Genomic DNA, 57118 nt, shown 5'->3' on the forward strand with positions numbered 1-57118 from the left:
GTCGTCATCAGCCACACCGCCTGCGCCGCGCTCGTCGCGCGTCCGCGCAACAAGACCGACGAGGAGCTCAAAGCCGTGGCCGACAAGGGCGGCGTCGTCGGCATCTACCTGATGCCGTTCCTGCGCCTGGAAGGCCAGCCGATGGCGCAAGATCTGATCCGGCACATCGAGCACGCGGTGAAGGTATGCGGCGAGGACCACGTCGCGATCGGCACCGACGGCGTGCTGCCCGCGGTCGAAACGACGCCGGCATACCAGAAGATGTTCAAGGAGTTCGTCGCGCAGCGCATCGCGCGCGGCATCGCCGCGCCCGGCGAGAGCGTCGACGTCTACAACTTCGTGCCCGACCTCAATACGCCGGACCGGCTCGACACGCTGGCCGCGATGCTTTCCCAGCGCGGACATGCCGACGCGCGCATCGCGAAAATCGTCGGCGGCAATTTCGCGCGCGTGTTCGGCGAGGTGTGCGGATAAATCCACTCTCGTACAAACACGCAGAAGCCCAAAAACAAAAACCCCCGCGTGTCGCCACGCGGGGGTTTCGATCAAACCTTGCGGTTCGCTCGGGTCTTGCCGGCTATCAGGCGATCTGCACCTGGTCGGCCTGCATGCCCTTCTGGCCCTGGACGGCCACGAAGGTCACGCGCTGGCCTTCCTGCAGGGTGCGGAAGCCGGTGCCCTGGATCGCGCGGAAGTGCACGAACAGGTCCGGGCCGCTTTCCGGGGTGATGAAACCGAAACCCTTGGCGTCGTTGAACCACTTTACGGTGCCGGTCTGACGATTCGACATATCTAACTCCATGAAACAGATTGAAAAAATCACGACCACGGAACATCCGGGCCGAGACTGAGGTTGCAGGGAGCAAGCGGGCGAATCGATGAAGCGGATCGTCGGATCAACTGCACCAGGCCACGTTACCGTGACCCAAGCAAACACAGTGCGGCGAACGATACGCGTGTTTGTCGATCTTGCCAATAGGCAACCCTCAAAATTCGGGGTTAAGTGGTTCCAGCGCCCCTCAACGTTCGCCGCGCGCCCTCCACGACGTTCCCAAACCGCAACCGGGAACGGGTATGTTGTGCCCATCCTGCCGAACGGAGCCTGCCAAGATGCATACGGTACCGGTATGGACCGAAGACCGCCGCGAACTGTGGCGCCGCCTGTCCGAACACCCGATCGGCACCACCGGGTGCGATTTCGACTTCGCGGCGCGCCTGGCGCACGAGCACGGCTGGAGCGCCGACGTCGCCCGCGGGGCGATCGAGGAATATCGCCGCTTCTGCTTTCTCTCGATCGTCGCGGGACACGTCGTGACGCCGAGCGACGCCGTTGACGAAGTCTGGCATCTGCACCTCACCTACACGCGCGACTACTGGGAAACGTTCTGCCCGCACGTGCTCGGCGCGCCGCTGCACCACGAACCCACGCGCGGCGGACGCGACGAAAGCGCCAGGCACCGGCGGCAGTACGCGCAGACGCTCGCGGCGTATCAGGCCTGGTTCGGTGCGCCGCCCGAGAACTATTGGCCGCACGTCGCGCGCGCGTTCGGTGCCGGCAAGGCGTACCGGCGTGTCGACCTGAAAGCGGCGATCGTGCTGCCGCGCCCTCGCCTGCCGTCGCGCCGCGCCTGGGCGTTCGCCGCGGCCGGCGCCGCGCTGCTCGCGGTCGCGCCGCTGATCAAGGCGCAAAGCCTCGGGCCGCTCGACTGGAACGGGCCGTCGTTTCTCGGGTTCTACCTGCTGCTGCTCGTCGCCGGCGCCGTGCTCGCGATCGTGCTGCGCCGGCAGTTGCGCGACACCGGCGCGACGCACAACGCGGTCAATCTCGACCCGTGGCAGACGGCGTATCTCGCCGGCGGCGCGGCGCGCGCGGTCGACGCGAGCGTCGCCGAGCTCCTCGCGCGCAAGGTCGCGTACATGGACGTCGCGGACGACAAGTTCCACGTCGACAATCCGTCAGGCCTCGAACCGCCACTCGACATCGTCGCCCGCGAAGCGCGCAAACCCGTCGCGCTGAAACTGCTCGTCGTGAGGCTGCGCGCGGCGTTCGAACCGCTGCGCGCCAAGCTCGAACAGCGCGGCCTGGTACTGACCCGCGCGCAGGCGTGGCGCGTCGGCGCGCTGTCGGCGCTGCCGTTCGCGCTGACGGCGGCGCTCGGCATCGCCAAGATCATGATCGGCATCAGCCGCGACCGGCCGATCGCGTTTCTGGTGATCCTCGTGATCGTCACCGCCGTGATCGCCGTCGCGCTGTTCTTCAACCGGCCCGAACGCAGCGTCGCCGGCGACGCGGTACTCGCTTCGCTGCGCCAGCGCCACGCGCATGCCACGCGGGCACCGCGCGACAGCGACATCGGCCTTGCCGTCGCGCTCGCCGGCACCGCGGTGCTCAGCGGCACGGCGTTCGCGGCGTATCACGAAGTGCGCAACCCGCCGGGCAGCAGCGGCGACGGCGGAAGCGGCGGCAGCAGTTGCAGCAGCGGCGACGGCGGTGACGGCGGCGGGGGTGGCGGCTGCGGCGGTTGCGGGGGCGGCGGCGACTGAGCATGCGTGCGCCCGACGCGCGTCGGGCGTTTGCTCATCGACAGCGGCGAATCGGGGCTACGCGCTCAGGCGTTCGCGCTCGGCCAGATGCGCGTGCACGACGCGTACGTTGCGGCCGACTTCGGAGACCGCGCGCAACAACTCGTCGGTCGTGACGCCCCAGCGCGTCGCCCAGTAATTCACTTCCCACGTCGCGACGATATTGATCGTGTCGCAGATCCCGGCGGGGCCGGATTGGCTGGTCGTATTTCCGTACACGCTACACCTCGCTTCGATACGGCGGGATGGCGCCGCCGGGAGGCCCTGTGCGTCGAATTCTGCATGCGCCGCCGTGTGATTTCCGTTAAGCGCGAGAGGCCGTGCAACACCGCGTTCGCGGCGCGCGCAACCGGGCTCGGCGGCAGCCGGGAAATCGCAATACCAATGCACAATTACTTTTTTGCATCGCGCTCTTCCGGCAGCATCAGCACGCGCGCATCGAGCGGCTGCCAGCCGGCCGGCGGCGTGCGCGCGGCGCCGCGGCGATCGGCCTGGCGGCCGAACGCCTCCCATTCGCCGAACGCGATCGTGTCGTCGTACAGGCGCTCCGCATCGTTCGGCGCACCGAGCGCGCGCTCGCCGAGCCACACGTACTGCCGGCGCAGGTCGTAGGCCTCGGCGGCGAGCGGCGTGTTCGGATACAGACGCCGCACCATCGCGCTGCCGACCATCTTCGCGAGAATCGACGCGCGCGGTGCGCGCATCATGGTCTGCGCCAGCGTGCCGCACGCGTCGCGCAGGCCGGCGACCCGCGCGATCGCGGCGCCGTCCGGCCGGCACACGCGCACGACGTCGCCGTATACCGGCAACGGCGCGGCGTCGATCGCGCGCCGGCGCAGCGACGGCGCGACGTCGCGCTCTTCCACGAGCGCGCGCATCGGTTCGACGAGCGACGGCGGCGGTTCGGTCGCACGCGTCGCACCGCGCACGAGCGCGATGGACTCGCCGAGGTGGTCGTCGAACGCCGGCGCCTGCGCCGCGCGCCGCACGATCGCGGCGATGTCGTCGTCCGACGGCGCCGAGCCGCGCGGCGTGACGATCCAGTGCGCCCCGTTGTCCGGAAAGCGCTCGACGAGCCGTTCGCGGTATTCCGGGTGTTCGCACGGCAGCGGCTGCACATGGCACGCGAGCGCGGCGACGTACAACGCGTAGGCGTCGTCGCCGTACGAGGTATACAAAGCCGCCAGCGCAGATTCGTACACGTCGGATCCGTGTTCGCCGGCGCCGCGCGGCAGGCCGACGAGCGCCGCCGCGATCGTGCCGTCGCGCGTGCGCCCGGCAAACAGCCGCCTGACGGCACGTTCCCGATAGTCCGCGCCCATGCGGTCGACGATTTCGTCGAGCAGCGCGGTCACCGCCTCGGCCTTGCCGGCCTGCGCGAGCGCGACGCGAAACGCGGTCAACACTTCGCGCTGCGCGGCGGGATCGCCGGCGAGGTGCCGCTGCAGCCACGCCACCGCGTTGCCGGCGCTCGCCGCCTGCGCCGCGCGCGTGCCCTCGCCTTGCGGAAACGCGGCGGCCGTCAGGCCCGCCAGTTGCGCGGTGCGCGCCTGCTGCCTGGCCGCGTCCGCGCGCGCGGCTTCGGCGCGGCGCCACTGCGACGTCGTCGCGGCGAGGCCGGCGATCAGCATCGCGAACGCCAGCGCGACCGCGATCGCCGCCGCCGGGTGCTGCCGCACGCTGCGCCGCCAGCGCTCGTGCCATGCCGGCACGCGCACGCTCACCGCGTTGCCGTCGCGCCGGCGCGCGAGATCGGCGACGAGGTCGGCCGCGCTCGCGTAGCGCCGCGCCGGATCGGGCTCGAGGCAGCGGCGGCAGATCGCGTCGAGATCGGCGTCGGGCGCGTCGCCGCGCAACAGTTCGGCGAGCATCGCGCCGAGCGCGTAGACGTCGGTGCGGCGATCGAGCCGGCGCGCCGCGTCGTGCTGCTCCGGCGCCATGTACGCCGGCGTGCCCGACACGTCGCCGCCGTCGACGCCGCCGTCGGCGTCCATCGCGCGCGCGAGGCCGAAATCGGCGACGAGCGGCTCGCCGCGTTCGTCGAACAGCACGTTGCCGGGCTTGAGATCGAGGTGCAGCAGGCCCAGGCGATGCGCGTAGTCGACCGCCGAGCCGATCGTGACCATCAGCGCGATCGCCTCGTCGCGTTCGACGCGTCGCTCGTCGAGCCGCTGCGCAAGCGTCGCGCCGGCCAGCATCGGCATCGAAAAATAGTGCAACCCTTCAACGACATCGACCTCGTACACCGGCACGATGTTCGGATGGTTGAGCCGCGCGGCGGCGCGCGCTTCGGCGACGAACCGCGCGACCGCCGCGGCGTCGTTCGCGCCGCCGACGACGAACTTCAGCGCGACGTCGCGCGCGAGGCTCGCCTGGCGCGCGCGAAACACCACGCCCATGCCGCCGCGACCGAGGCGTTCGACGAGTTCGTAGTCGTCGAAGCGACGATCTTCGGGATCGTCGCTCGCGAGCGCCGCTTCGAGCTGCGCGGCGACGTCGTCGTGCGCGGCCACGCCGAGCTTGGCGGCGGCCGCCCAGTCGGTCATGCGTGCGCGCCGTCCGACGCCAGCGCGTCGCGCAGGGCCGCAAGGTCGGCGTCGGCCTGCGCGTCGTCGACGCACAGCTGCGTGAGGGCCGCGTGCACGGCCTTCTGGAAGCGCGCGCGCAGACGCTTCAACTGCACAGCGAGCGTGTTCGGCGCTATGCCGAGCCGCGCGGCGAGCGCTGCCAGTTCGCCGTGCGCGGGCGCTTCGGCGAGCCACGGCTCGAGCGCGGCGAACAGCTCGCCGCGGCCGTCGGCGTCGTACTCTGCGCCGAGCGTGCGCCACGCGCCGCGCGTCAGGCACAGCGCGAAGTCGAGATCGAACGCGCGTTCCGGCGTCGCGTCGCCGGCGGCGTCGAACGCGTCGGCGCCGCCTTGTTCGTAGCGTCGGTGCGCCGCGTCGCGCTGCTGCGCGGCGAACCGCGTCAACAGCGCGTACAGAAAGCGGCGGAATCCGCCGACGCCGGGATCGGCGCGCGACCACCAGCTTTCGCGAATCGAACGCAGCAGAAATTCCTGCGCGAGATCCTCGGCGTCGCGCGCGAGCGCGCCGCGCCGGAAGTACGCGACGATCGCCGGGCGATAGTCGCGCACGAGTTCGCCCCACGCCGCGCCGACGTCGCCGGCGGCGCGGTCGCTCGCGCGGATCAGGCTCCAGCGCGTGGTGGGAAAGGCCGGCATGCGCGGCAGTTTACGGCGACGGCGGCGCGGTGCGTTCCTCCGGCAGTTTCAGGAGATTCGGATCGCTCGGCGCCCACCCGGCCGGCGGCGTGCGCGAGCCGGTCTTGCGCTCGGCGGCGCGCTGCATCGCCTCCCACTCGCCGTGGCGCACGACGTCGTCCTGCAGCGCCTCGCGCTCGGCCGGCGACGCGTCGCGCAGCACCTCGCCCATCCAGGTGTAGTCGCGGCGCAGCGCCTGTGCGGCCGTGTCGTCCGGCGTGCCCGACGCGAGCCGCCGCACGATCGCGACGCCGACCATGCGCGCCAGGACCGCGCCGCCGCGATCGGCGACGAGATGCTTGCCGACCGCGAGACAGTCGCCTCGCAGCGCGGCGGCCGGCGCCTTGCACAGCGACACGACCGCGCCGAACGTCGGCAGCGGCACGGCGTCGATCGCCGCGCGGCGCTGTGCGCGCGCCGCGTCGTCGGCGGCCGGCAGCGCGTCGCGCACGATGCCGAACAACGCGCCGAGCCGCGAATCGGCATAGCGGGCGGAAGCCGCCGCGTGCAGCTGCGCCGCGTCGGGCGCGGCGCCGGCCGGCAACAGCAGATGGCCGATCGCCTCGTCGGGCGCGGCGCGCACGAGCGCGTCGTAGCGCGCGCGGTCGCACGCCGCGTCGCGCTGGCACGCCCACGCGAGCGCGAGCGCGGCGAGCGGATCGTTGCCGTAGCGCTGCGCCAGCCGCTCGCGCGCGGCGGCCGGCGGCGCGGCGCTCGCAAGACCCAGGAGCGTCGCGGCGATCAGGCTGTCGCGGTCGGTCTTGCCGGCGAGACGCGCGGTCTCGCGCTCGCGCCAGGCGGCGTCGGACAACGGCGCGGCACCGGCCGCGAACGCGGCGCCGAGCGCGAACACCGCGGTCCAGCGGACTTTCTTCGAAACGGTCATGCATGACTCCCCATCGGTTCGACGACCCGTCGCCGTCGTCTTGCCTATGCGGGCACCGCGCGAACGATGACACGCGCGGTTACGCATCCGACAGGCGCCGCGCGACGGCGCCGACGTCGCGCAGCGCCTTCTCGATCGCGGTGCTCCACGACAGCCCGCAGCCGACGCGCACGTGCCGCGCGTAGTCGCCGCGGTTCGAAAACAGGTGCCCCGGCAAGATGCCGACGCCCTTGGCGAGCGCCGCCTCGAACAGCGCCTGCCCGTCGATCGGCGGCGGCAGCTCGACCCACAGCGTCATGCCGCCGGCGGGCTCGCTCGCGCGCGTGCCTTCGGGCCAGTGGTCGAGCACGGCCTGCCGGTACGCCTGCGCGTTGCTCGCCAGCGCGCGCCGCAGGCGACGCAGGCCGCGTTCCAGATCGTGACGCGCGAAGAAATCGATCAGCGCGAGCTGCGGCAGCGTCGCGGTGGCGACGGTCGAGAAACTCTTGGTGCGCAGCAGCTCGGAACGGCGCCGGCCACCGAGCATCCAGCCCACGCGCAAACCCGGCGCGAGCATCTTCGAATACGAGCTGCAGGTGACGACGTGCTCGCCGTTGTCGTAGCGGCGCAGCGGCGACGGCCGCTCGCCCGAATACGCCAGTTCGCCGTAGAGATCGTCCTCGATGATGACCGTGCCGCGCGCCGCGCACGCCGCGACGATCGCGCGCTTGTCGTCTTCGTTCGTGACGCTGCCGAGCGGGTTGTTGAAATTGGGCACCAGCAGCGCCGCACGCACGGGATGGCGCTCGATCAGCTCGCGCAGCTGCGCCGCGTCGATGCCGCGGCCGGGCAGATTCGGCACTTCGAGCACGCGCAGGCCTTGCGCCGCGACCGCCTGCAGCAGTCCGTGGTACGTCGGCGTTTCGAGCACGACGACGTCGCCGGGCCGCGTGACCGTGCGCAGCGTCAGGCTGATCGCCTCGAGCGCACCGGCGGTGATCACGACTTCGTCGGGGTCGATCTCGACGCCGCATTGCGCGTAGCGCTGCGCGATGCGTTCGCGCAGCGCCGGCAGGCCCTGCGGCGACGTGTAGCTCAGCGCGGCGGCCGTGTCGCGCCGCATCGCGCGCGCGACCGACGCGGCGAGCGCGCCGGCCGGCAGCAGCGCGAGATCGGGCGTCGCCGCGTGCAGCGGCACGAGATCGCGCCGCGACTGCACGTCGAGCACGCCGAGCAGCGCCGGATTGCGCACCGGCATCGGCGCGCGCGACAGGTGCCGCGCGCGAGTTGCCGCCGGCACCGCCGCCGGCGCCGAGCGCACGTAGTAGCCCGATCGTTCGCGCGCTTCGACGAGCCCCTCGCGTTCGAGCTGCTGATACGCCTCGACCGCGGTCGCGAGGCTGATGCGCTGGTCGCGGCCGAGCCGGCGCAGCGACGGCAGACGTTCGCCGGCGCGCAGCACGCCGCGATGGATCTGGCGGCGCATGCGATCGGCGAGGCGTTCGTACAGCAGATCGCGGGTCATCGTGACTATCCGAATCTGTACCGGTCGAAATCGATACTAGCTGAATCTGTATCGGTCGGCTGCCGCGCCCTACCCTGAGCATCCCGTCAAGCCGCGTGCTCCGCCATGACCCTCGCAACGCCCGCCGAATCGCGCACCGCCCTGATCCAGCTCTTCGTCGCCGAACTCCTGATCGGTTCGGTCGGCGTCTTCGTGCACGAAAGCGGCCAGAATCCGATCACCGCCGTGCTGTTCCGCTGCGTGTTCGGCAGCTTGTTCCTGCTCGTCTGGGGCGGCGCGCGCGGACTGTTTCGCGGCCTCGCCGCCGAACGCGCGCTGATCCGCTCGGCGATCGTCAGCGGCGTGCTGCTGGTGCTCAACTGGGTCGCGCTGTTCGCCGGCATGGCGCGCTCGTCGATCGGCGTCGCGACGATGGTCTATCACTTCTTTCCGTTCGTCATACTGGGTCTCGCCGCGCTGTTCTACGGCGAACGCACGCGCGCGGCCGACATCGGCTGGACCGCCGTCGCGTTCGTCGGCGTGCTGTGTTCGGCCGATCCGTTGAAACTTCTGGCAAGCGCCGACGCCGGCTACCTCCTCGGCGTGGGCCTGACGTTCGTCGCGGCGGTGCTGTGCGGCGCGTCGCTGCTCTTGTCGCGGCGCATCAGCCGCGAGCGGCCGCTCGCGGTCGTCACGATCCAGTGCCTCGTCGGCGTCGTCATGCTCGCGCCGTTCGCCGACTATGCCGCCGTGTGGAAAACCGGTCCGCACTGGTTCTGGCTCGCCGGGCTCGGCCTGATCCACAGCGGCGTGTGCTACGTGCTGTTCTACTCGTCGTATCCGCGCCTGAAAGTGGGCACGATCGCGGTGCTCGCCTTCATCTATCCGGTGATCGCGCTCGCGCTCGACTACGCGCTGTACGGCCGCACGCTCGCGCCGGTGCAATGGGCCGGCGTGGCGCTGATCGTCGTCGGCACGCTCGGCGTGAACCTCAAGTGGCAGTGGCGGCGGCAGGTCGTCGCGCGGGTTTGAATACCGGAAGTCCGTCGACGCGGGCGGCAGGCGTCGCTACCGTGTCACACATCGCCATTACGGTTTTCGCCATGAAATCCCCGATGTCCGGCACCCGCGTGCAACGCGAATACCGCAACGACAAGGCGGTTTTCCTGTGGGGCTTCATGGCCGTGTGGCTCGCGATGCTCGTCGCGATGACTTACGTGGCCGTACGCGACGGGGGCATTCCGGGTTCGCGCTGGGGCGTGCCGGTGCTCGTGCTGTTCTGGCTCTTCGGCATCGGCGCGGCGCGCTGGGCGGCGACGTTTTCGCGCGTGCGGGTGACGCTCAGGGCCGACGGCGTGCTCGTGCGCGAACGCTTTCCGTTCCACGCGATCGAAAAACGCTACCGCTCGCGCGATCTCGCCGCGCCGCGCATCGACGAGAGCAAGGACGGCGACGGCGATCCTTACTTCAGCTGCGTGCTGGAACTGCCCGGCGGACGCCGCGTCGCCGTCGCCGAAAGCGGTCATCGGCCCGACGTGGAGGCGGCGCTCGACGCGTTGAAGGCGAGTCTGGCGAGCGTCAGGCGCGACTGACGCTATCGCTCGCCGACGTTCGACACCGCGTTGTAGATCACCGGCATTTTTCCCTGCCACGCGCGCCACGCGTCGCCGCCGGTCGCCAGCTCGGCCATGAAATGGGCGACGTTGATCCGGCTCGTCTTGCCGGGATCGAAGATCGCGCTTCGGATGGGCGAGGCATGCAACGCGTACTCGGTGACTTCGCCTTCGTCGATCAGCGAGTCCGGCCGCACCGCGCACCATTGGATCGCCGCGTCGTCCCGGCCGATCCGCGTACGCAGATAATCCGCCGCGTCCTCGTTGTCGGCGTGGGGCGGCAGCAGCCGGCGAAAAAGCCCGACGATGCATCGTTCGCCGAACGACACCGGCTCGTGCAGATCGCGGTTGCCGTTTCCGGCGGTGTTCATGAGCACGAACCTGACCGACTTTTCCGGCTTGCCGGCCTTGACGGCATCGCACAACCGGCGGACGGCGTCGGTCACCAACCGTCGCGGAGCCCCGAACATCCCCTTGAGGCTGAGCGTGTGCCCGAGGCACGAGGCCAGTGCGTCGCAGCCGTCGACATGCCCGGCCACCTGCGCGTCGCTCAGTTCGAGAATGCCGGCGCGAATCACCGACAGGTTTTCATGGTTCCCGACCGTCTCGATGAAACGGTCCGGCGAGCGAACCACTGCCCTTACGTTCTCGCCACGGTCGAGCAGCTGCTTCACGAGCAATCGACCGGTGGCGCCGCTGGCTCCAACCACAAGCGTCGTCATCTCGTTCCTTCGACCATGCGCGGGCGTTCCGTCACACGGTGCGCCGCTTGAGCACCGCGAACCAGAAGTGGCGAGCGTCGTCGATATGCCCCGCGCTGTCGAGACGCAGCGTCTTCTTCGTGACCGAGTCGAGCACGTTGGCGCCGACGACGTCGATCTCGCGAGCCCGTCTGGCAACGACGACGTCCGAGTGGCTCTCGTACGAACGCGTGCTGTCGAACAGCGCGGCGGCCCTGGGCGCGGTCATGTTCGTGCCGCGCGCACAGGCGACGATGTCGCCCACGTCCGGCTGGCCGCCGGCTTCGCCGAGCCGAAAGCCCCAGTAGGCCGCGCCGGCGTCGCCAGTCTTCCTCGCCTTCACGAAATGGCGGATGAACACCGAATGGCTTTGTGCAAAAGGAAACTCCGCGCGGCGAAAGCCGGCGCCCTGCATGATCGCCGACATGCCGACGGCCGACCAGAAATACCGGTCGTCCTGGATGTCGAGCAACGTCGGCGAACCGCCGCCGACCGAGCAATAGGCGTCGAGCACGTGCTGCGCAAAGGCTTCCTCGTCGTCGGTGTGGCCGATCGTCTTGCGATTTTCGGGTACGTGCCACGCGGAAGCGCCCCAGTGCGCCCATTCGCGGTTCGCCGATTCGACGATGGACTGAAGGGTGGCGGGCATGTCGTCCTCTCCCGGTTGGCGGTCTCGCACGGTTTCCTTTCCAGTGCGGCGAAGCCGGCGAATCTCGCATCGTCGATGCGTGCGCATCGAACGGCGGGCTCCGGTGCTAAGGTCGGCTTTCGGTAGACGAAATTCCCGCATGTCGCCCACACGACTCCCGCTTTCGCGATCGCAGATCCTCGACTTCCGGCGGCGCGTCGGTTCGCTTGACGAACGCCTGCCGGCCGGCGCGGCCTCGTTGCGCCGCGCCGCGTGGGCCGGCCTGCAGGATTCCATGCCGCGCGCCGCGCTGCTGTCGATGCACGCGCGCGTCGACGGCGTCGATCCAACGGCCTGGGAGCACGACTCCCTCGTGCAGCTGTGGGGGCCCCGGTTCCACAACTACGTCGTCGCCGCGAAAGACGTCGCCGTATTTTCGCTGGGACGCCTGCCCGACGACGCTCGCCGTCGCGCGCGGGCGCACGACCTCGCATCGCGACTGCACGCGCTGCTCGACGGCGGCGGCAGGCCGTTCGGCGAGGCGGGCCGCGCGTTGGGTGTCGTCCCCAACGGCCTGCGATACGCCGCCGCGACGGGAACGATCCTGATGCGCTGGGATGGCGCCAGACAACCGGTGATCCGGACCGTCACGGCGCCGGACGTCGATCCGGCAGACGCGCGCCTCGAACTCGCGCGGCGGTATCTCCATATCTTCGGCCCTGTCACCGCGGCGTCGTTCGCGGAATGGGCGGGCATCCACCCTGCCGAGGCGCGCGCGGCGTTCGCGATCCTCGCCGACGAACTCGTACCGGTGCTTGCGCCGATCGGCGACGCGGCGATTCTCGCGAGCGACGAGGCGGCTTTCCGGCTGCCGTCGTCGTCACCCGCGCCTGCCCGGCTGCTGCCGAGCGGCGACGCGTATTACCTGCTGTGGGGTCGCGACCGCGAGCTGCTCGTACCCGACTCAGGGCAGCGCAACGCATTGTGGACATCCCGCGTATGGCCCGGCGCACTGCTCGTGAACGGCGACATCGTCGGCACGTGGCGACGGACGGGGGCCGTCGTTACGGCGGAGCCCTGGCGTCGGTTGTCACCACCCGAACGCGAGGCCGTCGAGGCCGAAGCGCAAACCCTGCCGTTGCCGGATGCGGACGGCGCGATTGCCGTTCGCTGGCAACGAGGGGATGCGCGCGCCTGACGATACGTTTTCATGGCGCTCCCGGACGGGAGTCGGACCGGAAACGACAACGGCGACGGCACCGCCGTCGGATTCGCGCGCGAGCGCCGCGAGCGAACGTCACGACGCCTGGAACGGCAGCGGCTTGAGCGAAGCGGCCTTGAGATGGAACCAGCGCGGGCCTTCGGGCCATTTTTCGGGCGTGTCGAGGCGCCGGTCGGCCTGCTTGCCGATGATGAGATGGTGTGTCTGTCCGACGACGAACGCTTCGAGATCGCCGGCTTTTGCGCCGAACGTCGCTCTGGGCATCTCGATACAGGGAACGACGACATTGATCCGTTTTCCGTTCAACGCCGCAGGCCCTTCGACGACGAGATACGTCGCGGTCGTTCCGACGAGCATGACGCCGCAGCCGGCCTGCCCGGGCTCCACGGACACGAGCTTGGCGACGACGCGCCCTTCGTCGGACTGCCGCGCCACGGCGTCGGCATGGAAGACGGCAAGCGGCAGGAGCAGTGCGGCAAGTACGCGCATGTTCGACGGTCTCCTCGACAGGGGCGTCGGCACCGCCGATGCGGGCGCCGCCGGTGCCGAATCATAGTCCCGGCGACACCGGGCAACGACGACTTCGACGGCGTCGCGTCAGTCGCCGTTCGGTTTTGCCGCGAGAACGAATCGCCGCAACTGATGGGCCGCACCGAAGCACTCGGCATGGGCTTCCGGCAACACCTCGTCGGCTCGGGAACCGACGATGCCGGCGACGCGCTCGACCGTCGGGTCGAGTTCAAGGTGGTGCAGTGTCGGCAGGTCTGCGTAGCAAACGGGACAACCGCCGAACACCGACCGGACGACGGCCTGCTGCGATCGTGAGACGAATCGTCGATTGGTGCCCCGGGCCGGACTCGAACCGGCATGACGGTTGCCCGTCGACGGATTTTAAGTCCGTTGCGTCTACCGGTTTCGCCACCGGGGCAGAACGCGCGGCGATGTCGTGCGCGGCGGCGCGGCATCGTCGCGAAAGCATGCGGCAATCGTTGCGAAAGCGAAAGACGTCTCCGTCGCGCAAAAAAAAAGCCCCGGCCATGCCGGGGCTTTGGTGTAGCGTGGAGCGGGAAACGAGACTCGAACTCGCGACCCCGACCTTGGCAAGGTCGTGCTCTACCAACTGAGCTATTCCCGCACCGTGTTGCGATCTGCCGGAAGCGCAGCGCGTCGTCGTTGTTCGTACGACGCGCCGTCCGGGGGCGCGCATCATACACGAACGATCCGTGATGTCACTACCCCTGCGCGTGCAATCCGGCGTCGATCGTTCGTCGCCGCGCGACCGTGTCTTTGCTTCGACGACGGCTGTGTGCTCGGACCGGCACGTGCTCGGCTAGCATCGACAGCGCGCTGCGATCGTCTCGAACCGGAAGCCTTGCATGAATCGATGGATCAACAAGATCGCCGGACACGTCGGCGTTGCGCTGATGTTCGGCTGCGGCGTCGTCGCCTGGGCGTTGTGCGCGTCGTGGTACGGCGGCCGGTCGCCGAACCTGGCGATGGGCGTGCTGCTCGTGATTGCGCTGGTGTCTGCGGCGATCGTCGTCCATGAGCTCGGCCACTATGCAGGCGCGCGTCTGGCGGGCATGACCGTGCTGATCGTGAACGTGCTCGGCCTGGAGGCGCATGCGCAACGCCGCGGATGGCGAATGCTGCTGCCGCGCAGACGATTGACGGGCATCTCGGGCTACGTGTTCGCCTCGCCGTCGCCGAATCGGCCGATGCGTCCGCAGATGCTCGTGCTGATCGCCGGCGGACCGGCGGCCAATTTTCTGATCGCTGCGGCGTGCGGCATCGTGGGATGGCTCGTGTTTCCGGGGCCGGAAGGCCGGCTGCTGCTCGCGTTCGCAACGCTCAACGCGGGTTTCTGCGTGGTCAACCTGATACCGCGCCAGACCCCGATGCCGAGCGACGGCCTGTCGCTGTACACGTGGTTGCGCGGCGTCGACGAGAACGCGCCCGACCTCGCCTTCACGCGCATCCTCGCGCGCTCGATCGCCGGTCAAACGGCCGATGAAATCGCCGGCGACGAACTGGCGGCGTTGGATTCCCTTCCTGCACAATTCCCCATAATCTCTTTGTGGTTTCGCTTCAGGGCGGACCAGAATCGCGGCGACTGGCAATCGGCCGTTGCGCATGCCGATACGCTCGGCGCGCTCGTCAAGGCGCTCGATCCGGCGGTGAGAACGGCAATCTCGGAATTCCTGGCGCTGTTTCGCATGGAGCTTGCGTTCTCGCGCGCGATGCTGACCGGCGACGCGGCGTGGCTGGAAAACGGTCGCCTGACGCCGAAATTGCTGAAGTCGTCGCCGTGGTTGTTGCCGCGTTGCGAGGCGCTCAAGGCGACGTTGCGGGGGGATGAGCGCCGATGTGCGGAATTGCTCGAGATATCGAGGCGGTATGCCGACAACTCGGTCGAGGCAGCGGTGGGGCGTAGCGAGGCGCGTCTGCGGGAATATGTGGCGACTTCTCGCAAAAGCTGACGGGCCGTAGCGGGAACGCGACGCCTGTTCGTGAATTTTTCTTAGAAAATTCAATCTAACGACGAGCGAGACGCGCCCCGTTCAAAGAAGCCCCGCGCTGCGGCCTTTGCCTCGTGCGAGGCATGGAAGCTGGATACCGGCCTGCGCCGGTATGACGCGCTGGAAAGAACGGCGCGAGCTTCATGGGCGATCCGGCGACACCGCCGATCCCGAATCCCACCCAACAAAAAACCCGCTTGCGCGGGCTTCTGTCGAATCTTGATGGAGGCCTGGGTCGGAATCGAACCGGCGTACACGGCTTTGCAGGCCGCTGCATGACCACTCTGCCACCAGGCCGTCTACCGCGAGGCACCCGCTTTGCGGCGAGCACGTCACTTAAAAAACAAAACCTCGGAGGGCCGAGGTTTCGTTGAAATCGTGGAGCGGGAAACGAGACTCGAACTCGCGACCCCGACCTTGGCAAGGTCGTGCTCTACCAACTGAGCTATTCCCGCACCGGAGACCGCGCATTTTAGGGATCGCGGCATCGATGTCAACTGTTTGTCGCAAACTTTCCCGCGCCGCCCGCCGATGCGGCCCGATTCTGCTCAATCCCTGAGCAATTTCGCGCAAGTCTGCTGAAATCTTGAACAAAATCGCCGCTTTCGCGACCTCGCCGCGTCCTACTGGTGGTCGCGCAGCACCGGCCAGGCCGCTCGTACGTACACGAACGCCGAATAGATCGTCAGGATCGCGGCGCCCACGAGCAGGTATTCGCCGATGCGGTACAGCCGCAGCTCGGAGAAATCGTGCTGATGCAGCAGCACCACGAGCGCGACCATCTGCACCACCGTCTTGACCTTGCCGACCAGCGCTACGCGCACGCGCGTGCGCTGCCCGATCTCGGCCATCCACTCGCGCAGCGCCGAGATGCTGATCTCGCGGCCGACGATCACCGCACTCGTCACCGCGAGCATCGGCGTCGGGTTCTGCTGTACGAGCAAAAACAGCGTCACCGCCACCATCAGCTTGTCGGCGACGGGATCGAGGAACGCGCCGAACGCCGACGTCAGCCCGTAGCGCCGCGCGATCCAGCCGTCGAGCCAGTCGGTCAGCGCCGCCGCGATGAAGATCGCCGCTGCGGCAAGGTTCGCGCCGCGAAACGGCAGGTAGAACACGACCACCATCACCGGCAGCAGCAGGATGCGGAACAGCGTCAAAATCGTCGGCAGGGTCAGGCGCATGTCGTCTGCATTGGGGGGCGGGCTGGCGGTGCGGGCCGAGTGTGACACGCGACTAGCAGTTCATCCATGGAACCGCGCATAGATGCGCTCGGCAAGGTCTCTGCTGACTCCTTTGACCCGCATGAGTTCCTCGACGCCCGCGTTGGCGATGCCGCCGAGGCCGCCGAAGTGCTTGAGCAGCGCGGCGCGCTTCTTCGCGCCGACGCCTTCGACTTCCTCGAGGCTGCTCTTTTCGCGCGCCTTCTCGCGGCGCTGGCGATGCCCCGTGATCGCGAAGCGATGCGCTTCGTCGCGCACCGCCTGGATCAGGTGCGACGCCGGCGAATCGGGGCCGGGCCACAGCGTGCGGCCCGAATCGCCGAGCACCAGCGTTTCGTGGCCCGATTTGCGCTCGCTGCCCTTGGCGACGCCGACCACGAGCACGCCGGTGACCGCAAGATCGGCCAGCACCGCAAGCGCCTGCGCGACCTGGCCCTTGCCGCCGTCGATCAGGAGCACGTCGGGCAGGTTGCCCTCGCCCGCCGCGAGCCGCTTGTAGCGGCGTTCGAGCGCCTGGTGCATCGCGGCGTAGTCGTCGCCGGGCTGGATGCCCGCAATGTTGAAACGTCGATATTGGGATTTTTCCGGCCCCTCGGGACCGAACACCACGCACGAGGCGACCGTCGCCTCGCCCATCGTGTGGCTGATGTCGAAGCACTCGATGCGCTGCGGTACTTCGTCGAGTTCCAGCAGTTCGCGCAGCGCCTCGAAGCGGTCGCGCACCGTCTGGTGGCTCGACAGGCGCAGCGCGAGCGCGGCGTCGGCGTTCTTGATCGCAAGTTCGAGGAACCGCGCGCGTTCGGAACGCACGCTCGCCTTGATCTCGACCGCGTGCCCGGCCTGCCCCGCGAGCGCTTCGGCGAGCAGCGCGCCCTCTTCGGGCGCGTGGCTGACGATGATCTCGGACGGCACCGGGCGGTCGAGGTAGTACTGCGCGACGAACGCGGCCATGACGTCGGCCTCGCTCGCGTCGAGCGGCAGCTTCGGGAAGTAGTCGCGCGAGCCCAGGCTGATGCCGTTGCGGAAGTACAGCACCGAGACGCACGCGAGACCGTTGCCGATGCGGCACGCGAGCACGTCCATGTCGGCGCTCGCGCCCTGCACGTAGTGCCGCGCGAGAATCTGCTTGAGCGTGCCGATCTGGTCGCGCACCGCCGCGGCGCGTTCGAATTCGAGCGCCTGGCTCGCGCGTTCCATGCGCGCGACGAGTTCGTCGATCACCGTCGTGCTCCTGCCTTCGAGGAACAGCGCCGCGTGGCGCACGCTCTGCGCATAGTCGTCGGGCTCGACGAGGCCGACGCACGGCGCGCTGCAGCGCTTGATCTGATACTGCAGGCACGGCCGCGAGCGATTCTTGAAGTAGCTGTCCTCGCACTGGCGCACGAGAAACAGCTTCTGCATGAGATTGAGGCTTTCGCGCACGGCCCACGCGCTCGGATACGGGCCGAAGTAGCGGCCCTTGCCGGTGCGCGCGCCGCGGTGGAACGTCATGCGCGGCACGTCGTCGCCGGTCGACAGAAAAATATACGGGTAGCTTTTGTCGTCGCGCAGCAGGATGTTGTAGCGCGGCTTGAGCGACTTGATCAGCTGCGCTTCGAGGATCAGCGCCTCGCCTTCGGTGCGCGTGAGCGTCACCTCGACGCGCGCGATCTGCGCGATCATCGCGTTGATGCGCGGTTCCAGGCGCGGCTTGAGAAAATAGCTGCCGACGCGCTTCTTGAGGTCGCGCGCCTTGCCGACGTAGAGCAGCTCGCCGCCCGCGTCGATCATGCGATAGACGCCCGGCGAGCCGGTGAGGTTGCGGACGAAGGCCTTGCCGTCGAACGGAACGGCGGGGTTCTGCGGTTCTTCCATCGGTCGATTGTAGTGCGGCGCCGCGGCCGGATCGTGCCCTGATTGGGGCCCGCGGCCGCGTTGCAAGCCCCGGCCTACTCCCCGACCGGTATCCGCGTGCACGTGCCGTTGAAATCGACGCGGACGATTTCGTGCGCGTTGGTGTTGGCGATCCACAGCGCGCCGCCGCCGAGGCTGATGCCTTCGGGCTCGTGGAAGCGGTACGGCAGGTTGAACGCGCGCACTTCGCCGGTCTTGATGTTCAGCGCCTTGAGCTTGCTGTTGTAGCTGTCGGCGATGAACACGATGCCGCGCGGATCGACGCACAGCCCCAGCGGGTGCTGCAAGCGTACGTCTTCGCGCTTGCCCGCGCTGTCGCCGAAGTCCCACGGGCCGTGGCCGATGATCGTCGTGACGCGGCGGTCCGAGAAGCGCACCGCGCGGATCGCGCCCGCGCCCGCGTCGGCCACGAGCAATGCGTGCGCGAGCACGCCGACGCCGCTCGGCTGCGCGAAGCTCGCATACGCGCCCTCGCCGTCGTCGATGCCGAAGCGCCCGCTGCCGGCGAGGATGTCGAGGCTGCGCCGGGTCAGATCCAGATCCCACACCTGGTGCTGGCCCGACACCGTGAAGTACACATGTTCGTTGTGGACCGCGACGTCGACCGGCGCGCACATCGCGACGGCGGCGGGATCGGGGTGGTTCTGCGGTCGTTCGCGGCCGAGCTTGCCGGTGCCGGCGACGGTATCGACGTCGCCGCTGAGAATGCGCACGCGACGGATCGCGTGGTTGCCGGTGTCGGCGATGTACAGCACGTCCTTGCCGAACGCGAGGCCCTGCGGCGACGACAGGCCGCAGTCGATCAGGCGTCCGTCCCAGTAGCCGGCGTTGCCGGAACCGAACTGGCGCAGGATGCGGCCCTCGTGCGTCGTTTCGAGCACGCGGTGGTGCGCCGTGTCGGCGATGTACAGGTGCTTTTCGTTGGCGATCACGCGCGCCGGAAACGCCAGCGGCAGCCGCGGCTCGGGCCGCGACACGGCCGGCCACGGCTCGTAGATGCGGATGTCGCGCTGCGTCGCCTCGTCGAGCAGGCTCGCCACGCGGCGGTCGATTTCCTGGCGCCGCCCCTCGCCGGTGTACAGGCCCGCGAGGCGGCCTTCGGCATCGAGCAGCACGACGCTCGGCCACGCGCGCACGCCGAACTGCTGCCACAGCACGAAGCCGGGATCGCTCGCCACGGGATGGCGCAGGTGATGGCGGTTGACCGCCTTGAGCACGGCGCGCGTGTCGCGCTGGCTCGTGTATTTGGGCGTGTGCACGCCGATCACGCAGAGGCCGTCGTGATAGCGGTTCTCAAGCCACGCGAGGTCGGCCAGGAGGTTGACGCAGTTGATGCAGTCGAACGTCCAGAAATAGATCAGCGTGACGCGGCCGTGCAGGTTCACCGGGCTCGGCGCGTGCGGCGTGTTGACCCATTCCAGGCCGGCCGGGAATTCGAAGGCTTCGGTGACTGCGCTCATGCGGGCGGCTCGTTCCGGGGAGCCGATTATGCGCGCGCGGCGTGCTTCGCCAACAGCGCCCGGGCCACGTGTTCGGCGAGGTCGATCACCTGTTCGAAGCCGGCGGCGCTGCCGTAGTACGGATCGGGCACTTCGCGCGGCGACGCGACGCCGGCGAATTCGAGCGCCAGCGCGACCTGCGCGGTCGCGTCGGCCGGCCGGCGGCGTTCGATCTCGCGCAGGTTGGCCGCGTCTGCCGCGAGCAGCGCGTCGTAGCGGCGGAAGTCGTCGCGATGCAGCTGGCGCGCGCGATGCGCCGCGAGCGCGTAGCCGCGGCGCTGCGCCGAGGCGACCGTGCGCGGATCGGCGCCCTCGCCGACGTGCCAGTCGCCGGTGCCGGCCGATTCGATCGTCCAGTCGAGGTTCGCGCGGCGCGCGTGTTCGGCGACGACGGCCGCGAGCACCGGCGAGCGGCAGATGTTGCCGAGGCAGACGAACAGGATCTTCATGCGCGCGCCCGAAACCACGCGTCGACGCGCGCGAGATCTTCTTCGGTGTCGACGCCGGCCGGAAACGCCTCCGGCGTCACGTCGAGGGCGATGCGATACCCGTGTTCGAGCACACGCAGCTGCTCGAGCGATTCGGCGGTTTCGAGCGGCGTGCGCGCGAGCGTCGTGTAGCGGCGCAGAAACCCGGCCCGGTACGCGTAGATGCCGATATGACGCAGGAACGGCACGCCGGCCGGAAGCGCGTCGCGCGTCGCGGCGAACGCGTCGCGCGCCCACGGCGCCGGCGCGCGCGTGAAGTACAGCGCGTGGCCGCCGGCCGCCACGACCTTCACGCAGTTCGGGTTGAAGAGCTCGGCCGCGTCGGCGATCGGCGTCGCGAGCGTCGCCATCGGCGCGTCGCTCGCGGCGAGGATTTCGGCCACGTGGCGTACGCCGCTCGGCGGCGCCAGCGGTTCGTCGCCCTGCAGGTTCACCACGAGCGTTTCGTCGGACCAGCCCATCTGCTCGACACATTCGGCGAGGCGGTCGCTGCCCGAGGCGTGGTCGGCGCGCGTCATGCAGACGATGACGTCGTGGTCGGACAAGGCTTCGGCGATGCGCGCGTCGTCGGTCGCGACGATGACCTGCGCCGCGCCGGCTTCGACGGCACGGCGCGCGACGTGCACGATCATCGGCACGCCGGCGATCGGGCGCAGCGGCTTGCCCGGCAGGCGCGTGGCGCCGTAGCGGGCGGGAATGGCGACGACGAAGGGAACCTGGCTCATAGGCGCGGCGGCTGGCGGAGAGGCCGCACAGTGTAGCGATGCGAGTGGTTCCGCGCCGCGCGCCGAACGTGGCGCTGTCGCGGACGCCGGCCGGCACGTAGAATTGCACGGTTTTTCGTCTACGGAAGAGCCGTGACCGCCCCCGCCGACGCCGCCTTTCCCGGCGCGTCAACCGCAACACCGATGGTGCGCGCCGCGCTGTTCATGGTCGCCAGCGCCGTGCTGTTCGGCCTCATGGCCGTCACGATCCGCCTCGCCTCCAAGCAGCTGCACGCGTTCGAGATCGCGTTCTTCCGCAGCGCGTTCGGGTTTCTGTTCGCCGCGCCGCTGCTCCTGCGCCACGGCTTTGCGATCCTGCGCACCGACAAGCTGCGCTTCTACGTGCTGCGCTGCGTGATCGGCATCGTGTCGATGCTCGCCGGCTTCTGGGCGATCGTGCACCTGCCGCTCGCGCAGGCGATTTCGCTGTCGTATTCGACGCCGCTGTTCGTAACGATCGGCGCGGTGCTGTTTCTCGGCGAAGTCGTGCGCGTGCGGCGCTGGACCGCGGTGCTCGTGGGCTTTCTCGGCGTGCTCGTGATCGTGCGCCCGTTCGGCACCGATTTCACGACCGGCAGCCTCGTGGCGCTGCTCGCCGCCGCGATGAGCGGCACGGTGACGATCAGCATCAAGGTGCTCTCGCGCACCGAATCGCCGGACGCGATCGTCCTCATCACCACGCTGCTGTGGGTCGTGCTCGCGCTGCCGGCGGCGATTCCGGTCTGGCAGTGGCCGAACGCCGAATCCTGGCTGTGGGTGTTCCTGGCCGGCGGATTCGGCACGATCGCGCACATGTGCTGGACGCGCGCGCTGTCGCTGGGCGAAGTGTCGGCGCTGACGCCGCTGAGTTTTCTGCAGCTGCCGGTGGTCGTTTTCGCCGCCTGGCTGCTGTTCGGCGAAAACCTCGACCTTTGGACCGGCATCGGCGCCGGCATCATCGTCGCCAGCAACGTCTACATCGCGCATCGCGAAACGCGTCTGGCACGGCCGCAGGCGACCGATCCGCAGGCCGCGGCGGCGGCGGCGGAGCGCAGCGGGTCGTAGCCGGCGCGAAAAACGCGGAATTATTTGCGCGATCGCAAGAAATAGTGGCGTTCAGTCATTGCTCCGAAACGAACTGATCGGGACAATGGGCGCTCCTACCCGGAGAATGCCTTTGAGCACTGCCGCCCGCCCGCAAGACCCGACCGCGCAACTGCGCCAGTTGGCCGCCCGTTTCGCCAAGCCCCATCTCGGGCGAGCGACGTGGCAACTCGCCAATACGGTGATCCCGTTTCTCGCGGTCTGGGCGCTGATGGCGTGGAGCGTCGTCGCGGGCTGGAGCTACGGCTGGACTCTGCTCCTCGCGCTGCCGGCCTCGGGCCTGTACGTGCGCACCTTCATCATCCAGCACGACTGCGGCCACGGTTCGTACTTCGTCAACACGCGCACGAACGACCTCGTCGGGCGCTGCCTCGGCGTGATCACGCTGTTTCCGTACGGCTACTGGCGCAAGACGCACGCGATCCACCACGGCACGTCGGGCAATCTCGACCGTCGCGAAGTGGGCGACATCGTCACGCTCACCGTCGAGGAATACCGCGCGCGGCCGTGGTTCGGCCGCATGCTGTATCGGCTGTACCGCTCCACGCCGGTGCTGCTCGGCATCGGCCCGTTCTACCAGTTCGTGATCAAGCATCGCTTTCCGTTCGACATGCCGTTCTCGTGGAAGAAGGAATGGGCGAGCGTGCTGATCAACAACGCGGTGCTGGCCGTCGCCGCGATCGCGCTGGGCTGGCTGATCGGCTGGAAAACGCTCGTGCTCGTGCACCTGCCGATCATCCTGATCGCCGGCGCGCTCGGCGTATGGCTGTTCTACGTGCAGCACACGTTCGAGGATGCGTACTGGGCGCGCAAGGAAAACTGGTGCTCCGAGAAAGCGGCGATTGCCGGCAGCTCGTACTACGACCTGCCGCGCGTGGTGCACTGGTTCACCGGCAACATCGGCTATCACCACCTGCACCACCTCGCGAGCCGCATCCCCAACTACCGCCTGCGCGAAGCGTTCGAGTCGAGCCCGCTGCTGCAGCAGGCGCCGCGCCTGACCATCTGGAGCAGTTTCAAGAGCCTGCGCATGAAGCTGTGGTGCGAAAAAACGCAGCGGATGGTCGGGTTTCCGAAACGCGCGCAACAGGCCTGATGCATTGGGTTCTGCAGGAGACCCTGTTCCGCGAGCACGAATGGGAAGCGCTCGTCGGCTGCCTCGAGCGGCACGCGATTCCCTATTCCGTCCATAAAGTGGTGCCGTTCGCGGGCACGCTCGTGCCCGCCGCCGAGCCGCGGCACGGCAAGGTCGTCTGCTTCGGCTCGTACTCGATGCGGCATTCCGCGCGCGCGAACGGCTGGACGCCCGGCGTCTACGATCTGTACGCGTGCGACTATCTCGTGCAGCGCGAGCGCTGGGGCGCGCAGCGGATGCTCAACGGCGACAGCGTCGTCGTCGCGTTCAAGGACGCGCGACTCGACCGGCCCGCGTTCGTACGGCCGGTCGACGACAGCAAATACTTCGCCGGCGCCGTGTTCGAACCCGACGCGTTCAATGCGTGGGTGCGCAAGGTCGCCGTGCTCGACGAAGACGTCGGCAGTTCGCTGACCGGCGATACGCGGGTGCAGATCTGCGCGCCGAAGACGATCTACGCCGAATACCGGTTCTGGGTCGTCGACGGCGACATCGTCACGCAGTCGGTGTACCGGCGCGGCGGCAAGTCGTACTTCGCGAGCGACGTCGACGAACGCTGCGCCGCGTACGTGCGCGAGATCGTCGCGATCTGGCAACCGGCGCGCGCGTTCGTCGTCGACATCGGCGACACGCCGGACGGCCTGCGCATCGTGGAGATCAATACGATCAACGCGGCCGGCTTCTATGCGGGCGACATCCAGGCGATCGTGCTGGCGCTCGAAGCGCTGGAGAACTGACGCGCTTCAGCCTTTCGCGGCGAACACCGCGGCGCGGCCCGCCTCGTCGAGCAGACGCCACTGCCCCGCCGCGAGATCGCCCAGATCGAACCCGCCGATCGCGCTGCGGTGCAACGCTTCGACGTGATTGCCGACCGCCGCGAACATCCGCCGCACCTGGTGGTAGCGCCCCTCGTCGAGTGTCAGGCGCGCGCGGCGAGCGCCGAGCACGTCGAGTCGCGCGGGCAGTAGCGGCGTCTTTTCCGATTCGAGCATCAGCGTGCCCGACGCGAAGATCGCCGCCTCGTCGCCGCGCAGATCCTGCGCGAGCGTCGCTTCGTATACCTTGGCAATATTCGACTTCGGCGAAATGATCCGGTGCAGCAGCGCGCCGTCGTCGGTCATCAGGAGCAGGCCCGACGTGTCGCGGTCGAGCCGCCCGACCGTCGACAGCACGGGATTGCGATAGCGAAAGCGCGCCGGCAGCAGGTCGTACACGAGCCGCCCGGCGTCGCGCGTCGAGCAGGTGTAGCCGGTCGGCTTGTTGAGCGCGATCAGCATGCCGGCCGCGGGATCGAGCGGTTCGCCGTCGCAGCGGATGTCGGCGTGCGCGATGCGCGCGTCTTCGTCGATCGCGTTGCCGGCGGCGTCGGTGAACGCGCCGTCGCGCAGCATCGCCGTCACTTCCTTGCGGCTGCCGTAGCCGAGATTCGCCAGCAGTCGGACGAGTTTCATGCCGCTCCCTTCGTAGCGCCGATCACCTTGAAGCCTTGTTCGTCGGCGAGCACGTCGCGCGTCGCGAAGTGCTCGGCCAGCGTACGTTCGTACGGCAGATGCCGGTTCGCGACCAGCAGCAGACGGCCGCCGGGCCGCAACGCCGCCGCGGCCGCGCGCACGAACGCCTGGCCGAGCTCCGGCAGGTCGGCGCGGCCGGTCGCGTGGAACGGCGGATTGGTCACGACGAAATCGTAGCGGCGCGAAAGGCCCCGCGCGACGTCGTGCCAGCGAAAGTCGAACGCGATGCGCGGCGCGTACTCGGCAAGATTTTCGCGCGCGAGATCGAGCGCCATCGCCTGCGCCTCGTACAGATCGAGCGCGGCGACGCCGGCGCAGCGGCGCGCGACTTCGCTCGCGAGATACCCGTAGCCGCTGCCGAGATCGGCGCCGTGCCCGGCGAGATCGACCGGCAGATGCGCGGCGAGCAGCGCCGAGGCGGCGTCGATGCGATCCCACGCGAACACGCCGGGCCGGCTCAGATAGCGCCCGTCGGCGATGCGCTGCGGCGCGGCGGCGTCGGTCCAGGCGTCGGCCAGCGTGGTATCGACGCGCGCGGGGTCGAGGTCGGTCCAGAACGCGCGACAGCGGTGCTTGGACAGTGAACCCGCGGCGCCGAACAGCGCCTTGAAGTCGGACTCGGCCGAACGCGCGCCTTCGTCGTTCGCGACGCTCGCGACGATGCGCGCGCCGGGCGCGGCGCGGCGCAGCGCGCGCACGAGATCGGCGCGCGATTCGACGCGCTGGCGCGGGGGCAGCAGCCAGACTTGGTCGAAGCCGTTCGCTTTGTCGCCGACGCGCGACACGACGTCGATACCGGCCTGCATCAGCACGTCGGCATGCGGCTTGAAGCCCTGCTCGCAGACGGGCTTGCCGTGCGTGGCGCGCCACAGCGCGAATGCGACGCCGTCGCGCGCGCGCAGGAACAGCGGGCGCCGCGCGGGCGGCGCTTCGGCGACGGCGAGGAACAGGGTTTCGAGGGCGGGGTCGGTCAAGGCGATGCGCCAGGGTTGGACTCCCTCTCCCCCGCGCTTGCGCGGGGGAGAGGGTCGGGGTGAGGGGGAGGTGCCACGGCCTTCGTCGAGATCGAGGAAGTGCGGAGCGTCGCCCCCTCACCCTCGCCCTCTCCCCAAGCGAGCTTGGGGGCGAGGGAATCAACCCACCTTCCGCGCAAACTTCCCTTCCACATACTTCTCCAGCACCCCGACGAACTCCTGCGCGATGTTTTCGCCGCGCAGCGTCATCGTCTTCACGCCGTCGACGAACACCGGCGCCGACGGCGCCTCGCCCGTGCCCGGCAGCGAAATGCCGATGTTCGCGTGCTTGGATTCGCCCGGTCCGTTGACCACGCAGCCCATCACCGCGAGCGTGAGGTTTTCGACGCCGTCGTACTGGATGCGCCATTCCGGCATGCGCGCGCGAACGTGATCCTGCACCGTCTTGGCCAGTTCCTGGAAGAACGTGCTCGTCGTGCGTCCGCAGCCCGGGCACGCCGTGACGAGCGGCGTGAACGCGCGCAGGCCCATCGTCTGCAAAAGTTCCTGCGCGACGATCACCTCGCGCGTGCGCGACTCCTGCGGCTCGGGCGTCAGCGAAATGCGGATCGTGTCGCCGATGCCCTCCTGCATCAGCACCGCGAGCGCCGCGCTCGACGCGACGATGCCCTTCGAGCCGATGCCCGCTTCGGTGAGGCCCAGGTGCAGCGCGTAGTCGCTGCGCGCGGCGAGATCGCGGTACACGGCGATGAGCTCCTGCACGCCCGACACCTTGCACGACAGCACGATGCGCTCGCGCGCGAGCCCCAGTTCCTCGGCGCGCGCGGCCGAGTCGAGCGCCGAGCGGATCAGCGCCTCGCGCATCACGCGCGGCGCGTCCCACGGTTCGGCGCGCGCGTGGTTCTCGTCCATCATGCGCGCCAGCAGTTCCTGGTCGAGCGAGCCCCAGTTCGCGCCGATGCGCACGGCCTTGCCGTGCCGTATCGCCAGCTCCACGATCGTGGAGAACTGCACGTCTTTCTTTTTGCCGAAACCCACATTGCCCGGATTGATGCGGTATTTCGCGAGCGCCGTCGCCGCGGCCGGCTCGTGGGTCAGGAGCTGATGCCCGTTGTAGTGGAAGTCGCCGATCAGCGGCACGCCCACGCCCATCATGTCGAGGCGTTCGCGAATGCGCGGCACGGCTTCGGCGGCCTCCGGCGTGTTGACGGTGATGCGCACGAGCTCGGAGCCGGCGCGCCACAGTTCGGCGACCTGCTTCGTCGTCCCTGCGACGTCGGCCGTATCGGTGTTCGTCATCGACTGCACGACGATCGGCGCGCGACCGCCGACCCTGACGCCGGCGATGTCGACGCCGACGCTGCCGCGGCGCGGTTCTGTCGAGGCGGCGCGGACTTCGGTTGCGTTGTTCATGGAGCGGGTTTCGTTGAGGCCAACGCGCTATGGTACCTCAGCCGCCGGTCCCGTCCGCCGGTTCGGCCTGGTGTTCGTCTTCGGCCGCCTCGGCTTCCGCCAGTTCCTCGGGCGTCGGCGCGCGGCCGATCAGCACGCGCTGATACGCGTTGCTCGCGTCGACGACGCTGACGTCGCCCAGGCGCGCGACGCTCGCCTGCCCTTCCCAGTCGAGCGGGTCGGCCGGCCGCGTCAGTTCCAGCTCGTGCGCATTGCGGTCGAACAGGTGCGGCGCGAGCACCGTCAGCGCGTGTTCGCCGTCCTGGTCGAGCAGGAGGATGCCGCGCATCGCCGCGCGCACCTGCCCGCCCGCGTCGAAGCTCGACAGGCCGACCGGCTGCGCGCGGCGCGCGAGCAGTTCGACGCCCGCGTCGACCGCGTCGTCGTCGTCGACGCGGATCCAGCGGATCACGCCGACCATCCAGTCCTGCGGCTCGTCCTCGTCGACGACGGGCGCGAGACCCACGAGTTCGCCGACCTTGGCGCGCGCGACGTCACCCTTTTCCCAGACGAGCCGGTAGCCGCCGAGGCTCTGGTCGAGCACCTTCGCACGCTGCACGGTCGGGCGCGCCTCGGTCGACTGGCTCGCCCACGGCGCGACCGAGTCGCGCTCGGACAGGCTGATGGCCTGCCCGCGCACGCGGCGCAGGAACGCGTCGAAATCCTCGTTGCCGGCCAATACGTAATGCAGGCCGTGCAGGCCGATCACCGTATCGAGCGCGTGACCGGCGGCGAGGCGTGCATGGCCGCGCTCGGCGCTGCCGGCCCAGCTGCGCATCAGCCGTTCGACGAAATGCCGCCGCGCCTGTACCGGCGGGCCGCCCTTGAGCCGGAAACTGACGATGTCGGCGCCGGGCGGCAGCAGCCGCAGATGCGCATCGACCGTCGCATGCACCGGCTGCGGATCGAACGCGAGCAGGCCCTCGGCCGCCGCTTCGCGCTCTTCGGGCACGTAGCCGGGCCCCTGGTCGAGTTCGATGTGCACGGCGAACGCCCCGCCGCCGGCGCGCGCGCCGCCGACCCGGCAGAACGGCGCCCAGGCACGCGTCAGCGCGAACAGATCGCCCATTTCTCGCTGCGTATAGCGGTACGGATTGCACAGCGCGAGCAGCAGCGCATGCGCATAGGCCTGACCCGCCGACAGTTCCGAACCGCCGAGCAGCGGATCGGTCACGGGCTTGTCGTCGATGCGCAGCGTCGCGGCGATCACGTAGCAGTCGTGGATGCGCTGCCAGACGCCGACCGGCGGCGTGTGGTACAGCACGTAGCTTTTCGCGAGCAGCGAGCCCATGTGCTGCAGCGCCCGCACCGCGGCGAGCGCGACCGATTTTCCCTTGAGAAACGGCACCTTGCCGGCCGGCGCGCAGAAGTCGAACAGCGCCTGGCCGTAGCCTTGCGCGAGTTCGCGTTCGAAATCCTGGATGCTGCGCGCGAGCTGCAGCTTCGCCGGCGGCAGCGGAAAGCTTTCGATCAGCACTTGGCGGTCGAGCGAACCGACCACCTGCTCGACCGGGCCGCGCAGGATTTCCAGCGCGTCGAGCCGCTGCTGCGGATCGATGCGCAGGCGGTTCATCAGCATCAGCGCGTCGAGCAGCTGGCGCATGGTCGCCTGCGGATTGGCCAGCGGCAGATGCGACAGCCACGCGCGCAGCGACTTCGCGTCGGTCGCGAAATCGTTCTTGGCCGGCGCGTGCCGCTCGGGCCAGTCGGCGGCGAGGCGGTGGAACAACTCGTTCATCGCTCGATTCCTTGCCCCCTGCGAGGGCTTGCAAGTTTAGAGCCCGATGACGGCCTTTGGATTAAAACCGTGTCACAAGGTATGGCTACAACGGTTCGGACGACCGCAAACCCAGCAGCACGAGTCCGCGGTTCAGCTTCGCGGCGAAACCTTCGGGTCGCGCCAGATCCATGCGTTCGAGCCGCGGCAGTTCGGCCGGCGTCGGCGCACCTTGCACGAGCGCGCGCAACGCGAGCGTGATGCGGCCGATACGCGATGCGCCGTGCCGCTTGAGCCATTGCAGCGCGCCGAGCAGCGCGCGTTCGTCCGGCGTGAAGTCGGAACCGAACGGAAACGCGTCGAACAACCCGCGCGCCCGGTACGGCGCGAGCGTCGCGGCGATGCGTTCGGGCGTGTTCGCGCGCCAGGCGTCCGGCACGCGGAAATCGCGCGCGAGCTTGCCGGCGTGCTGCGCCTCGGCCACCAGCCAGTCGAGAAAGCGCGCGTCGGTGATCGCGAGCATCGCCTGCACGCATTCCTCGTCCGACCGGCCGCGCAGGTCGGCGATGCCGTATTCGGTGATGTAGACGTCGCGCAGATGCCGCGGAATCGTCGTGTGGCCGTAGTTCCACAGGATGTTCGAGCGCACCACCCCGGCGCTTTCGCGCGTGGACCGCAGCAGCAGTGCCGAGCGGCCGTCGCGCAGCGCGTGCGCCATCGCGACGAAGTTGTACTGCCCGCCGACGCCCGAGACGACACGGCCGTCGGCGAGCGCGTCCGACGCGGCGGCGCCGAGCGCGGTCGCCATCATCGTCGTATTGAAGAAGCGCGCCTCGCGCCGCTGCAGCGCGTCGAGCGTTTCGCGGCCGCCGTAGATCTGGTTGATGTCCGACACGCGCGTCATCGACAGGCCGTCGAAATCGTCGCCCGAGAGCCCCCCGAGCCAGCGGTAGAACTCGTTCGAACCGAGATAGAACGCGCCGCGCAGATAGCGTCCGTCGCGCAGCCGCCGGCCGGTCATGACGCGGCCGAGCGCCGCGCGCGCCTGCAGCTCCGACAGGTCGGCCGCGATCCGCGCGCCGTCGGGCAGCACCACGCCGTCGCCATCGAGGCGGCAGCCGTCCGGCAACACCCCGGCGCGCATGAGCCGCGCCAGTTCCGCCGAATCGATGCGCGCCGGCAGCGCGCCGCCGGCATACAGCCGTTCGGCGTCGCCGGTCTTCAGCTGCTCGCCGATCAGCCCCTCGGCCAGCGCCTGTTCGAGCGCGAAGTCGTCGAAGACGCGGCGCTTCAGAATGCCGCCGCGCACGAGGTGCATGAAGCCGTCCATGACCATTTCGCTCGCGCCGTACAGCCCGCGCACGAACGTGTCGAGCCCGCCGACGCGCGCGACGAGCGCGTGCGGGCCGCCGAGGCCGTCGACGAGCTCGCGATACGCCACATTGTTTTTTTGTCGCAAAAGTAACGCGTGGACAAGTGCATCCGACAGCGCGCCGATGCCGATCTGCAGCGTGCCGCCGTCGCGCACGAGCGTCGACGCGTGCAGGCCGAGCGCGAACTCGGCGTCGTTCACCGGCTCGCGCGGCAGCGCGAACAGCGCGTGGTCGCAGGCCGGGTCGTCGAGCACGATGTCGAAGAATTCGGCCGCGATCTCGGCCTCGTTGCCGACGTACGGCAGGCGCGGATGCACCACGCCGACGACGAGCGGTCGCGGCCGGCCGTGCGCGGCCATTTCGTCGAGGATGTCGAGCGTCACGTCGGGATTGCAGGCGAGGCTCAGGCGCTCGCGCCCGTTCTCGACGCGCCGCGCGATCATCTGCACGATCACGTTGATGCCGGTGTCGGCGAGGTCGCGCGCGACGTGCGTGTAGTTGAGGCTCGCGTAGTCGCGCTGCGCCGAATCGACGCCGACGAGCGCGCCCGACTGCACGTAGAACTCGGTCACGCGCACGTTCGGCGGCAGCGCCTTGCGGGCGCGAGCGAGCGCGTAGTCGAGATCGGGATAGTCCGCGCCGAACTGGCGCTCGACGAGGGGGCCGAGAAAACGCCGTTCGAGATCGGACTTGGGGCGTGGCCTCGTCAGCGACAGCGCGGTGTAGAGGTGCAGGTGCCGCGCGGGATCGGCCTCGACCGCGCGGTAGATCGCGTTGAGCAGCACGTTGGGCTTGCCGAGTCCGAGGGGCGCCGCGACGCGCAGCGTGCTGCCGCAATGGGCCAGGATGCCGGCCGTCGTCTGCGCTACCTGTCCGTGTCGCTCGACTTGCCGCATCTCAGTCCTTTGATTCCCGGGGCGGGTTTTTCGGGGGTTGCGAGCGAGTATGATCGGAACCGCGCGGGACTGTCATCGGTATTTTGCGCGTTCGCGCCGGCAACGCCGGTGCGTCGCCTGACGCCCGTCGCGACGTTTTTGCGTATAGGTAACGATTGGTAAACCCCGCACAGCCAGGCAGTACCCGGTCCGTCGCCGACGGACCGTGACCCGAGCGAGCGCCAATGACGGATCGTTTTCGCATCGCCATCGTCGGATCGGGACCGGGCGGCCTGTCGGCCGCCGCACGCGCCGCCGAGCGCGGCGAGTCGCACGTGCTGCTCGAGGCCGAGCCGCACCTGTCCAACACGATCTACCGCTATCAGAAGGGCAAGTTCGTCATGGACGAGCCCGGGATCCTGCCGCTGCGTTCGCCCGTGCCGTTCAAGGCCGGCTCGCGCGAGACGATCCTCGGCGCCTGGGACGAAGCCGCCGCGCGGCTCAAGATCAACGTGCGCCACGGCCACGAAGTGTCGGCCATCGCCAAACGCCCCGACGGCCTGTTCGAACTCAAGTGCGCGAACGGCAAGGTCGTCGAAGCGCAGTTCGTGGTGCTCGGCATCGGCCTGCAGGGCAACATCCGCAAGCTCGGCGTGCCCGGAGAAGACCTGCCGTTCGTGCAGTACCAGCTCGACGACCCCGACGAATACGAGGGCGAAACGATCGTCGTCGTCGGCGCCGGCGACGCCGCGATCGAAAACGCGATCGCGCTCGCGAAACAGAACAACGTCGTCATCGTCAACCGCCGCGACGAGTTCGCGCGCGCCAAGAAAGGCAACGAGGCGGGCATCTTGAAGGCCATCGAAGACGGCCTGATCGAGTGCTACTACAACGCCGGTCCCGAGCGCGTCGACGCGCTCAGCGTCGGCCGCAAGAAAGGCCGCATGATCCTCGCCACCGCGAACGGCAAGGCGCAGATCCTGATCGACCGCGTCATCGCCCGCCTGGGCGCCACCGCGCCGCGCGGCTTCGTCGAGGCGTGCGGCGTCGAGTTTCCGAGCAAGGACCCGGCCTCGGTGCCGGCGATCAGCCCGCAGTACGAATCGAACGTCAAAGGCCTGTACATCGTCGGCGCGCTCGGCGGCTATCCGCTGATCAAGCAGGCGATGAACCAGGGCTACGAGGTCATCGAGTACATCCGCGGCGAAAAGGTCGAACCGGCCGACGAGCCGCTGCTCAAGGCCAAGTTCGCGCCGATGCCGGGCTTTCGCTCGGTCGACGAGGCGCTCGCGCGCGTGCAGAAGAACGTGCGCCTGCTCTCGCACATCACGCCGCTGCAGCTGCGCGAGTTCATGCTCGACTCCGACGTGCGCACGCCGAAATCCGGCGAGACCGTTTTCGCGCGCAACGACTACACCAACAGCTTCTACTCGATCGTCGACGGCGAGGTGCAGGTGGTCGTCGACGCGGCGACCGACCAGCGCATCACGCTCAGACGCGGCGAATTCTTCGGCGAGATGGGCCTCATCTCCGGCCGGCGCCGTTCCGCGACCGTCATCGCCGGCGCCGGCTGCGTGCTCGTGGAAACCCCGCGCCGGTCGATGAACCGGCTGATCAATTCGGTGGCCGCGGTCAAGCGCGAGATCGACCAGGTGTTCATCCTGCGCGCGATCCAGTCGCGCTTCGTGCCGGAAGCCGACGCGGCGCAGCTCGCCGACGTCGTCGCGAGCGCGACGCTGCAGAAATTCGCGGCCGGCGACGTGCTGTTCAACGAGGGCGAAGTCGGCGACTGCCTGCATCTCGTGCGCGTCGGTTCGCTGACGATCTCGCGCAACATCGGCGGCAAGGAGGTCGTGCTGTCGTACGTGCCGGCCGGCAACTACGTCGGCGAAATGGCGCTGCTCGGCGACTCCAAGCGCTCGGCCACCGCGCGCGCCTCGATCGCGACCGAAACCGTGCGCCTGACCGGCGAGAGCTTCAAGAAGCTCGTCGCGCGGATGCCGGTGCTCAAGCTGCGGCTGCAGGCCGAGTACCGCCAGCGCGCCGCGGCGAATCTCGCGATGCAGGCGCTGCCGAGCGGCGGCGACGTGATCCAGTTCCTGCTGTCGCAGGGCGCGGGCGAAGCGACCGACATCCTGCTGATCGACGAATCGCTCTGCGTGCGCTGCGACAATTGCGAGAAGGCCTGCGCCGAAACGCACGGCGGCACCTCGCGACTCGACCGCGAGGCCGGGCCGACCTACGCGAGCGTGCACGTGCCGACGTCGTGCCGGCACTGCGAGCATCCGCACTGCATGAAGGACTGCCCGCCCGACGCGATCCGGCGCGCGCCGAACGGCGAGGTGTACATCGCCGACAACTGCATCGGCTGCGGCAACTGCGAGCGCAACTGTCCTTACGGCGTGATCCACATGGCGTCGAAGCCGCCGAAGAAGCCGGGCCTGCTGTCCTGGCTGCTGCTGGGCCTCGGCCCCGGCCCCGGCGAAGCGCCGGTCGATCCGAAAAAGAAAAAAGAGGCAAAAGAGAAAAAAGCGGTCAAATGCGACATGTGCAAGGACGTCGGCGGCGGCCCCGCGTGCGTGCGCGCGTGCCCGACGGGCGCCGCGATCCGCATCTCGCCGGAGGAATTCCCGGCCTATGCGCAGTCGCGGCGATAGGAACGTTCGCGGATGAGCGCACGGCACGAGTCGATACTCAATCATGCGCGGTCGCGCTACTTCTGGGTCGCGCTCGCGCTGTCGCTCGCGTCGATCGTCGCGTACGTGTGGCACGCCCCCGACGTCGGCCCGAACGGCGGCACGTGGCTCGGCTACACGCTCGGCACGATCGCGGCGCTCCTGATCGTCTGGCTGATGCTGTTCGGCGTGCGCAAGCGCAGCTATTCCGGCGCCGGCGGCACGCTGCGCGGATGGCTTTCGGCGCACGTCTACCTCGGCACGTCGCTGATCCTGATCGCCCTGCTCCACTGCGGTTTCCAGTTCGGCTGGAACCTGCACACGTTCTGCCTCGTGCTGATGCTCGTGGTGATCTTTTCGGGGTTCTTCGGCGTGTACTCGTACCTGCGCTATCCGACCCTGATGACGCGCAACCGCGAAAGCGCGACGCGCGCGGCGATGCTCGAGGAAATCGGCGAACTCGACCAGAACGCGCTCGCGCTCGCCGACGGCATCGACCCGAAGATCCACGCGATCGTGCTGCGTTCGATCCAGAACACGCGGCTCGGCGGCGGCGTGTTCTCGCAGCTCTCCGCGCGCGACGATTCCGACGCCGCGCTCGCCTCGGTGCGCGCGGCGATCGCGGCGCGCGAGACGCAGGCGAAGGCGACGACGAATCCGCAGTCGGGGCAGACGATCTTCGCGATGGTCGATTTTCTCGCGAGCGGCGCGAACGACCGGCAGACCGAGGCGCTGCGCAAGCTGATCGACCTGCTGTCGCAGAAGAAGGCGATCGCGACGCGCGTGGCGCGCGACATTCAATACCAGGCGGTGATGGAGATCTGGCTGTACGTGCACGTGCCGCTGTCGTTCGGGTTGCTGGCGGCGTTGATCGGGCATGTGGTTTCGGTGTTTTTCTATTGGTGATGGAATGAAGATCGCGCTGACGTTTCTTTGCTCAAAGCCCTCTCCTCCAAGCTCGCTTGGGGGAGAGGGTTGGGTGAGGGGGCGACGCTCCGCACTTCCCCAACATCGAGGAAATACAAGGCGTAACCCCCTCACCCCAACCCTCTCCCCCAAGCAAGCTTGGGGGCGAGGGAGCGGGAGCCACCCATGCGCTGGCTGATCCGCCGAGTCCTCAAACAAGGCAAAGGCGCCGTCTCCTACGAAGAAGACGTGCATTTCGGCGATACGCTCACGATCGGCCGCGCCGCCGATCAGGCGATCTTCCTGTCCGACCTGCGCGCCGCGCTGAACCACGCGCGCGTCAGCGCGGAATCCGGCGGCCGCTACAAGGTCGAATCGCTGATCCTCGCCGGTATCCGCGTCAACGGCCAGCTCACCTACGGCATCGACGTCGGCCCGGGCGCCACGATCGAGATCGCCGGCACGCGCCTCGTGCTGCTCGACCCGCCGCGCGACTTCGACGCCGCCGTCGAAATCTCGACGCTCGACAAGACCGAACAGGCCGCCGAAAAAGCCAAGCGCTCCAAACCCACCACGCTTTCGCAAACCTGGATCGGCAAGCGCGTGCCGTCATGGCTCTTGTTCGCTACGATCCTCGCGCTCGGCCTCGTGCTGCCGGCGCTGTCGCACTTCAGCGCACCGCTTGCGAAACTGCTCGCGCACTCGCCGCTGCCGACCACCCGCAGCTGGAACCCCGGCCCGCTCGACGCCGCGCACCGCTTCTTCGGCGACGACTGCAAGCAATGCCACCCGCGCGCGTTTCTCACCGTGCGCGACGAATCGTGCCTCGCCTGCCATTCGACGATCGCGGCGCACGCCGACCCCGGCGCGTTCAACCTGCCGGCGCTCGGCGAGGCGCGCTGCGCGAGCTGTCATCAGGATCATCTCGGCCCCGCCGGCATGGTGCGCACCGACCAGCGCCTGTGCGGCGACTGCCACACGAACCTGCCCGCGCGCACGCAGAACGCCAGCCGCCTCGGCGACGCGACCGACTTCGGCACGAACCATCCGCCGTTTCGCGTGCGCCTGCCCGCCTGGGACGCGAACGGCGCCTTCGCGCCGCAGGTCGCCGTGCCGGCCGCCGGCACGCGCGAAAATTCCGGCCTGAAATTCAACCACGAAAAACACCTCAAGCCCGACCTCAACACGCCCAAAGGCAAGCAGACGCTGGTCTGCGCGAGCTGCCACAAGCCCGACGCCGGGGGCCTGGCGATGAAGCCGATCGCGTTCGAGACGATGTGCCACGACTGCCACACGCTCGGCTTCGACACGTTCGCGCCCGACCGCGAGGTGCCGCACGCGAAGGTGGCGGAGGTGTCGTTCATGCTCGACGAGTTCTACGCGCGCCGCGCGCTCGAGGGCGGCGTGGAGGATCGCGAGGCGCCGGGCTTCGTGCAGACCCGCCGGCGTCCCGGCGATCCGCCGCTGTCGCGCCAGGAACAGACCGAAGCGCTCGCGTGGGCGCGCGACAAGGCGCGCAAGGTCGCCGACAGCGTGTTCACCGGCCGCGCCTGCGTGACGTGCCACACGGTGACGCCGCCCGCGGCCGACCGCGGCTACCGCATCGCGCCGGTGCGCGTGGCGGGCGTCTGGTACGACACCGCCCGATTCAGCCACAACAAGCATGAAACGATGTCCTGCAAGGATTGCCACGCGGCGGCGACGTCGCCGGTCGCCAGCGACCTTCTGATACCGGACATCGCCAACTGCCGCCAATGCCACGCGGGTGCGCGCGGCGGCGGCAAGGTCGCCAGCACGTGCATCGACTGCCATGCGTACCATCAGTCGACGACGCTGAAATTGAAGACGCTGTAGGAAGGTTCACGGCCCCGGTCGACGCGCCTTGCGTTATGATCGGGTTCATGGGGAGTTGCGGAAGAACGCCGCGCAAGCGGCCGGATTTCTGGGGTTTCGCAGGTTCGAGTCGTCGGTTTGCGGTTGCGTACGCCAGTTCTGCGGTCCGCTCGGCGGATCGTCCGGCCAGGCCGGAACGGGACAAGCAAGAGCACCATCCGTCGGAACGCGTGAGCCGTCGCCCGATCGTCCGGCCTTGCCGACGGAGGGGGTGCGATGGGAATGTCGCGTTATTGCGTTCTGGCCGCGTGCGTCGGCCTCGCGTTATCCGCCTGTAGCGGCGGCAGCAATTCCGGCAGTCCGGTCGGCACGTCGCCGCCTCCGCCGCAGAACACCAGCGATTCGGGTTGCAGCGGCTTCTGCGGCAACGCCGATTCGTTTTTGACCGAAGACGACGTGCGCAAGGCGATCGCGCAGGCCGTCGCCGAGGCGCGCGCGCAAGGCAAGCCTTCGGTGATCACGGTCGTCGACCGCGTCGGCAACGTGCTCGCGGTCTACCGCATGGCCGGCGCGCCGCCGACGGTCAAGGTCAGCTCGGGGCGCAACGTCACGGGCGGGCTCGAAGGGCTCAACGTGCCGACCGAGTTTGCCGCGATCGCCAAGGCGCTGACGTCGGTGTACTTCTCGTCCGAAGGCAACGCGTTCACGTCGCGCACCGCGGGCCAGATCGCGCAGGAGCATTTCAACCCCGGCGACCGCACGGCGCCTTCGGGGCCGCTGTTCGGCGTGCAGTTTTCGCAGCTGCCGTGCTCGGACATCAGCGCGCGCTTCTCGGGCTCGGGCACGAACGCGGGGCCGCACCGCTCGCCGATCGGCCTGTCGCCCGACCCCGGCGGCGTGCCGCTGTTCAAGGCCGGCGTGCCGGTGGGCGCGATCGCAGCGTCGGGCGCCGACGATCTCTACGGCCTCGACGACAACGCCGGCGACCGCGACCGCAATCTCGACGAATTCGTCGCGCTGGCCGGCACGTTCGGCTTCGCCGCGCCGCAGGACCGTCGCGCCGACCGCATCACCGCCGGCGGACTGAGCCTGCGTTTTACCGACGTGGAATTCAACGAGCTCGCGCGCGATCCCGCGTCCGCGCCGGCGTTCGGCTCGCTCGGCCCCGCCGACGGCGAGCTGATCAAGGTGCCCGGCTACGCCGAACCCGTGGTGCTGCGCGGCCTCGCGCTCGGCACCGTCGAATCGGGCATCCGCCCCGACACGACCGACTACCCCGGCCTCGACGCGTTCGTGCTCGACGACGGCACCGGCACGAACCGCTATCCGCCGCGCGCCGGCACCGACGGCGCCGCGGCGCTGTCGGCGAACGAAGTGCGCACGATCGTGCAGGAAGCGCTCAAGGTCGCCGCGCGCACGCGCGCGCAGGTGCGCAAGCCGCTCGGTTCGCGCGCCGGCGAAACGGTGGTGGTCGTCGACACGAACGGCGTCGTGCTCGCGCTCGCGCGCTCGCGCGACGCGCTCGTCGACGCGGTCGACGTGACGACGCAGAAGGCGCGCTCGGCCGCGTTCTTCTCGGGCACGTACGCGGCCGGCGACATCCTCGGCACCGGATCGGCCCGTTATCTCTCGGCCGCGCTGAACCTCGCCCAGCTGCGCGTCGACTTTTCCACGGTTGCACAAAGCGCGCCGAGCCAGTACGTCGCCAACCTGCGCACGTTCCTCGGTCTGCCGCAGGCCTGGGCCGACGGCCAGGTGGCCTACTCGCTGCGCACGATCGGCAATCTGTCGCGGCCGTTCTATCCCGACGGCGTGCCCGACAATCCGCCCGGACCGCTGTCGCTGCCGTTCAATCGCTGGAGTCCGTTCCAGGACGGCCTCGAACTCGATCTCGTGTACAACCAGATCGCGGCGCACGTCGCGTTCTACCTCAACCAGAAAGGCCTCGCGCTGACGCTCGACGGCGCGCCGCTCGCGCCGGCGCCGACGCCGGGCAATCCGAAACCGATCGACGACGTCGGCTTCAACTGCACCGGCATACCGCGCCTGCCGAACGGCATCACGCTGTTCGGCGGCAGCTTCCCGATCTATCGCGGCGGCGTGCTCGTCGGCGGCGTCGGCGCGTCGGGCGACGGCACCGACCAGAGCGACCTCGTCGCGTTCCTCGGCCTGCACAACGCGGGCGCGGCGCTCAACGGCGCGATCGGCAACGCGCCGATACCGCTGCGCGCCGACCGCCTCGTGCCGCAGAACGTGCGCCTGGGCTACGTTCAGTGCCCGCAGTCGCCGTTCCTCAATTCGAACGAACAATACGTCTGCGAGGGCAAGTGACATGCGCGGTCTTCGCTATGCCGTGATTCCCCTCGCCGTCGCCTGCGCGATCGCGTCTTCAGACGCGCGCGCGCAGAGCGCGAGCGTCGCCGCGAGCTGGCTCGAGATCGCCGGCATCGTGCCCGCGCCGACGTACGATCCGCGCGCCTCGCAGATACCGCGCCGCCGTCCGGGCCATCCGTACGAGCCGTGGGTCGACGCGCCGCCGCAGAATCCCGACGCGGTCGATCCCGCGCCGGTCGACCTCGCCGGCGAGTTCATCCCGGTGCCCGACCGCTGGCGCATCATGGAATCGCTCGGCTTCAAGCATCCTTGGTACGACCCGTACAACCAGAACGTGCTCAAGGCCGACAAGCCGGTCGACGGCGAAGACCACTTCTTCAATCTGCAGATCGTCTCCGACACGCTCGTCGAACCGCGCAGCATACCGACGCCGGTCGCGCCGCAGTCGGGCAGCACGCCGGGCACGAACGACACGCTCGGCGACGTCAACCAGCTGATCCTCGCGCAGACGGTGATCGCCACCGCGCTGTACTACGAGGGCGATACGACGTTCAAGCCGCCCGATGTCGAATACAAGGCGACGCTCGCGTTCAACTACAACCGCGTGCGCACCGACGAGGTGCGCGCGCTGCAGGTCAACCCGCGCTTCGGCAAGGTGCGCGACGACGCGTTCGTCGGCGTGCAGGAACTCTTCGTCACGTGGGATCTGCGCAACCTCGGCACGCGCTACGACTTCGACGACCTGCGCATCGGCGTGCAGCCGTTCTCGACCGACTTCCGCGGCTTTCTGTTCCAGGACAGCCAGCCCGGCATCCGCCTGTTCGGCACGCGCGACAACAACCGCTGGCAGTACAACCTGGCACTTTTCCGCAGACTGGAAAAAGACATCAATTCCGGCCTCAACGACGTGACGATCGCGCCGCGCAAGGACGACATCTTCGTCGCGAACCTGTACCGCCAGGACTTTCCGTTCACCGGCTTCACGTCGCAGGGCATCGTGCTCTACAACCGCAACCGCGAAACCGACTCGTTCTACGATTCCAACGGCTTCATCCAGCGCCCCGCCGCGATCGGCCGCGAAGCGCCGCGCACGTATCACGTCACGTATCTCGGCTACAACGGCGACGGACACATCGGGCGGCTGAACCTCACCGCGTCGGCGTACTACGCGATCGGCCGGCAGTCGGCCGGCGTGTTCGTCGCCGAAGGCACCGACATCCGCGCGGGCTTTCTCGCGGCCGAAGCGTCGATGGACTTCGACTGGATCCGGCTGCGCGCGTCGGCCGCGTACGCGAGCGGCGACGACGATCCGTTCGACGACCGTTCGACCGGCTACGACGCCGTGTTCGAAAACCCGATCTTCGCCGGCGCCGACACGAGCTACTGGATCCGCCAGAACGTGCCGTTGATCGGCGGCGGCGGCGTGGCGCTCGCGCAGCGCAACGCGCTCTTGCCGAACCTGCGCCCGTCGAAGGAACAGGGGCAGTCGAATTTCGACAACCCGGGCCTGCGCCTCGTCGGCGTCGGCGCCGATTTCGACCTCACGCCGCAGTCGCGCCTCTCGGGCAACGTCAACGGCCTGTGGTTCGACAAGACGCAGATCCTCGAAACCGCGCGCAACCAGGCCGACATCGGCAAGAGCATCGGCACCGATGTCTCGGTCGCGTGGATCTGGCGACCGCTGTTCACGCAGAACGTCGTGCTGCGCCTGTCGGGTGCGGCACTCCTGCCCGGCGACGGCTTCAAGGATCTGTACGGCGACCGGCGCAACAGCTACTACACCGTGTTGGGCAACTTGATCCTGACGTACTGAGGGGGCGGTCATGACGATCAGGACGATGCTTTTTGTCAAAATCACTTTTGCCGCAGCGGCGCTCGCCGCGGTCGCCTGGCTGATGCCGGCGTTCGCGAGCGGCGGCCCGGAGAAAGTCGAGCGCACGTACGTCACGGCGCCGAACGCGCCGGCGTTCCAGACGTGGGCGCAGGCCGACGCGAAATCGGCCGGCTGCGTCAGCTGCCACACCGCATCGGACCGCAAGACGATGCACGCATCCGAAGCCGTCGTGCTCGGCTGCACCGACTGCCACGGCGGCGATCCCACGGTGTTCGGCGCGGCCGGCACCGAGTCGGCCGGCAACCGCAGCGCGATGGAAAAGGCGCACGTGCTGCCGCAGTATCCCGACCGCTGGCCGTCGAGCGCGAACCCCGAGCGCAGCTACACGCATCTGACGCAGGAGTCGCCGGAGTTCACGCGCTTCATCAACCCGGGCGACCTGCGCATCGCGCGCGAAGCCTGCGGCGCGTGCCACCTGCCGATCATCCAGCAGGCCGAGAAGAGCCTCATGGCGAACGCCGCGATGTTCTGGGGCGCGGCGGCGTACAACAACGGCATCCTGCCGTACAAGCACTCGATCCTCGGCGAGGCGTATACGCGCGACGGCGAGCCGTCGGCCGTGACGAACGGCGCGCCGAACGACGCGGCGATGGACGATCGCGGCATCCTGCCGAAGATCAGCCCGATGCCCGCGTGGGAAACCGTGCCGCCGGCCGACGTGTTCCGCGTGTTCGAGCGCGGCGGCCGCAACATCTCGAACCTGTTTCCGGAAATCGCCGTGCCGAGCGAAACCGGCTCGATCCAGCGTCTGGAAGAGCCGGGCCGCCCGGACCTCAAGCAATCCAACCGCGGCCCCGGCACCGGCAGCCGCGTGTCGATTCCGGTACTGAACATCCACAAGACGCGCTTGAACGATCCGTTCACCTGGTTCCTCGGTACGAACGACAACCCCGGCGACTATCGCTCGTCCGGCTGCAGCGCGTGCCACGTGATCTACGCGAACGACCGCGATCCGCGGCATTCGGCGATCTACGCGAAATTCGGGAACATGGGACAAAGCCAGCAGGCCGACCCGACGATTCCGCGCAACGTCTCCGGGCACCCGATCAAGCACGAGTTCACGCGGCAGATTCCGACGAGCCAGTGCATGATCTGCCACATGCACCAGCCGAACATGTTCATCAATTCGATGCTCGGCTACACGATGTGGGACTACGAATCGGACGCGCCGTTCATGTGGCCGGAGAAGCAGCACTACCCCGACGACATCGAAATGCGCAAGACGCTCGACCGCAACCCCGAAGAAGCCGCGATCCGCGGCAAGTGGCGGGACGTGGAATTCTTAAAAGACGTCTCGCTGATGAATCCGCAGCTGAAAGACACGCAGTTCGCCGACTACCACGGCCACGGCTGGAACTTCCGCGCGATCTTCTCGCGCGACCGCAAGGGCAACCTGCTCGACGCGAAGCAGGAAAAGATCGACGACACCGATCCGGACAAGTGGAAAAAAGCCGTGCACATGTCGTCGATCCACGTCGACGTCGGCATGCAGTGCGTCGACTGCCACTTCGCGCAGGACGCCCACGGCAACGGCTATCTCAAGGCCGAGGTCATGGGCGCGGTCGAAATCCAGTGCCAGGACTGCCACGGCACGGTCGACGCGCTGCCGACGTTGAAGACGTCCGGTCCGAACGCGTCGAAATACGGCAAGGATCTTCTCCTGATCCGGAACCCGGACGGCAAGAAGCGCTTCGAATGGGTCGGCGACGCGCTGATCCAGCGCTCGGCCGTGACGCCGGGCCTGGAATGGACCATGAGTCTGACCAAGGACGTGTCGGACCCGGCGTCGCCGCGCTACAACGAAAAGGCCACGCGCGCGCACGCGATGTCGCGCGACACGGCGAGCCAGAAGTTCGGCGCCGACGTGCCGCTCGGCGAGCGCGCGCACGGCGAAGACAAGATGCTGTGCTACACCTGCCACACGTCGTGGACGACGAGCTGCGGCGGCTGTCATCTGCCGATCCAGGCGAACTGGAAGACCGAGCGGCACAAGTACGAAGGCGGCTTCACGCGCAACTTCGCGACGTACAACCCGCAGGTGGCGCGCGACGACATGTTCTTCCTCGGCGTGCACGGCGGCATCAAGGACCACAAGATCGCACCGGTACGCTCGTCGTCGGCGCTCGTGCTGTCGTCGACGAACATCAACCGCGAACGCATCTACATCCAGCAGCCGCCGATCGCCGCCTCGGGCTATTCGTCGCAGGCGTTCGCGCCGCACTACCCGCACACCGAGCGCAAGACCGAAACGAAAACCTGCACCGACTGCCACCTCTCGGCGCAGAACGACAACAACGCGATCCTCGCGCAGACGCTCCTGCTCGGCACGCGCTTCATCGATTTCATCGGCTTCAACGCGTGGGTCGGCGGCGACGGCGAAATCAGCGCGATCCGCGTCACCGAATGGGACGAACCGCAAGCCGTCGTCGGCAGCTATCTGCAACGCTATGCGTATCCCGACTGGTTCAAGCAGCACCAGGACCGCGGCCTGAAGCTGCCCGACGCGAGCGAGCACAAGGCGGGCAAGGCGCAATGCATCCAGCTGCGCGGCGAATACCTTTACGTCGCCGAAGGCAGCGAGGGCATGCGCGTGTACGACGTCGCGAGCGCCGGCAACAAGGGCTTCTCGCAGAAGCTCGTGACGGCGCCGTTCTCGCCGCTCGGGCAGAACACGCGCATCAAGTCCGCGAACGCGACGTGCGTCGTGCTGCCGACGACGCAGCCGGTCGCGCCGTCGCGCAGCGTCAGCGAACTGATGCAGGGCGCGAACGCCGAGCAGCCGATGCATCCGTTGTACAAGTACGCGTTCATCACCGATGCGACCGAAGGGCTGATCGCCACCGACATCGAAACGCTCGCCGACCTCGAACCGCGCAACAACTTCCTGAAGCGCGCGGTGACGTGGAACGAGAACGGCGTGCTCAACGGCGCGCGGCACCTGGCGATCGCCGGCACGACGTTCTACGTCGTCGCCGACGCGGGCGTCGTCGTGCTCGATCTCGCCGATCCGGTGAAGCCGCGCTACCTCGCGACGATACCGATCGCCGGCGCGCGCGCCGCGGCGCTGCAGTTCCGCTATCTGTTCGTCACCGCGAAGGACGGCCTGCACGTCGTCGACGTGACGACGCCGGCGCAGCCGCGCGAAATCGCCGGCGCGCTCGTGCCGCTGCGCGACGCGCGCAAGCTGCATCTGGCGCGCACGTATGCCTATGTCGCCGACGGCGCCGACGGCATCGCGATCGTCGACATCACGCGGCCGGAGCGGCCGGCGCTGTATCAGCTCTACAACGCCGACGGAAAGATCAACGACGCGACCGACATCGTCGTCGGCACGACGAACGCGTCGCTGTTCGCGTACGTCGCCGACGGCAGGAACGGCCTCAAGGTGATCCAGCTCACGAGCCCCGAATCGCAGCCGAAGTTCTACGGTTTCAGCCCCGACCCGAAGCCGCAGCTGATCGCGTGGCGCGCGACGGACAAGCCGGCGCTGTCGCTGTCGCGCGGACTCGAACGCGATCGCGCGGTCGACGAAACGGGACACCAGATCGCGGTGTTCGGGCGCATCGGTTCGCGGCCGTTCAATCAGGCCGAGATGCAGAAGCTGTATCTGCGGCCGGACGGGACGCCGTGGACGGTGGAGGACAAGCCGCAGGGACCGCGGTAGCGCTTTGGATCGCGCACGTCATCCCGGCCAAGGCACACTGGCGTCCGCAATAAATGTGCACGTTGCCGGCTGACGGCTTTCCGTCAGCGCAACGAACACTTCGGCGTCGCCGCCTCACCCCACCCTCTCCCCCAAGCAAGCTTGGAGGAGAGGGCTCAAGCACGCAGGGCCTGAACCCTCCGCTCCTTCTCCCCCAACCACGTTGGGGGAGAAGGTTCGGATGGGGGCGACGTGCACGATCGCGTCGAGTTCCGGTTTTCGCCGCCTACCCGTGCGGCTCGATCGTCGAGCCCCACGGTGGCGGCGCATCGACGGCTTCCGGCGATTCCTCGCGCACGGGCTTGACCGGCACATCGACCCGCACGCGCCGCATCCCTTCCGGATTCGGCGGCGCGTAGCCCCAGCCGCAGCCGCCGACGAAGAGCGACCACGAGCACGAGAAGCCGCCGCCCCATTTCGTGCGCCACGACTTCGTGACGGTGCGCTTGCGCACGAATTCCTGAAACGCGTTCTCGCGGTCGGACGGCCATTGCGACGCGAACGCGCTCGGGCGGTACGGCAGCGGCGACGCCTTGCGCGTCTGCGGCACTATCGCCGGCGCGGCGAAGTCGGACGTCGGCGCTTGCGGCAAATGGGAAACGTCTATTTTTCCGTCGACACCGTAGATGCGCACCGACGGCGCGGCGTCGACCGGTGCCGCGGGCGCCGCCTCGACGATTCGCGCCGTCGGCGTCCGCGTCGCAACCGTCGACGGTGCCGCGACGCCGGCCGCGCGAGGCACCGGCCGCACCACGACCGGCTCGACGCGCGGCGGCGGTTCCGGCAGCGGCGGCGGCGCGAGCGCTGCCGGTTCGACGGCGTCGACCAGCCGTACGGCGATGACGCCGCGACTGTCGTCGATCGGCCGCAGCCGCATCCAGTCGCGCACGAGCCACGCGGCGACGAGGTGCAGCAAGAGCGCGATGACGAGCGCGATCGCGATGCCGCGCCGGTCGTGCTGGCGGCGCTGCCAGCGCGTCTGGCGCAGGCGCGCGAGATCGGCGTAGTCGGAGCGCACGGGGTCGGAACACACGGGGTCGGAACACACGGGGTCGGCGGTCTGCATGGCCGTGCGCTACAGGTCGTCGGCGTCGTCGGCGAGATCGTCCGGCGCGTCGGGCACGTATTCGAGGATGTCGCCGGGCTGGCAAGCCAGCGCCTCGCAGATCTTCGACAGCGTCTCGAACCGCACGCCGCGCACCTTGCCGGACTTGAGCAGCGACACGTTGACCTCGGTCAGCCCGATGCGCTCGGCCAGCTCCTTCGAGCGCATCTTGCGCTTGGCGAGCATCACGTCGAGGTTGACGGTGATGCTCATTACAAAAACGTCCGGTTCTCTTCGTCGATGCGCAGCGCTTCGCGCATCACATGCGCGAACACGAGCAGCAAGAGGCCGGTGATCACCGATGTGATATCGCCCGAGCTGATGCTGATCACGAGCTGCCGCTGCCCCGGCGGATTGCCGCTCGTCAGCGCGAGCGCGATGACGGTGCGCGCGACGACGCCGGCAACCGCCGACGCGAACGCGAGATGGCCGATGCGCGTGAGCAGCACCGGCACGTCGGGATGGAACACCCGCGCGCTGCGCAGCAGACGGAACAGCCGCACGACGCTCCACATCGCGAACAGGAACAGCGCGACCGGTGCGAGATCGGCGAGCCACGCGGCGAACACGAGATCGCCGGTCGGCACGTTCGCGAGTTCCGGCACGCCGCGCTTCAAGTACTCGAGCATCGCGGCGGGATCGGTCCACAAATAAATTTCGTAGATGACGACGACCGCGATGCCGGCGAGCGCGAGCGCCTCGCCCGTCAGCGCGAATCGGCGCACGCGACGATGCGTCTCGTCGAGCGGAGTTTTGGCGTTCATGGGACTTGTCGAGTGACGATTGATAATTAACGTATCACGATAATTTTTTATCGTCAATGAACCGAGGTCACGATTGCGCCGAAGATCCGCGAGACACGGCCCGGAAATCGACGTAACCTCCTTAATTAATTTCATCAGTTACGAGGCAACCATGATCGCGCGCATCTGGCGCGGCCGTACGAAGGCCGAGCACACCGACGAATACCTGGACATCCTGCGCACCACCGGCGTCGCCGACTACCGGGGCACGCCGGGCAATCGCGGCGTGTGGGTGCTGACGCGCCCGCTCGGCGACGCGACCGAATACACCGTGCTGACGCTGTGGGAATCGCGCGAAGCGATCGCGCGATTCGCCGGCGACGACATCGACATCGCGCGCTACTACCCCGAAGACGCGCGCTATCTGCTCGACTTCGCCGAGACGGTGGAACACTACGACTGCGCGATCGCGGCGCCGCCCGAGGCCTGACGCCGCGGGCGACGCACGACCTTCGGCGCATCGCCGCGCGCGGCGCGGCGCGCTACCATCGCGCGCCCTCGCCGCCTCTGTCGCCATGTCGCCGCATACGAAAGCCCAGCTGCAAATCCATTTCTGCGTCCTGCTCTGGGGCTTCACGGCGATCGTCGGAAAACTCATCACGCTCGCGGCGCTGCCGCTCGTGTGGTGGCGCATGCTGATCGCCGCCGGCGCGCTCGCGGTGCTGCCGCGCGTGTGGCACGCGTGCCGGCGCATGTCGCCGCGGCTCGTCGCCGGCTACGCGTTCGTCGGCGTCGCGCTCGCGCTGCACTGGCTCACGTTCTACGCGTCGGTGAAGCTTGCCAACGCCTCGGTCGCCGCGACGTGCATGGGCCTTGCGCCCGCGTTTCTCGCGCTGATCGAACCCGTGATCATGCGTCGCCCGTTCGACCTGCGCGAACTCGCGCTCGGCATCGCGGTGATTCCCGGCGTCGCGCTCGTCGCCGGCGGCCTGCCCGACGCGATGTTCGAAGGACTCGTCGTCGGCATCGTGTCGGCGTTCTTCGTCGCGATCTACGGCGTCGTCAACAAACGGCTCGTCGACGCGAGCGACCCGCTCGCGATCACCGCGCTGGAGCTTGCGACCGGCGTCGTCGTGCTGGGCCTTGCGATGCCCTTCGTCGCGTCGACCGGCGAGGCGTTCGCCGTGCCCGGCGCGGCCGACGCGTTCTGGCTCACGGTGCTCGCGCTCGTACTGACGGTGCTGCCGCTGACCTTGTCGCTCGTCGCGATGCGGCACATCAGCGCGTTCGGCGTGCAGCTCGCGACGAACCTCGAACCGGTCTATGTCGTGCTGATCGCGATGGTGCTGTTCGGCGAGCATCACGAGCTGACGTGGCAGTTCTACGCGGGGCTTGCGGTGATCCTCGGCGCGGTGCTCGCGTATCCGCTGATCAAGCGCGCGGAATAGCTACGCGAATCGCACCAGCGCCGCGACGGCGAGCAGCGCGATCCATCCCGGATGACGCCCGCGCGTGCCGACGAGCACGAGCGCGGAACCGCCCAGGTGCGATGCGACGATCGCGTTGACGGCGATCGTTCGCAGATCGTCGGCGCCCGATGCGATTGCCAGCAGCATGCCGGCGAACGCCCAGCCGAACACGCTCACGAGGTGCCACGACGCCCAGATTATCCGCACGTGCCGCTCGCGCAGCGGCGGCGCCGGCTGCGAAGGCACGACGCCGTTTTCGCGCAGATGGCGGAAGATCAGGATCTCGCCGAGCACGGAGTGCGCGATGCCGGTCAATATCGCCAGCACGCCCGCCATCAGATAGGTCGTCTGCATCGCCGTCTTCTCCGTTGCCGTCGGCGCCTTCGCGCCGGCGGATCGTCAGCCTTCCAGCGCCGCCCACCGTGCGTACGCCGCGTCGAGTTCGGCCTGCGTGTCGGCGAGCTTCTGGTTCGCCGCGACGATCGCCGCGCCGTCCTGCTGAAAGAATTTCGGATCGTTCATCGCCGACGTCAGCTCGGCGACCGCCGTTTCCAGCGTTTCGATGCGCGCCGGCAACTGTTCCAGTTCGCGCTGGTCCTTGTAGCTGAGCTTCTTCTTCGCGGGCATGGCCGGCGCGTCGTCGCGCGGGGCGGGCTTCGCCGCTTTCTCGACGGCCTTCGCCGCCGCGCCGCGCGGTGCCGGGCGCTGGCGCAGCCAGTCGCTGTAGCCGCCGACGTATTCGCCGATGCGACCGTCCCCTTCCATGACGAAGCTCGACGTCACCACGTTGTCGATGAAGTCGCGATCGTGCGACACGAGCAGCAGCGTGCCTGTGTATTCGCCGAGCAGGTCTTCGAGGAGTTCCAGCGTTTCGACGTCGAGGTCGTTCGTCGGTTCGTCGAGCACGAGCAGGTTCGACGGTTTCGCGAACAGCTTGGCGAGCAGCAGTCGGTTGCGCTCGCCGCCCGACAGCGCCGTGATCGGCGCGCGCGCGCGATCGGGCGTGAAGAGAAAATCCTGCAGATAGCCGAGCACGTGCTTGCGCGAGCCGTTGAGTTCGATGTACTCGCGGCCTTCGGCCACGTTGTCGAGCGCGTTGAGGTCGTCGCGCAATTGCACGCGGTGCTGGTCGAAATACGCGATCTCGAGGTTCGTGCCGAGGCGGATTTCGCCTTCCTGCGGCTTGATTTCGCCGAGCAGCAGGTTGAGCAGCGTCGTCTTGCCCGCGCCGTTCGGGCCGATGATGCCGACGCGGTCGCCGCGCAGGATCGTCGCGGTGAATTCGCGCACGACGAGGCGGTCGCGCCAGCCGAACCACACGTCGCGCGCTTCGACCACGCGCTTGCCGCTCTTGCCCGAGTCGGCCGCTTCCATGCGCACGTTGCCGCCGAGCTCGCGCCTTTCGGCGCGCTCGTTGCGCATCGCCTTCAGGCGCCGCACGCGGCCCTCGTCGCGCGTGCGCCGCGCCTTGATGCCCTGGCGAATCCACACCTCTTCCTGCGCCAGCAGCTTGTCGAAGCGCGCGTTCTCCTGCGCTTCGGCGTGCAGGCGTTCTTCGCGGCGGCGCAGGTAGTTGTCGTAGTCGCCCGGCCAGCTCGTGAGCTTGCCGCGGTCGATCTCGACGATGCGCGTGGCGAGCGCGCGCAGGAACGCGCGATCGTGCGTGACGAACACGATGCTGCCCTTGAACGCGCGCAGGAATTCTTCCATCCACGCGATCGATTCGATGTCGAGATGGTTGGTCGGCTCGTCGAGCAGCAGCACGTCGGGCTGCTGCACGAGCGCCTGCGCGAGCAGCACGCGGCGCTTCATGCCGCCCGAGAGCGCGGCGAAGTCGACGTCCTCGGGCAGCTGCAAGCGCACCAGCGCCTCGCCGACGCGGCGGTCTAGGTCCCAGCCGTGCACCGCGTCGATGCGCGCCTGCACCGCCGCCATCGCCTCGGTATTGCCGGGCACGTCGAGCGCGTGCGACAGATGATGGAACTCGCCGAGCCACGTGCCGAGTTCGCCCAGCCCCTGCGCGACGACGTCGAACACGGTGCCCGCGGTCGCCTGCGGCACTTCCTGCGCGAGCCGCGCGATGCGCACGCCGCTGTCGACCTGGATCGCGCCGTCGTCGGGGCGGATGTCGCCGGCGATCAGCTTGAGCAGCGTCGACTTGCCGGCGCCGTTGCGGCCGACGATGCAGACGCGCTCGTTCGCGTCGAGATTGAACTCGACCTGGTCGAGCAGCAGCGGACCGCCGACGCTCAGGTCGATATTGCGCATTTGCAGCAGGGGCATTGCGGGTACCGCGAGACTCGGGGCGCGAAGGATAACCCGTGCGGCATGCGTCCGGCGCCCGGATACGATCGACCGCTTGGGGGTGCGCGGTCCGTCGCGCGTCCCTGCGCATGACCGCCGCGCAGGCTCGGCAGGCATTCACTCCACAGGGGACGGCATGTACGGCACCACCATCGTACACGGACTCGCGCGGCTCTCCCTCGGGTTTTTCGCGCTGTTTTCGGCGGCAGCCGACGCGCAGACCGCGGACCTCGCCGTCTCGATCGACGACGGCATCGAACGCGTCGTGGCCGGCGCGACGCTGAGCACCTATCGCGTCGACGTGACCAACCGCGGCCCCGACGCGGCGCAGGCGCGCGTGCTCATCGCCGAAACGTATCCCGAACTCCTGTGCGTCTGGCAATGCGCGAGCGCCGCCGGCGGCGCGGCCTGTCCCGTGCTGCCGCAGAACTACTACGTCAACCAGACGCACGAGCTGCCGGCCGGCAGCTCGCTCGTGTACACCGCCGACTGTCGCACCGACTGGACCGCTTCCGGCACCGTGCGCGGCACCGCGAACGTCGATGCCGTCGACGGCGGCACCGACCCGGCGCCGGCCGACAACCGCGACGAAGACGTCAACGTGGTCGACCGTATCGCGGATCTCGCGGTCACCACGACGATCGACCCTCCCGAAGCGGTCGCCGGCAGCAGCGCGAGGGCCATCGTCGTCGCCGAGAATCTCGGTCCGAGCCGCGTCGACGACGTGCGGCTCTTCAGCGCGGTTCCGACGGCCGCGTCGTCGTGCCGCTGGCAATGTCTGAGCAGCACTTCGGGCGCGCCGTGCAACGCCGGCGGCGGCGGCGCGCTCGACCACACGATGCGCCTGGAGCCGCGCGAGCGCGTAACCTTCCAGCTCGGCTGCGAGCTGTCGGGGTATGCGCGCGGCACGCTCGTCCAGACCGCGACCATCGGCTCGTCGGTGCCCGATCCCGACCCCGCGAACAACAGCGCGAGCGACACGCGACCGCTGGCGCTGCGCGCCCGCTACGGCACGGAAGTAAGTGCCGACGCCGACCGCGTGCGGCCCGGCGACGTGCTGAACTACCGCATCTTCGCCGTTGCCAACGGGCCGACGCAGCTGCTTCGGTCGCACCTCGACATCCGCTTCGCGCCGCACTGCGCCGACGTGCAGTGGCAGTGCCGGTCGGACGGCGCCGCGTGCCCCGTCGCCGGCGGCAGCGGCGACGTCTCGCTCGATCCCATGGCGTCGCGCTACGCGATGATGATTACCGCCACGTGCCGCGTCGCCGCGTCGACGCCCGACGGAACGCTCCTCCTGACCGCCGCGACGCTGACCGATGCCGAGGTGACCAACCTCGATGCGAACGGCACGTCGAGCCACGGCGCGATCGTCGGCACGCCGGCGTCGATCCCGGCGCTGTCGCCGCTCGCGCTCGCGGCGCTCGCGTGCGGCATCGCGCTTGCCGGCTGGCGGCGCGGACGCGCCCGCGGCCCGTAGCGATTTGACCGATCGCCGCGCGCTGCGCGGGACTTTCGTCATTTACCGCTTGCAGCTCGCGCGGCTATGTTCACGGCTTTCCCCAGCCGTGAATACCATGAAGCCGAATCCGCACTGGATGCTCGCCGTGCTGTTGCTGCTGCCGCTCGGCAGCGCCAACGCGAAACGCGACGAGAAGACGCCCGATCCGCTCGCGGGCAGCACGCGCAAGGACGGCTTCTTCGAGGTGTGGACCGATCCGGCCAAGGGTCGCGTACTGCTCGGCGTCGAAAAACTCGACGAACCGTTTCTGCTCGTCACGTCGCTGCCGCACGGCCTCGGCTCGAACGACGTCGGGCTCGATCGCGGACAACCCGGCAATGTGCGCGAAGTGGAATTTCGCCGCGCCGGCCCGCGCCTGCTGCTGGTCGAGCGCAACACGCGCTACGTCGCCAGCGCCGACGACGCGGCCGAGCGGGCCAGCGCGCGCGAGGCGTTCGCCGAGTCGGTGCTGTGGGCCGGCGACATCGTGGCATCGAAGCGCTCGACGCGGATCGTCGTCGACTTCTCGTCGTTCCTTTCGTCCGACCGCCACGGCGTGGCCGAACGCCTCGACGCGACCAAGCAGGGCAAATACCTCGTCGACGACAAGCGCAGCGCAGCACTGCTCGACGACGCGAAGACGTTTCCCGACAACACCGAACTCGAAGCGATACTGACGTTCAACGGCGACGGCAAGGGCGAGTTCGTGCGCCAGGTCGCGATGGACCCGACAGCGCTGTCGGTGCGCCAGCACGTCAGTCTCGTGCGCCTGCCCGGCGCCGGCTACAAGCCGCGCGCGTTCCACCCCGGCTCCGGCGCGTTCGGCCAGGGCGCGATCGACTTCTCGCAGCCGCTCGCCGCGAGCCTCGACGTGCGCTGGCAGCCGCGCTTCCGCCTCGAGAAAACCGATCCGACCGCCGCGGTCAGCACGGTGAAGAAACCGATCGTGTTCTATCTCGATCCCGGCACGCCCGAACCGGTGCGCTCGGCGCTGCTCGACGGCGCCAACTGGTGGAAGAGCGCGTTTGAGAAGGCCGGCTACAAGGACGCGTTCCGCGCCGAGCTGCTGCCCGCCGACGCCGACCCGATGGACATCCGCTACAACACGATCCTGTGGGTGCACCGCGCGACGCGCGGCTGGTCGTACGGCGCGGCGCTGACCGATCCGCGCACCGGAGAAATCATCAAGGGCGCGGTGACGCTCGGCTCGCAGCGCGTGCGCCAGGACATCCTCATCGCCGAAGCGCTGACCGCGCCGTACGACAAGCGCAACGCGAACGAACTCGCGCAGCGCGCCGAAGCGATGGCGCTCGCGCGCCTGCGCCAGCTCGCCGCGCACGAAGTCGGCCACGCGCTCGGCTTCGCGCACAACTTCGCCGCGAGCCGCGAAGGCAACGGCTCGGTGATGGACTATCCGCATCCGATGCTGCGCGTGGCGTCCGACGGCGCCGTCGCGCTCGCCGATGCCTACGGCGTCGGCGTCGGCCCGTGGGACGACTACATCGTCAAGTACGGCTACGCCGATTTCGGCGGCGCCGACGAAACCGCGGCGCTCGCGCAGCTGCGCCGCGACGCCGAGGCCGCGGGCCTCGAATATCTCAACGACGCCGACGCGCGCTCGCCGGGCATGGCGCATCCCGACGCATTGCTGTGGGACTACGGCAAGAACTCGCTCGCGACGTTCGACCTCCTGCTCGACGTGCGGCGCCGCGCGCTGGCCGGCTTCGGCACCGGCGCGCTGCCGCCGGCGCGGCAGCTCGGCGAACTCGAAGCGCGTCTCGTACCGATTTATCTTTTGCATCGCTACCAGACCGAAGCGGTCGCGCGCCTGCTCGCCGGCGCGAGCTATCGCTACGGTCTTGCCGGCGACACGAAGCCGGGCACGCAGGCGGTCGCGGCGAGCGACCAGCGTGCGGCGCTCGACCGGCTCGTGCGCACGCTGTCGGCGGCCGAACTCGCGCTGCCGCCGAACGTGCTCGACAGCCTGACGCCGCCGGCCGCCGACTACGAACGCGGTCGCGAATATTTCGCCACTCGCACCGCGCCGCTGTTCGATCCGTTCGCCGCGGCGCAGGCCGCGAGCGCGCAGACGCTGACGTTTCTGTTCGATCCGGCGCGCCTGAACCGGCTCGCGTGGCAGCACGCGCGCGACGCGGCGCAGCCCGGCGTCGACGACGTGCTCGACGCGGCATTCCGCGGCACGTGGCAGCGCGATACGAAGACCGACGCCGCCCCGGGCGCCGCCGCGGTACAGATTGCCGCAAACTGGACGATGCTCGACGCGCTGCTCGCCGTCGTCGACGCCGGACAGCTGCATGCGCAGGTCGAAGCGCAGGCGCGCGCACGGCTCGCGTCGTGGCGCGAGTGGCTCGCCGCGAACCCGGGCGGCGCGACGACCGCGGCGAACCGCAAGCAAGCGGCGACGCTGATCGGGCAATACCTTGCCGATCCGAAGTCGGTGAAGCTGCGGCCGTTGCCGCCGGTGCCGCCGGGCGCGCCGATCTGAATCCCGGGAGGCCGGCGCCGTTCAGGCGGCCGGCCACTCCCCCGTCGCCAGCGACTGCGGCGACCAGCCCTCGGGCTCGAACGCGAAGCGCAGCGGCAGCGCCTCGGGCCGGTGCACGACGCGGCGCGGCGTGAAGCGCCACAGCCGCTCCGCGCCGCGGAACGTCGCGATCTCCGGTGCGTCGAGCAAAACTCGCGCATCGCCGGTCAGTTGCAGCAGATCGCCCGTTTCGAAGTCGACGAACACGAGCCCCGCGCGCGGATTCGCGACGAGATTGCCGAGCGTGTTGAAAAACCGGTTGCCGGCGAAATCCGGAATCGTCAGCGTGCCGTCGTCGTCGACGCGCACGAACCCCGGGCGTCCGCCGCGATGCGAGACGTCGACCTGCCGCTCGCCGTTCTCGCGGTCGACGTACGAGGCGACGAAGAACGTGTCGGCGTGCGCGATCGTCGTGCGCGCCGCGTCGTCGAGCCCGTCGCTCGTGCGTGCCGGCAGCGGCGACGGCGCGAACGGATCGCGCGCGAAACCGAATTCCCGCCGCTGGATGTATTGCGGGCAGTTGCCGTAGCTCTGCACGACGCCGACGTCGAAGCCGTCGTCGCGCTCGCGCCGGATCGTGCCGTTCATCCGGTTGCGCCGGCGCGTGTGCAGCTCGATGCCGAGCATGCCGATCGCATCGCCGTCGTTCATGCCGGCGTCCGCCGGATCGCTCGCGTCGCGCGGCAGCCGCACGCGCAGGCGATGCGCGTCCGGCGCGGCAAGAAAACCCGGCGCACCGGCGCGCAAGGTCGCCCACGCGTCGCCGTTCGCATCGACCGCGCCGAACACCGCGAACGGCAGCTGCGGATAGAACAGCCGGTGCTGTTCGATCAGGTGATCGCGGACGACGCGCCGGCCGATCTCGTCCATGCGCTCGGCCGCGCCGATCGACCGCTGCAGTTCGATCTCGCCGGCATGCCACGGCGACCCCGGCACTCGCTGCTCGTCCTGCGCGTTCACGCGACGGCCTCCAGGCCCACCGCCGAGCGCACGAACGGCACGAAGCCCGGCAGCGCCTCGACGCGCGCGAGCCACGCGTTCACGTTGGCATAAGACGACAAATCCACATTGCCCTCCGGCGCGCGCGCCACGTAGCTGTACAGCGCGACGTCGGCGATCGTCGCACGGTCGGTCGCGATCCACCGCCGTCCCGCGAGCGTCGCGTCGATGACGCCGAGCACGGCATGCGCGCGCGCGATCACCTCGTCGGCGGCGAACGGCGCGCCGAACAGCGTCACGAGCCGCGCCGCCGCCGGTCCGTACGCGATCTGTCCCGCCGCGACCGACAGCCAGCGCTGCACCTGCGCCGCGGCGAACGGTTCGTCGGGTAGCCAGTCGGTCAGGCCGAACTTGCGCGCGACGTAGACGAGAATCGCGTTCGAATCGGAAACGAAGACGCCGCCGTCGTCGAGCACCGGAATCTGCCCGAACCGGTTCAGCGCGAGAAATTCCGGCGCCTTGTGCGCGCGGCTTCCGAGATCGACCGGCACCAGCTCGTACGGCACGCCCACGAGCGACAGAAACAGCTGCGCGCGGTGCGCGTGGCCGGACAGCGGGTGGTGATAGAGCTTCATCGCGAGACTCCGAATGGGACTGCGCGCAGTTTCGCCGTTCCGGTCGAGGCATTGAATACGCAACGAAGGCAATGGACTATTACGCCAACTGGAATGATCGGAGTCGATCATGGATCGCTGGCAGGCGATGCGCGTCTTCGCCAAAGTCGCCGAAACCGGCGGCTTCGCGCCGGCCGCGCGCGCGCTCGACCTGAGCCCGCCGGCCGTGACGCGCGCGGTCGCCGCGCTCGAAGCGCAGATCGGCACGCGCCTTCTCGTGCGCACGACACGCACGGTCAAGCTGACCGAGGCCGGCGCGCGCTACTACGACGACTGCCGGCGCATCCTCGCCGACATCGACGAGGCAGAGGCCGCGGCGGCCGGTTCGTACGCGACGCCCAGCGGCACGCTCACGGTCACCGCGTCGGTGCTGTTCGGGCAGCTGTACGTGCTGCCGATCGTGACGGAATTTCTCGACCGCCATCGCGCGGTGACGGCGCGCACGCTGTTCGTCGACCGCATCGTCAACCTCGTCGACGAGGGCATCGACGTGGCGGTGCGCATCGGCCCGCTGCGCGATTCGGACTACCGCGCGACGCGCGTCGGCGCAGTGCGGCGCGTCGTCGTCGCATCGCCGTCGTATCTCGCGCGCGCCGGCACGCCCGAGGCGCCGGCCGATCTCGCGCGGCACGACATCGTCGCCTCGGTGGCCGCGCGCGGCACGAACGACTGGACGTTCGGCCGAGACTCGCGAAGCGTCGTCACGGTGAAGCCGCGGCTGACCTGCAATACGAACGCGGCGGCCATCGCCGCGGCGATCGAGGGGCGCGGACTGACCCGCGTGCTGTCGTACCAGGTCGCGCCGGCGCTCGCGGCGGGCCAGATCGTCGCCGTGCTCGAAGCGCACGAGGAAGCGCCGTGGCCGATCCACGTCGTGCACGGCGAAGGCCGGCGCGTGACGGCGAAGGTGCGCGCGTTCGTCGACCTCGCGGTCGAGCGCCTGCGCGGGAACGCGCTGCTCGATCAACACGAACGCGACAACGCACTGCTCGATCAGCACGAACGCGGCAACGCGCTGCTCGATCAGCACGAACGCGACAACGCGCCGCCCGATCAGCGCGAATAGCGCCAGGAAACCATGCGGCCGTCTTTGTAAGGCATCACGCCGTGGAACGGCCTTGGATCGCCGTCGAACACGAGCGGCAGGAAATGGCGGTCGCCTTCCCACAGCGGCAGGTCGAGCATGCGCGCGCGGTCGACCCATTCGAGCGCGCCCTCGGCGTTGCGCGTCAAAGGCGTGCCGGTGTAGCGCGTCACGACGAAGAGGAAGCCGAGCCAGTCCTCGCCGTGCTTGCCGAAGCCGGGCCAGCTGATCGTGCCGCGCAGCGACAGCTCGTCGCAGTCGATGCCCGCCTCTTCGTGGATTTCGCGGCGCATGCCGGCGAGCACGTCCTCGTCGGGTTCGAGCTTGCCGCCCAAGCCGTTGTATTTGCCGAGCTGGTGGTCGTCGGGACGCGCGTTGCGGTGGATCATCAGCACGCGCTCGCCGTCCGGCGACAGCACGTAGCCCAGGGTCGCTACGATCGGTGTATAGGGCATTGTTGCTTTCTATCTTTTTGTGGAACGGCCG

The 57118-nt window shown here is 69.0% G+C and carries 48 protein-coding genes and 4 tRNA genes (1 of these 52 running past the window's edge); 21 read left to right on the forward strand and 31 right to left on the reverse strand.

Going from position 1 to position 57118, the window contains the following annotated elements:
- Positions 1-474: the 3' portion of a dipeptidase gene (locus OD750_RS07170; protein WP_263543821.1), read on the forward strand. It extends 675 nt beyond the left edge of the window; the window shows 474 of its 1149 coding nt (coding positions 676-1149); the start codon falls outside the window, past its left edge; its stop codon occupies positions 472-474.
- Between the two features lie 106 nt (positions 475-580).
- On the opposite strand, the gene OD750_RS07175 is transcribed toward OD750_RS07170, so the two are convergent.
- Positions 581-790 (reverse strand): cold-shock protein, encoded by a 210-nt coding sequence (locus OD750_RS07175; RefSeq protein ID WP_263543822.1) that lies wholly within the window; start codon positions 788-790, stop codon positions 581-583.
- A 320-nt stretch (positions 791-1110) separates the two neighbouring features.
- Between OD750_RS07175 and OD750_RS07180 the strand changes: the two genes are divergently transcribed.
- On the forward strand, positions 1111-2544 hold the full coding sequence (locus OD750_RS07180; RefSeq protein ID WP_263543823.1) for a TIGR04222 domain-containing membrane protein: 1434 nt from the start codon (positions 1111-1113) through the stop codon (positions 2542-2544).
- Between the two features lie 57 nt (positions 2545-2601).
- Here the strand turns inward: OD750_RS07180 and OD750_RS07185 are convergent, their stop codons facing one another.
- From OD750_RS07185 to OD750_RS07205, 5 genes are all read right to left on the reverse strand, one after another.
- Entirely contained in the window at positions 2602-2802 is a 201-nt protein-coding gene (locus tag OD750_RS07185) for a DUF3606 domain-containing protein (RefSeq protein WP_263543824.1), read from the reverse strand.
- 173 nt (positions 2803-2975) lie between these two features.
- Positions 2976-5129, reverse strand: a complete 2154-nt coding sequence (locus tag OD750_RS07190; RefSeq protein ID WP_263543825.1) for a serine/threonine-protein kinase — start codon at positions 5127-5129, stop codon at positions 2976-2978.
- Entirely contained in the window at positions 5126-5806 is a 681-nt protein-coding gene (locus tag OD750_RS07195; RefSeq protein ID WP_263543826.1) for an RNA polymerase sigma factor, read from the reverse strand. Before OD750_RS07195 ends, OD750_RS07190 begins: the two co-directional genes overlap by 4 nt.
- A 10-nt stretch (positions 5807-5816) precedes the next feature.
- Positions 5817-6731, reverse strand: a complete 915-nt coding sequence (locus tag OD750_RS07200) for a hypothetical protein (protein WP_263543827.1) — start codon at positions 6729-6731, stop codon at positions 5817-5819.
- Between the two features lie 79 nt (positions 6732-6810).
- Positions 6811-8235, reverse strand: coding sequence for an aminotransferase-like domain-containing protein (locus OD750_RS07205; RefSeq protein WP_263543828.1), 1425 nt, complete (start codon positions 8233-8235; stop codon positions 6811-6813).
- Between the two features lie 105 nt (positions 8236-8340).
- On the opposite strand from OD750_RS07205, the gene OD750_RS07210 reads away from it, so the two are divergent.
- Together OD750_RS07210 and OD750_RS07215 are read left to right on the forward strand one after the other, a co-directional pair.
- Entirely contained in the window at positions 8341-9246 is a 906-nt protein-coding gene (locus OD750_RS07210; RefSeq protein ID WP_263543829.1) for a DMT family transporter, read from the forward strand.
- An 83-nt stretch (positions 9247-9329) separates the two neighbouring features.
- On the forward strand, positions 9330-9806 hold the full coding sequence (locus tag OD750_RS07215; protein WP_263543830.1) for a hypothetical protein: 477 nt from the start codon (positions 9330-9332) through the stop codon (positions 9804-9806).
- 2 nt (positions 9807-9808) lie between these two features.
- Here the strand turns inward: OD750_RS07215 and OD750_RS07220 are convergent, their stop codons facing one another.
- Complete coding sequence (locus OD750_RS07220) at positions 9809-10549, reverse strand: NAD(P)-dependent oxidoreductase (protein WP_263543831.1); 741 nt, start codon at positions 10547-10549, stop codon at positions 9809-9811.
- Positions 10550-10580: 31 nt separating this feature from the next.
- Positions 10581-11216, reverse strand: a complete 636-nt coding sequence (locus tag OD750_RS07225) for a DUF2272 domain-containing protein (RefSeq protein ID WP_263543832.1) — start codon at positions 11214-11216, stop codon at positions 10581-10583.
- Between the two features lie 79 nt (positions 11217-11295).
- On the opposite strand from OD750_RS07225, the gene OD750_RS07230 reads away from it, so the two are divergent.
- A complete protein-coding gene (locus OD750_RS07230) occupies positions 11296-12393 on the forward strand; it encodes a DNA glycosylase AlkZ-like family protein (RefSeq protein WP_263543833.1) in 1098 nt (365 codons plus the stop codon).
- 99 nt (positions 12394-12492) lie between these two features.
- Here OD750_RS07230 and OD750_RS07235 read toward each other — a convergent pair whose 3' ends face one another.
- The gene (locus OD750_RS07235; protein ID WP_263543834.1) at positions 12493-12906 is read right to left on the reverse strand and encodes a hypothetical protein; all 414 of its coding nucleotides are present in this window, start codon (positions 12904-12906) and stop codon (positions 12493-12495) included.
- Between the two features lie 153 nt (positions 12907-13059).
- Between OD750_RS07235 and OD750_RS07240 the strand changes: the two genes are divergently transcribed.
- Positions 13060-13242 (forward strand): hypothetical protein, encoded by a 183-nt coding sequence (locus OD750_RS07240; RefSeq protein ID WP_263543835.1) that lies wholly within the window; start codon positions 13060-13062, stop codon positions 13240-13242.
- Between the two features lie 14 nt (positions 13243-13256).
- Here OD750_RS07240 and OD750_RS07245 read toward each other — a convergent pair.
- Positions 13257-13345: transfer RNA gene (locus OD750_RS07245), tRNA-Leu, on the reverse strand.
- 131 nt (positions 13346-13476) lie between these two features.
- A tRNA-Gly gene (locus OD750_RS07250) sits at positions 13477-13552 on the reverse strand.
- 361 nt (positions 13553-13913) lie between these two features.
- Here OD750_RS07250 and OD750_RS07255 point away from each other — a divergent pair.
- Positions 13914-14897: a M50 family metallopeptidase gene (locus OD750_RS07255; protein ID WP_263543836.1), complete on the forward strand. Its 984-nt coding sequence runs from the start codon at positions 13914-13916 to the stop codon at positions 14895-14897.
- Positions 14898-15159: 262 nt separating this feature from the next.
- Here OD750_RS07255 and OD750_RS07260 read toward each other — a convergent pair.
- The 7 genes from OD750_RS07260 to kdsB form a co-directional block, all read right to left on the reverse strand.
- Positions 15160-15233 (reverse strand) — tRNA-Cys (locus tag OD750_RS07260).
- Positions 15234-15315: 82 nt separating this feature from the next.
- Positions 15316-15391: transfer RNA gene (locus tag OD750_RS07265), tRNA-Gly, on the reverse strand.
- Positions 15392-15559: 168 nt separating this feature from the next.
- Positions 15560-16120 (reverse strand): CDP-diacylglycerol--glycerol-3-phosphate 3-phosphatidyltransferase, encoded by a 561-nt coding sequence (pgsA, locus tag OD750_RS07270; protein WP_263543837.1) that lies wholly within the window; start codon positions 16118-16120, stop codon positions 15560-15562.
- A gap of 60 nt (positions 16121-16180) precedes the next feature.
- Positions 16181-18013, reverse strand: a complete 1833-nt coding sequence (gene uvrC, locus OD750_RS07275; RefSeq protein WP_263543838.1) for an excinuclease ABC subunit UvrC — start codon at positions 18011-18013, stop codon at positions 16181-16183.
- A 74-nt stretch (positions 18014-18087) separates the two neighbouring features.
- Positions 18088-19512 (reverse strand): thioredoxin-like domain-containing protein, encoded by a 1425-nt coding sequence (locus OD750_RS07280; RefSeq protein ID WP_263543839.1) that lies wholly within the window; start codon positions 19510-19512, stop codon positions 18088-18090.
- Between the two features lie 26 nt (positions 19513-19538).
- The gene (locus OD750_RS07285) at positions 19539-20000 is read right to left on the reverse strand and encodes a low molecular weight protein-tyrosine-phosphatase (protein ID WP_263543840.1); all 462 of its coding nucleotides are present in this window, start codon (positions 19998-20000) and stop codon (positions 19539-19541) included.
- The gene (gene kdsB, locus OD750_RS07290) at positions 19997-20764 is read right to left on the reverse strand and encodes a 3-deoxy-manno-octulosonate cytidylyltransferase (protein ID WP_263543841.1); all 768 of its coding nucleotides are present in this window, start codon (positions 20762-20764) and stop codon (positions 19997-19999) included. The genes OD750_RS07285 and kdsB overlap by 4 nt, the downstream gene beginning before the upstream one ends.
- A 183-nt stretch (positions 20765-20947) precedes the next feature.
- On the opposite strand from kdsB, the gene OD750_RS07295 reads away from it, so the two are divergent.
- The 3 genes from OD750_RS07295 (at position 20948) to OD750_RS07305 (ending at position 23758) form a co-directional block, all read left to right on the forward strand.
- Complete coding sequence (locus OD750_RS07295; RefSeq protein WP_263543882.1) at positions 20948-21847, forward strand: DMT family transporter; 900 nt, start codon at positions 20948-20950, stop codon at positions 21845-21847.
- 112 nt (positions 21848-21959) lie between these two features.
- Positions 21960-22982, forward strand: coding sequence for a fatty acid desaturase (locus tag OD750_RS07300; protein ID WP_263543842.1), 1023 nt, complete (start codon positions 21960-21962; stop codon positions 22980-22982).
- The gene (locus tag OD750_RS07305) at positions 22982-23758 is read left to right on the forward strand and encodes an ATP-grasp domain-containing protein (protein ID WP_263543843.1); all 777 of its coding nucleotides are present in this window, start codon (positions 22982-22984) and stop codon (positions 23756-23758) included. Before OD750_RS07300 ends, OD750_RS07305 begins: the two co-directional genes overlap by 1 nt.
- 6 nt (positions 23759-23764) lie before the next feature.
- On the opposite strand, the gene OD750_RS07310 is transcribed toward OD750_RS07305, so the two are convergent.
- The 5 genes from OD750_RS07310 to OD750_RS07330 form a co-directional block, all read right to left on the reverse strand.
- Entirely contained in the window at positions 23765-24472 is a 708-nt protein-coding gene (locus OD750_RS07310) for a pseudouridine synthase (RefSeq protein ID WP_263543844.1), read from the reverse strand.
- Positions 24469-25506 carry a class I SAM-dependent methyltransferase gene (locus OD750_RS07315; protein WP_263543845.1) on the reverse strand — a complete coding sequence of 346 codons (1038 nt, stop codon included), beginning with the start codon at positions 25504-25506 and terminating at the stop codon, positions 24469-24471. The genes OD750_RS07310 and OD750_RS07315 overlap by 4 nt, the downstream gene beginning before the upstream one ends.
- A 159-nt stretch (positions 25507-25665) precedes the next feature.
- A complete protein-coding gene (gene ispG / locus OD750_RS07320; protein ID WP_263543846.1) occupies positions 25666-26919 on the reverse strand; it encodes a flavodoxin-dependent (E)-4-hydroxy-3-methylbut-2-enyl-diphosphate synthase in 1254 nt (417 codons plus the stop codon).
- A 37-nt stretch (positions 26920-26956) separates the two neighbouring features.
- A complete protein-coding gene (locus OD750_RS07325; protein ID WP_263543847.1) occupies positions 26957-28696 on the reverse strand; it encodes a hypothetical protein in 1740 nt (579 codons plus the stop codon).
- An 85-nt stretch (positions 28697-28781) separates the two neighbouring features.
- Complete coding sequence (locus OD750_RS07330; protein WP_263543848.1) at positions 28782-30944, reverse strand: acetyl-CoA hydrolase/transferase C-terminal domain-containing protein; 2163 nt, start codon at positions 30942-30944, stop codon at positions 28782-28784.
- Positions 30945-31168: 224 nt separating this feature from the next.
- Here OD750_RS07330 and OD750_RS07335 point away from each other — a divergent pair, with 224 nt between their 5' ends.
- The 6 genes from OD750_RS07335 (at position 31169) to OD750_RS07360 (ending at position 44229) form a co-directional block, all read left to right on the forward strand.
- Positions 31169-33580, forward strand: a complete 2412-nt coding sequence (locus OD750_RS07335; protein WP_263543849.1) for a cyclic nucleotide-binding domain-containing protein — start codon at positions 31169-31171, stop codon at positions 33578-33580.
- 12 nt (positions 33581-33592) lie between these two features.
- On the forward strand, positions 33593-34504 hold the full coding sequence (locus OD750_RS07340) for a hypothetical protein (protein WP_263543850.1): 912 nt from the start codon (positions 33593-33595) through the stop codon (positions 34502-34504).
- A 186-nt stretch (positions 34505-34690) separates the two neighbouring features.
- A complete protein-coding gene (locus OD750_RS07345) occupies positions 34691-36358 on the forward strand; it encodes a cytochrome c3 family protein (protein ID WP_263543851.1) in 1668 nt (555 codons plus the stop codon).
- Positions 36359-36619: 261 nt separating this feature from the next.
- Complete coding sequence (locus tag OD750_RS07350) at positions 36620-38668, forward strand: GlcG/HbpS family heme-binding protein (protein WP_263543852.1); 2049 nt, start codon at positions 36620-36622, stop codon at positions 38666-38668.
- A gap of 1 nt (position 38669) precedes the next feature.
- The gene (locus tag OD750_RS07355; protein ID WP_263543853.1) at positions 38670-40484 is read left to right on the forward strand and encodes a hypothetical protein; all 1815 of its coding nucleotides are present in this window, start codon (positions 38670-38672) and stop codon (positions 40482-40484) included.
- Positions 40485-40509: 25 nt separating this feature from the next.
- Positions 40510-44229 carry a multiheme c-type cytochrome gene (locus OD750_RS07360; RefSeq protein ID WP_263543854.1) on the forward strand — a complete coding sequence of 1240 codons (3720 nt, stop codon included), beginning with the start codon at positions 40510-40512 and terminating at the stop codon, positions 44227-44229.
- Positions 44230-44494: 265 nt separating this feature from the next.
- Here the strand turns inward: OD750_RS07360 and OD750_RS07365 are convergent, their stop codons facing one another.
- The 3 genes from OD750_RS07365 to OD750_RS07375 are packed head-to-tail and all read right to left on the reverse strand — an operon-like array spanning position 44495 to position 46137.
- Complete coding sequence (locus OD750_RS07365; protein WP_263543855.1) at positions 44495-45334, reverse strand: hypothetical protein; 840 nt, start codon at positions 45332-45334, stop codon at positions 44495-44497.
- Positions 45335-45343: 9 nt separating this feature from the next.
- Positions 45344-45586 (reverse strand): helix-turn-helix domain-containing protein, encoded by a 243-nt coding sequence (locus tag OD750_RS07370; RefSeq protein ID WP_263543856.1) that lies wholly within the window; start codon positions 45584-45586, stop codon positions 45344-45346.
- Entirely contained in the window at positions 45586-46137 is a 552-nt protein-coding gene (locus OD750_RS07375) for a DUF2975 domain-containing protein (RefSeq protein ID WP_263543857.1), read from the reverse strand. The genes OD750_RS07370 and OD750_RS07375 overlap by 1 nt, the downstream gene beginning before the upstream one ends.
- A 151-nt stretch (positions 46138-46288) precedes the next feature.
- Here OD750_RS07375 and OD750_RS07380 point away from each other — a divergent pair, with 151 nt between their 5' ends.
- Complete coding sequence (locus OD750_RS07380) at positions 46289-46606, forward strand: antibiotic biosynthesis monooxygenase family protein (protein WP_263543858.1); 318 nt, start codon at positions 46289-46291, stop codon at positions 46604-46606.
- Positions 46607-46691: 85 nt separating this feature from the next.
- Positions 46692-47564: a DMT family transporter gene (locus tag OD750_RS07385; RefSeq protein ID WP_263543859.1), complete on the forward strand. Its 873-nt coding sequence runs from the start codon at positions 46692-46694 to the stop codon at positions 47562-47564.
- Here the strand turns inward: OD750_RS07385 and OD750_RS07390 are convergent, their stop codons facing one another.
- Together OD750_RS07390 and OD750_RS07395 are read right to left on the reverse strand one after the other, a co-directional pair.
- Entirely contained in the window at positions 47565-47939 is a 375-nt protein-coding gene (locus tag OD750_RS07390; RefSeq protein WP_263543860.1) for a hypothetical protein, read from the reverse strand. It lies immediately after the preceding gene.
- Positions 47940-47984: 45 nt separating this feature from the next.
- Positions 47985-49868, reverse strand: coding sequence for an ATP-binding cassette domain-containing protein (locus OD750_RS07395; protein WP_263543861.1), 1884 nt, complete (start codon positions 49866-49868; stop codon positions 47985-47987).
- A gap of 157 nt (positions 49869-50025) precedes the next feature.
- Here OD750_RS07395 and OD750_RS07400 point away from each other — a divergent pair, with 157 nt between their 5' ends.
- Together OD750_RS07400 and OD750_RS07405 are read left to right on the forward strand one after the other, a co-directional pair.
- Positions 50026-51369: an IPTL-CTERM sorting domain-containing protein gene (locus OD750_RS07400; protein WP_263543862.1), complete on the forward strand. Its 1344-nt coding sequence runs from the start codon at positions 50026-50028 to the stop codon at positions 51367-51369.
- Between the two features lie 97 nt (positions 51370-51466).
- A complete protein-coding gene (locus OD750_RS07405; RefSeq protein WP_263543863.1) occupies positions 51467-53896 on the forward strand; it encodes a zinc-dependent metalloprotease in 2430 nt (809 codons plus the stop codon).
- Between the two features lie 21 nt (positions 53897-53917).
- Here the strand turns inward: OD750_RS07405 and OD750_RS07410 are convergent, their stop codons facing one another.
- Complete coding sequence (locus OD750_RS07410; protein ID WP_263543864.1) at positions 53918-54895, reverse strand: pyridoxamine 5'-phosphate oxidase family protein; 978 nt, start codon at positions 54893-54895, stop codon at positions 53918-53920.
- On the reverse strand, positions 54892-55509 hold the full coding sequence (locus tag OD750_RS07415; protein WP_263543865.1) for a glutathione S-transferase family protein: 618 nt from the start codon (positions 55507-55509) through the stop codon (positions 54892-54894). The genes OD750_RS07410 and OD750_RS07415 overlap by 4 nt, the downstream gene beginning before the upstream one ends.
- Positions 55510-55618: 109 nt before the next feature.
- Here OD750_RS07415 and OD750_RS07420 point away from each other — a divergent pair, with 109 nt between their 5' ends.
- Positions 55619-56614, forward strand: a complete 996-nt coding sequence (locus OD750_RS07420; protein ID WP_263543866.1) for a LysR family transcriptional regulator — start codon at positions 55619-55621, stop codon at positions 56612-56614.
- Here the strand turns inward: OD750_RS07420 and OD750_RS07425 are convergent.
- Complete coding sequence (locus tag OD750_RS07425) at positions 56602-57087, reverse strand: NUDIX hydrolase (RefSeq protein ID WP_263543867.1); 486 nt, start codon at positions 57085-57087, stop codon at positions 56602-56604. The genes OD750_RS07420 and OD750_RS07425 overlap by 13 nt on opposite strands.
- Between the last annotated feature and the right edge of the window lie 31 nt (positions 57088-57118).

The organism is Tahibacter soli, from assembly GCF_025717065.2.
Classification (GTDB): Bacteria; Pseudomonadota; Gammaproteobacteria; order Xanthomonadales; family Rhodanobacteraceae; genus Tahibacter; species Tahibacter soli.

Excerpts from the sequence above, each read along its gene's own strand:
- ispG (WP_263543846.1), bottom strand. The coding sequence starts at position 26,919 with ATGAACAACGCAACCGAAGTCCGCGCCGCCTCGACAGAACCGCGCCGC.
- OD750_RS07285 (WP_263543840.1), bottom strand. The coding sequence starts at position 20,000 with ATGAAGATCCTGTTCGTCTGCCTCGGCAACATCTGCCGCTCGCCGGTG.
- OD750_RS07340 (WP_263543850.1), top strand. The coding sequence starts at position 33,593 with ATGAGCGCACGGCACGAGTCGATACTCAATCATGCGCGGTCGCGCTAC.
- OD750_RS07385 (WP_263543859.1), top strand. The coding sequence starts at position 46,692 with ATGTCGCCGCATACGAAAGCCCAGCTGCAAATCCATTTCTGCGTCCTG.
- OD750_RS07420 (WP_263543866.1), top strand. The coding sequence starts at position 55,619 with ATGGATCGCTGGCAGGCGATGCGCGTCTTCGCCAAAGTCGCCGAAACC.
- OD750_RS07405 (WP_263543863.1), top strand. The coding sequence starts at position 51,467 with ATGAAGCCGAATCCGCACTGGATGCTCGCCGTGCTGTTGCTGCTGCCG.
- OD750_RS07280 (WP_263543839.1), bottom strand. The coding sequence starts at position 19,512 with ATGAGCGCAGTCACCGAAGCCTTCGAATTCCCGGCCGGCCTGGAATGG.
- OD750_RS07220 (WP_263543831.1), bottom strand. The coding sequence starts at position 10,549 with ATGACGACGCTTGTGGTTGGAGCCAGCGGCGCCACCGGTCGATTGCTC.
- OD750_RS07295 (WP_263543882.1), top strand. The coding sequence starts at position 20,948 with ATGGTGCGCGCCGCGCTGTTCATGGTCGCCAGCGCCGTGCTGTTCGGC.
- pgsA (WP_263543837.1), bottom strand. The coding sequence starts at position 16,120 with ATGCGCCTGACCCTGCCGACGATTTTGACGCTGTTCCGCATCCTGCTG.
- OD750_RS07330 (WP_263543848.1), bottom strand. The coding sequence starts at position 30,944 with ATGCGGCAAGTCGAGCGACACGGACAGGTAGCGCAGACGACGGCCGGC.
- OD750_RS07235 (WP_263543834.1), bottom strand. The coding sequence starts at position 12,906 with ATGCGCGTACTTGCCGCACTGCTCCTGCCGCTTGCCGTCTTCCATGCC.
- OD750_RS07345 (WP_263543851.1), top strand. The coding sequence starts at position 34,691 with ATGCGCTGGCTGATCCGCCGAGTCCTCAAACAAGGCAAAGGCGCCGTC.
- OD750_RS07355 (WP_263543853.1), top strand. The coding sequence starts at position 38,670 with ATGCGCGGTCTTCGCTATGCCGTGATTCCCCTCGCCGTCGCCTGCGCG.
- OD750_RS07210 (WP_263543829.1), top strand. The coding sequence starts at position 8,341 with ATGACCCTCGCAACGCCCGCCGAATCGCGCACCGCCCTGATCCAGCTC.
- OD750_RS07365 (WP_263543855.1), bottom strand. The coding sequence starts at position 45,334 with ATGCAGACCGCCGACCCCGTGTGTTCCGACCCCGTGTGTTCCGACCCC.
- OD750_RS07375 (WP_263543857.1), bottom strand. The coding sequence starts at position 46,137 with ATGAACGCCAAAACTCCGCTCGACGAGACGCATCGTCGCGTGCGCCGA.
- OD750_RS07180 (WP_263543823.1), top strand. The coding sequence starts at position 1,111 with ATGCATACGGTACCGGTATGGACCGAAGACCGCCGCGAACTGTGGCGC.
- kdsB (WP_263543841.1), bottom strand. The coding sequence starts at position 20,764 with ATGAGCCAGGTTCCCTTCGTCGTCGCCATTCCCGCCCGCTACGGCGCC.
- OD750_RS07380 (WP_263543858.1), top strand. The coding sequence starts at position 46,289 with ATGATCGCGCGCATCTGGCGCGGCCGTACGAAGGCCGAGCACACCGAC.
- OD750_RS07400 (WP_263543862.1), top strand. The coding sequence starts at position 50,026 with ATGTACGGCACCACCATCGTACACGGACTCGCGCGGCTCTCCCTCGGG.
- OD750_RS07200 (WP_263543827.1), bottom strand. The coding sequence starts at position 6,731 with ATGACCGTTTCGAAGAAAGTCCGCTGGACCGCGGTGTTCGCGCTCGGC.
- OD750_RS07350 (WP_263543852.1), top strand. The coding sequence starts at position 36,620 with ATGTCGCGTTATTGCGTTCTGGCCGCGTGCGTCGGCCTCGCGTTATCC.
- OD750_RS07370 (WP_263543856.1), bottom strand. The coding sequence starts at position 45,586 with ATGAGCATCACCGTCAACCTCGACGTGATGCTCGCCAAGCGCAAGATG.
- OD750_RS07335 (WP_263543849.1), top strand. The coding sequence starts at position 31,169 with ATGACGGATCGTTTTCGCATCGCCATCGTCGGATCGGGACCGGGCGGC.
- OD750_RS07240 (WP_263543835.1), top strand. The coding sequence starts at position 13,060 with ATGGGCCGCACCGAAGCACTCGGCATGGGCTTCCGGCAACACCTCGTC.
- OD750_RS07175 (WP_263543822.1), bottom strand. The coding sequence starts at position 790 with ATGTCGAATCGTCAGACCGGCACCGTAAAGTGGTTCAACGACGCCAAG.
- OD750_RS07255 (WP_263543836.1), top strand. The coding sequence starts at position 13,914 with ATGGGCGTGCTGCTCGTGATTGCGCTGGTGTCTGCGGCGATCGTCGTC.
- OD750_RS07360 (WP_263543854.1), top strand. The coding sequence starts at position 40,510 with ATGCTTTTTGTCAAAATCACTTTTGCCGCAGCGGCGCTCGCCGCGGTC.
- OD750_RS07215 (WP_263543830.1), top strand. The coding sequence starts at position 9,330 with ATGTCCGGCACCCGCGTGCAACGCGAATACCGCAACGACAAGGCGGTT.
- OD750_RS07190 (WP_263543825.1), bottom strand. The coding sequence starts at position 5,129 with ATGACCGACTGGGCGGCCGCCGCCAAGCTCGGCGTGGCCGCGCACGAC.
- uvrC (WP_263543838.1), bottom strand. The coding sequence starts at position 18,013 with ATGGAAGAACCGCAGAACCCCGCCGTTCCGTTCGACGGCAAGGCCTTC.
- OD750_RS07390 (WP_263543860.1), bottom strand. The coding sequence starts at position 47,939 with ATGCAGACGACCTATCTGATGGCGGGCGTGCTGGCGATATTGACCGGC.
- OD750_RS07195 (WP_263543826.1), bottom strand. The coding sequence starts at position 5,806 with ATGCCGGCCTTTCCCACCACGCGCTGGAGCCTGATCCGCGCGAGCGAC.
- OD750_RS07310 (WP_263543844.1), bottom strand. The coding sequence starts at position 24,472 with ATGAAACTCGTCCGACTGCTGGCGAATCTCGGCTACGGCAGCCGCAAG.
- OD750_RS07305 (WP_263543843.1), top strand. The coding sequence starts at position 22,982 with ATGCATTGGGTTCTGCAGGAGACCCTGTTCCGCGAGCACGAATGGGAA.
- OD750_RS07415 (WP_263543865.1), bottom strand. The coding sequence starts at position 55,509 with ATGAAGCTCTATCACCACCCGCTGTCCGGCCACGCGCACCGCGCGCAG.
- OD750_RS07205 (WP_263543828.1), bottom strand. The coding sequence starts at position 8,235 with ATGACCCGCGATCTGCTGTACGAACGCCTCGCCGATCGCATGCGCCGC.
- OD750_RS07425 (WP_263543867.1), bottom strand. The coding sequence starts at position 57,087 with ATGCCCTATACACCGATCGTAGCGACCCTGGGCTACGTGCTGTCGCCG.
- OD750_RS07225 (WP_263543832.1), bottom strand. The coding sequence starts at position 11,216 with ATGCCCGCCACCCTTCAGTCCATCGTCGAATCGGCGAACCGCGAATGG.
- OD750_RS07395 (WP_263543861.1), bottom strand. The coding sequence starts at position 49,868 with ATGCCCCTGCTGCAAATGCGCAATATCGACCTGAGCGTCGGCGGTCCG.
- OD750_RS07325 (WP_263543847.1), bottom strand. The coding sequence starts at position 28,696 with ATGAACGAGTTGTTCCACCGCCTCGCCGCCGACTGGCCCGAGCGGCAC.